Here is a 57,356-nt window from a genome sequence, read left to right as displayed (position 1 = left end):
CACCTCGGCCTGGCCCACCTCCAGGCGGAGCGCCCCGGCGAGGCGATCGTCCTGCTGGAACGCGCCGCCGAGATGTTCGAGCGGCTCAGGAACCCCTGGCAGGCGGCACGCTGCCACGGCGCGCTGGCCCGGGCGCTGATGCTGGAGGACCGGGACCGCCAGGCGGTCGCCCACGCCGAACGCGCGGTCGCGCTGAGCGACGAGTCCGGCCAGGAGCTCGAACGCGGACGCAGCCGCCGGCTCCTCGCCGACGTCCTGGACCGGATCGGCCAGACCGACCGGGCACTCGCCTGCCGCCAGGAGGCGCTGGAGGTGTTCGAGCGCATCGGCGCGCCGGAGGCGGCCCAGATCCGCGCCGCCCTCCGGTCCTGAGCCCCTCTGAGCTCTGCGAGAATGGCTGGCTATGCGACTGTTCGGGCGCAAGGACGACGAGGACCGGGAGCCGGCCCTGCCCGGTGACCGCATCGCGGATTTCTGGGTGTGGTGGGAGCAGAACCGCCCCCAGGTGGACGCCATGGTGGCCGCCGAGGAGGCGGAACGGCTGGCCGACACGCTGGCCTCGGCCGTGGCCGCGGTGGAGCCCGGGCTGGTCTACGAGATCGCGCCCGGCAGGAACGCCGCGCACGCGCTGGTGGTGACGGCGGCGGGGGATGCCGAGCTGCGCTCGCTGGCGCACCGGTGGGCCAAGGCGGCGCCGCCGTCCGACCTGCTGTGGGAGTTCCACCCGTCGCGGCAGGCCAACCCGCTGGCCCTGGAGCTGACGCTGGACGTCGGCGGCAAGGAGGTCGCGCTCGAGGAACTGGTCCTGGGGCTGCGGGTGCCGCGCGGGTCGTCCAGGATCGACGTGGCCGCCTTCCACCCGGTCTTCACCGACCTCGACGAGGAGACCCGGATGGAGGCCACGCTGCTCGCCCTGGACTGGCTGCTGGGCGAGGACGACGTGGCCCGCTGGGTCGGGGAGATCACGGCGGCCGACTTCCCGCCGATCGACGCCGTCGCCTCCGCTCACCTCCGGGCGGTCGTGGACGACGTCGCCTCCGGGTACGAGGACGAGCAGTGGGCGCTGCTCGAAGGCCAGACCGCGGGCGGGGCGCCGCTGGTGGCCACCACCCGCTATCCGCTGCGGCCGGTGGACTACCCGCTGTTCGACCAGCACATCCAGATCACGCTGCCCTACTCCCACCGCGACGAGAACGGCCTGCCGGTCGGCGACTCGCTCACCGCGCTGCGCGACTTCGAGGAACGGCTGGCCGCCCGGCTGACCAAGCTCCACGCCGACGCCGTCCTGGCCGCGCACCTGAGCGCCGAAGGCCATCGCGTCATCCACGTCTACGCCGACCCCACCGGCGAGGCGGCCATCCACGCCAGGGAGCTGATCGTCAGCTGGGAGGAAGGCGATCCCGTCGTGGACGTCGACTCCGATCCGGCGTGGGTGGCGGTGGCCCCGTTCCTGTCCTGAACGTCAGGGTGAACCTCGTCCCCTGACCCGGCGTGCTGGCGACCGCGACCGTGCCGCCGTGGGCGGCGGCGATGCTGCGCACGATGGCCAGCCCGAGACCGCTGCCGCCGCTGGTGCGGCTGCGCGAGCGGTCCGCGCGCCAGAACCGGTCGAAGACGTGCGGAAGGTCCTCGGGCGCGATCCCGATGCCGGTGTCGGCCACCTCGATCGTCACGTCCTGGAGAGTACGGCGGGCCGTCAGGGTGATCCGGCCGCCCGGCGGCGTGTGCCGGATGGCGTTGCCGACCAGGTTGCCGACGGCCTGCCGCAGCCTGACCGGATCGGCCTCCACGGTGAGATCCGGGGCGGACACGGTGACCACGAGGCCCGGCGCGGGATGGGCGGCGGCCACCTGGCCGAGGAGGTCGCGCAGGCCGAACGGTTCGGGGTGGAGGCGGAGCTTGCCTGCGTCGGCGACGGACAGATCCTGAAGGTCGTCGACGATGTGCTGCAGCAGCAGCGACTCCTTCAGCAGGCGGGCGGTGTCGACCGGGGCGATGCCGTCCTCGGCCGCCTCCAGCCAGCCGCGGATGTTGCTGAGCGGGGTGCGCAGTTCGTGGGCGACGTCGCTGACCAGGTCCTTGCGCAGGGCTTCGAGGCGCAGCCGGTGTTCGGCCATCTCGTTGAAGGCGGCGGCGAGGTCACCGATCTCGCCGCCTGACGACACCTCGACCTTGGCGGCGCCGTCCACGCGCATGCGGTGGGCGGCGGCGGTCAGGGCGCGCAGCGGGCGGACGACGCGGGTGGCCAGCAGGAAGCTGATCCCGGCGGTGAGCACGAGGATGGCGGCGGCCACGGCGGCGATGCGGGCGGTGTTGGCCGGGGAGAGGTTCAGGGCGGGCGCCGTGGCGGGCGATTCGATGAAGAGCCAGGCGGCGGGCGCCACGTGGGGGCGCAGCAGTTCGCGGCGGCTGGTGTCGATGCAGCCGTTGATGATCTGGGGGACGACGCTGGAGGCGACGGCGGGCCGGGTCCAGGCCCAGGTCAGGTCCAGCTTGAGCGTCACGGGTGCGAGCCGGTCGCGCTCCAGGCAGGCGTTGACCAGGGCACCGAGCCGGCGCAGGGCCCTGGTCTCCGTGCGGGTGGGGCGGTCCAGCGCTTTCTGGGCGCACACGTCCTCGACCGGCGCGGTGCCTTTCAGTTCGACGGCCGGGCGTCCGGACGGGCCGGTCACCGCCTTGGCGTCGAACCCGCCCTGCCGCAGGCAGGCCACGCGGCGCTGCGCGGACCCGCGCAGGGTGGCGAGTTCGGCCTTGGTCAGGGTGAACGGGCCAGTGGCGCGCGGGTCGATGCGGTCGGCGCCGACCGAGGGCAGCAGGGCCGTGTCCACGGCCAGCGGATCGACGACGGCGGAGGGCGTCGCGGGCGGGGTGCCGGGGGCCGAGGCGGCGATCGGGCGGCGGTCGTGGGTGGTCAGCGTGATCTTGCGGCCGGTCGTGACGGCGAGGTCGGCGACGATCTTGTCCACGCCCGTCCAGCCGCGGTTGCGGGCGGCGAAGGCCAGGAGCGTGTCGTAGACGCGGGTGTCCTCGGCCAGCGCCTGGCCGCGCTGCTGCTGGATGGCTCCGGAGGTCAGCGTGCTGACGACCCACGCGGTCGCGGCGACCGAGCAGACGGCCACGAGCACGGAGGCGGCCAGCAGCTTGACCCGCAGCCCGCTACGGCGCCGCATCGACGAGCTTGTAGCCGACGCCGTAGACGGTCAGCAGGGTGACGGGCTTGCGGGGGTCGGGCTCGAGCTTCTTGCGGAGGTTCATCACGTGCATGTCGACCGTGCGCTCGGTGATGTAGCGGTCGAAGCCGTGGATGTGCTCCAGGAGCTGGCGGCGGGTGAACACGCGTTCCGGCTCGGCGGCCATGGCGGCCAGGAGCTGGAACTCGCCCGGGGTGCACTCGACGGGCCGGCCGGCCTGCCGTACCTCGTGGCGGACGGGATCCACGCACAGGTCACCCACGGCGAGGATCGCGCTGGTGCGCACGCGGCGGCGCAGCAGGGCGCGGGCGCGGGCCATCAGCTCGCGCGGGCTGAACGGCTTGGTCATGTAGTCGTCGGCGCCCAGGTCGAGGCCGAGGAGCAGGTCGTCCTCGGTGGAGCGGGCGGTCAGCATGAGCAGCGGCACGTCGGACTCGGCGCGCAGCACGCGGCAGACGTCCAGGCCGTTCACGCGGGGCAGCATGAGGTCGAGGATGACCAGGTCGGGCCCGGCCGAGCGGGCCGCGTCGATGGCCGCGCGGCCGTCGTGCACGGCCGTGACCCGATGGCCCTCGTGCTCGAGGTAACGGCGGATCAGCTCGGCCTGGCCCTCGTCATCCTCGGCGATCAAGACATGTGCCCCCATGCGCTTCACGGTATGTGACCAGACAGGTTCCCCATGCCGTCCTGACAAGTCCCTTAAAAGCCGGCGGCAGGGTGAAGCGCATGAAGTTCACTCAGAAACTCGTCCTTGCCGGACTCGCGGCCTGCGCGCTGGGCGGCGGCACGGTCGCCGCCTATGCCTCCGCGTCCACGCCGGCCCCCGGCTCCGCCCCGGCGGCCTCCGCCACGCGGCCCGCTGCCACCTCCCCCGCGCAGAAGCCGGCGGAGAAGGGCGTCTGGCTGCCCATCGACTACACCTCCGAGCTGGTCGCCAAGCTCGGCCGGGACTACGACACGTGCCTCAAGGACCAGGGCGTGACGTTCGTGCCCGAGACCGGGCCAGCGGTGATGGCGGAGGACGGCACCACCCCGGGCGTCCCGGCCGCGGGCCAGGAGGACAAGCTGGCCCGCTGCGAGCACAAGAAGGTGCGGATGCCGAAGGAGATGGACCCGAGGTACAACCCCGGCTACGACCGGGACTTCCGCGAGTGGGTGCGCCTGCTCAACGAGAACGGCGTCCCGGTGAAGGCCGTGAAGGACGGCTGGAACTACACCGCGGCGCCGAAGATGAGCGAGAGCAAGCTCCACGAGATCGAGCGGCGCACCCGTATCCAGGCGTTCTCCTGACTAGCTCGCCCTGGCCAGCTCCCGCTCCTCACCCTGCGGCATCGACTCGGGGGCGAGGCCGCGCGGGCCGGGCAGGAACCGGGCTCCCAGCGCGATCAGCAGGCCGAGCACGACGGCCAGCCCCAGCGCGGTGCGCAGTGAGGACAGGTCGGACAGGAACCCGATGACCACGGGACCGAGCAGCAGTCCGGCGTAGCCCATCGCGGCCGCCTGGGCGATCGCGGGCCCGGGGGTGTCCGTGGCAGTCCCGGCCATGGACATCGTCACCGGTGCGATCGTGGCGACGCCGAGGCCGACGAAGAACATCGCGGCCAAGGCCATGATCGGCGTCGCCGCGGTCAGCACGATCGCGAAGAAGGCCGCCGTGGCCAGCCCGGAGGCGGTCATCAGGCCCTTCACCCCGAACCTGGCGCGCAGCCGGTCACCGGTGAGCCGGGCCAGCAGCATGCCGGCCTCGAAGATCGGGTACCCGAGCGCGGCCAGCGCCTCGGGGGCGCCCAGCGAGTCGCGCATGAACAGGCCGTTCCAGTCGGCGACCGTGCCCTCGACCATGAAGGCGAAGAACATGATGGCGCCGAACAGGTAGACGACCGGGGGCAGCCGCTTCGGGGGCCGTGCGGCGGAATCGTCCGCGGTGGCGGGGCTGTCGGGCAGGTAGGCGCGGCCGACGAAGAACATGACCGGCAGCGAGACGAGGGCGACGAGCACCAGGTTGGCGGTCATCGACAGCCCGACGGCGATCGACAGGGAGCCGAACACGCCCGCCGAGATGGCGCCGACGCACCAGCCCGCGTGCATGCCGTTCATGAGCGGCCGGCCGTATGCCTTCTCGACCGTGGCGCCCTGGGCGTTCATGGCCACGTCGACGATGCCGAACGCCATGCCGAACACCGCGGCGGCCGCGATCAGCAGCGGCAGGTTGGGGGCGAAGGCCAGACCGAACAGGGAGAGCGCGGTCATCGGACCGCCGACCCGCAGGACCGCCCTGCTGCCCGCGCGGTTCATGACGCCACGCATCGACTGCATGGTGACGAGCGCACCGAGGCCCCACGCGAGCAGCACGCCGCCGACCGCTCCCTCGGACAGGCCGAGTTTGTCGGTCAGCGCCGGGATGCGCACGGTCATGGTGCCCACCATCAAGCCGGCCAGGACAAAGGTGAGGATCGCCCCAAAACGGGCAGTCCTCAGGTCGCGGGTCATCACAGATTCCTTTCACACGCACGATTCACTCGAAAACAAAAAAAGGGGCACGGCCGCCCGGCCGTACCCCATGGGAAGGGTGTGCTCAGAGGAGCGAGAGCAGGCGCTCCTCGAGCGCGGCCAACTCGTCCTCGGAATGCAGGCTCGGGTCATGGCTGGCGACGTCCCACAGGCCCTCACAGGCCAGGCGGACGATCTGGGCGGCAACCGGGTCGGGCTCGTCCTTGACGCCCTCGGTGTGCCAGCGGGTCATGGCCTCACGCAGCGGCGTGAGCAGGAACATGTTCCCGGAGGCGCCGGTCACCACGGCCCATCGTCGGAGCCTGCCGGACCGGATCGCCGCCATCGTGGCGGCCAGGTAACGTTTGGTGTAGGTGTCGCCCGGCTGCGCCGCCATCAGCTCGTCGAAGTCGCCGATGAGGCGCTCGGCCATCGCTTTGATCAGAGCTTCCTTGGTGCTGAAGTGATAGAGCAGCCCGCCCTTGCTCACTCCCGCCCGATCGGCCACCGCGGCCAGCGTGAGCGCGTCAGAGCCCTGGTCACACAGCAGACCTTCCGCGGCGTCCAGCAGCTCATCCCTACGCATACCTGACACTATACCGTCCAGACGGTACAGTTGCAAACGAGATACCCTGGTCGGGTGACCAGACCGTCGGCCTACCTTGATCACGCGGCGACCACCCCGATGCTTCCCGAGGCGATCGAGGCCATGACGGAGCACCTCGGCCGCGTGGGCAACGCCTCCTCCCTCCACGCCGCCGGGCGCCAGACGCGCCGGATCGTCGAGGAGTCCCGCGAGTCCATCGCCGACGCCCTCGGCGCCCGCCCCAGCGAGGTCGTCTTCACCTCCGGCGGCACCGAGGCCGACAACCTGGCCGTCAAGGGCCTGTACTGGTCGCGCCGCCCCGCCGACCGCATCCTGATCAGCTCGGTCGAACACCACGCCGCCCTCGACCCCGCCCAGTGGCTCGAACGCAGCCAGGACGCCCGCGTCACCCTCCTGCCCGTGGACGCCGCCGGCCGCGTCCACCCATCGGTCCTGGCCGACGCCATCACCGCCGAGGACCCGTCGAGCGTGGCCATGGTCAGCGTCATGTGGGCCAACAACGAGGTCGGCACCATCCAGCCCGTGCGCGACCTGGCCGCCATCGCCCACCAGCACGGCATCCCCTTCCACACGGACGCCGTCCAGGCCGTCGGCCAGGTGCCCGTCTCCTTCGCCGACTCCGGCGCCGACGCCCTGACCCTGACCGGCCACAAGATCGGCGGCCCGATGGGCGTGGGCGTCCTGCTGCTGGCCCGCGGCCTGACCCCCGTCTCGGTCCTGCACGGCGGCGGCCAGGAACGCGACGTACGCTCCGGCACCCTGGACGCCCCCGCCATCGCCGGCCTCGCCGCCGCCGTCCGCGTCGCGGTCCGCGACCAGGCCGCCGAGCACGCCCGCCTGACCGCGCTCCGCGACACGCTGATCGCCAGGGTCCGCGCGATCGTCCCCGACGTCATCCTCAACGGCGACCCCGTGGACAGGCTGCCGGGCAACGCGCACTTCTCGTTCCCGGGCTGCGAGGGGGACGCGCTGCTGATGCTCCTGGACGCCAAGGGCGTGGAGTGCTCGACGGGCTCGGCGTGCTCGGCGGGGGTGGCCCAGCCGTCCCACGTCCTGCTGGCCATGGGCGCCGACACGGCCGCGGCCCGCGGCTCCCTGCGCTTCTCCCTGGGCCACACCTCAACCCTGGAGGACGTGGACCGCCTGACCGACGCCCTCCCCGCCGCCGTCACCCGCGCCCGGCGCGCGGGGCTCTCCTGACCGCTCCCCGCCGCCGTCACTCGCGCCCGGCGCGCGGGGCTCTCCTAACCGCTCCCCGCCGCCGTCACTCGCGCCCGGCGCGCGGGGCTCTCCTAACCGCTCCCCGCCGTCGTTTCCGGTGCCTTACGGCGAAGCCGCCCCCACCCCACCCGCCGACGCGGGCGGGCGCCGATCGTGGGGGTCGCTTCTCACGTCGGACACATGCCCCGCCGTCACGGCCCACGCTGCCCGGCCACCGCGGCCGGGAGGCGTGCCGGATTGGGTGGCCTTCCGGAATGCCGACGGCGCCGGGTCACAGGGGATCCGGCGCCGTCCGGGTGTCGTAGCCACGGAGGTTGGGCAACGCGGGCCGTTGCGGTGGGGACCACGTCCGACGTGAGAAGCGATCCCCCCGACCTGCGGCCACCCGCGACGGCGGGTGGCGCCTGCACGGCCTGCCGTAAAGGCTGCTCTTAATGGCTATCCAGCTGGCTACTTGCGGTTGGTGACTTCTTGGGTGAGTTGGGGGACCACCTGGTGGAGGTCGCCCACGATGCCGTAGTCGGCCAGTTCGAAGATCGGGGCCTCGGGGTCCTTGTTGATCGCGATGATGGTCTTCGCGGTCTGCATGCCCGCCCGGTGCTGGATGGCGCCCGAGATGCCCGCCGCGATGTACAGCTGCGGCGAGACCGTCTTGCCCGTCTGACCCACCTGGAACTGGTGCGGGTACCACCCGGCGTCCGTCGCGGCCCGGGAGGCGCCCACGGCGGCGCCGAGTGCGTCGGCCAGGTCCTCGATGACCGAGAAGTTCTCGGCCGAGCCCACGCCGCGCCCGCCGGAGACCACGACGGCGGCCTCGGTGAGTTCGGGGCGGGCGCCCTTCTCCTGCTTCACCCGGTCGACCACGCGGGCGGCCTTGGCGGCGTCGGAGACGGTCACCGCGACCTCCTCGACGGCGCCGGCGCCCGCGGCGGCCACGGGGGCCGTCGAGTTGGGGCGGACGGCGACGATCGGGGTGCCCTTGGCCACCTTCGACTTGACGTTGACGCCGCCGCCGAAGATGGACTGGTCGGCCACGAAGCCGTCGCTCAGGCCGACGGCGTCGGTGATGACGCCGGAGTCCGTCTTGACCGCGAGGCGGCCGGCGATCTCCTTGCCCTCGGCGGTGGCGGCCACGAGGACGCCGGCCGGGGACTTCTCCGACACGAGCTGGGCCAGCAGTTCGGCCTTGGGGGCTACGACGTAGTCGACGATCTCCTGGGAGGAGGCGTTGTAGACCTTGTCGGCGCCGTATTCGGCCAGCTTGGCCGTGGCCGCGTCGGTCAGGCCGGGGCCCGCCCAGACCGCGGAGGGCGCGCCGAGGGACTTGGCCAGGGTCAGCAGTTCGAGCGTGACCTTCTTGACCTCGCCGTCGACGTGCTCGACCAGAACGAGAATTTCCGACATATCAGCAAAACCCCCGTTCTCAGATGAACTTCTTGGACGCGAGGAAGTCGGCGGCCTTGGTGCCCCCGTCGCCCTCGTCCTTGACGATCGTGCCCGCGGCGCGCGGCGGCGCGGCGGCGAACTCCACGACCTCCGACCAGGCGGCGCCGAGGCCCACCTGCGCGGCGTCGGCGGAGATGTCGGCCACGCCGAGCGTCTCGACCGGCTTCTTCTTGGCCGCCATGATGCCCTTGAAGGACGGGTACCTCGGCTCGTTGATCTTCTCGACCACGGAGACGACGGCGGGCAGCGTGGCCTCGACCTTGTCGTAGCCGTAGTCGGTCAGGCGCTGGACGGTGATCGAGGAACCCTCGACGTCCACCTTGTTGGCCAGCGTGAGCTGTGGCGCCCCGAGGCGCTCGGCCAGCATCGCGGCCAGCACGCCGGTGCGCGCGTCGGTGGACTCGGAGCCGAGGATGACCAGGTCGAACCCGATCTTCTTCAGCGCCTGCGCCATCGCGTAGGAAGTCGACAGCGCGTCGGAGCCGTGCAACGCGTCGTCGGTCAAGTGGACCGCCTTGTCGGCGCCCATGGCCAGTGCCTTGCGAATGGTCTCGGTCGCCTTGCCCGGACCCATGGTGAGGACGGTGACCTCACCGCCATGGGCCTCCTTGAGCCTCAGCGCCTCCTCGACCGCATACTCGTCAAGCTCGTTCACCACGCCGTCGACGGCGTCACGGTCGAGCGTCTTGTCATCGGACCGCAGCTTGCGCTCGGTCGCCGTGTCGGGAACCTGCTTCACGCAGACGACGATGTTCATGGCCGGTGGCCGACCTCCCGTTTTCGCCGGATAGCTCGGTAAAAAGCTCGTGCGGTGTCCAGACTGCCAGGTGTCGGAGGTGGACCGTAGCGAGGGGTCACCCCTGACCTCTGGGTCGCTATGTTACCCGCGAGTAGGTTTAGGGCAAACTCGCAGGTGGCCCCAGCTTACCGAACTTTGTTCCGGAACCTGTCACACACCGGCCCGCCTTCAAACGTGATTAGGCCGACATCAGGACGACCACGCCGACCACCAGTGCGGTCACCGCGAACAACGTCAGGGTGAACGGGCTGAAGAACGTGCTCATCGCCCACCAGAGCGCCCCGGTCCCCGCGATGGCCGCCAGGTCGGCCACCATCCGCCGGTTCTTGAACGGGCTCCGGGAGAACAACGCCACCCCCGCGTCGGCCAGCGACCCCAGCGTGAAGGCCGACAGCAGGAACAGGGAGACCTGCGGCAAGCCGTCCTGGGCCGCCGCGGCCAGCAGCGAGATGAACAGCCCCGCCCCGATCAGCCACCTGCGCCGGACCTTCTCGCGGTGCCGGGCCCGCTCCACCTCGGGGGTCCGCCTGCCGCCGGGCTGCCACTCGCGGGTGGGCTCGGCGTGGGGATCGGCGCGGGTGACGGACTGAAGGTCGGCGTTCCGGCCGGGGACGAAGGCGGGCGGCTGGGCCGTACCCGAAAAGGCTGTCCGGGCAGAAGGAGCGTGCCGGGCCTGAGAGGAGGTCGTCGCGCCCAGTTCCTTGCAGAGGCGGGCCGCCGTCGGCCGGGCGGCCGGGTCCTGTGCCAGGCACTCGCGCAGCAACGGCGCCAGCCACTCCGGCACGCCGTCGAGGTCCGGCTCGTGATGCACCACCCGGTAGGCGACCGCGGAGGCCGGGCCCTTCCCGTACGGCTGGCGGCCGGTGGCGGCGTAGGCCAGCGTGGCGCCGAACGAGAAGACGTCCGCCTCCATCCCGGCATCCCGTCCCTCGAGCACCTCGGGCGCCAGGTAGCCCGGTGTCCCGATCACCGCGCCCGAGGCCGTCACGGAGAGGGAGTCCAGCGCGCACGCGATCCCGAAGTCGATCACGACGGGTTCGCCGTCGGCCATCATCACGTTGGCCGGTTTGAGATCGCGGTGGATCACCCCGGCCTCATGCATGGCCGACAGCGCCCCGGCCAGCCCCCGGGCCAGCAGCCGCAGGTCGGCCACCGGCACGGGGACCGCGGAGAGGGGCCGCCCCTGGACGTAGCGGGTCACGAGGTAGGGCCGTTCGACCTCTAAAGATGCGTCCAGCACCTCGGCCACGTGCGGCCCCCGCACCCGGCGCATGGTCTCGACCTCGCGCGCCAGCCTGGTGAGGGCGGCGCCGTCGGCGGCCACGTGCGGATGCAGGATCTTGACCGCGACCGTGCGGCCCTCCTGGTCGAGCGCGAGATGCACCTCTCCGAACCCGCCGCTCCCCAGGCGGGAGAGCAGGCGATACGGACCTAGCTGCTCGCTCATACCCTTCCTTCTCCCCCGGCCGAGGGACCGGGACACTCAGGACCAGGGTGACAGGAAGCCCAGCCCCGTCTTTTTGAGCAGATCGTCGGCCAAGCCGGACAGGAGGCTGAGGGCGCCGTCCTGGGCCTGGGCGGTGAGGCGGTCGATCACTTTGGAGGGCGCCTCCCAGGGGATCCAGATGGTCTTCTGGCTGAGGGCGAACATGACGGCGAACAAGGCCAGGGTACCCACCGTCACGGTGGCCACCAGGGCGGCGCCGGGCGTGCGCAGGACGCTGGTCAGGCTGCGGGTGACCGCCTTGCGGGGGGCGCCGCCGCCCGGCAGCACGAACAGGCCGAGCGTGAAGGCGCCGGCGGCGTAGGCGGCGGCCGCGTTGATGCCCATGCCGCCGCCCCAGCGCAGGACGCCCCAGACGATGGCGCCGAAGGCCAGCGCCAGCGGGACGTGGACCAGCGTGACCAGAGCCGCCTTCACCAGCGCCCACGGGGTGCCGACGATGGCCAGCAGCGGGTCGGCGGAACTGCCGCCGCCGCGCGTCCTGCGGCGGTTGACCATCTCGCCGAACAGGTACTCGCCCACCCGCAGCACCACCGCCAGCGCGATGGCCGTGGCGCCCACGGCCACCGGGACCATCACCGTCAGCGCCGTGAGAGCGACCAGCAGGAGGAGGCCGACGAACTGGCTGCCGACGACGAACCGCTTCCGCTCGCCCGGCCGCGTCTGGGGCGCCGGAGGCGGAGTGTAAGGCCGCACCTGGGGCGGGGTCGGGTACCCGGCGACCCGCTGGTCGGTGCGGGGCTGGGCGGCGACCGGCGCCGGAATGTAGGGAGGCGGCGGCTGCATGCGGGGCGCGGGCGGCGGCTTCTCCTTCCGCGCGGGCTTCTCCTTGCGCGCCGGCTGGGCGTAGTCCACCGGCGGCAGCAGGTCGGAGTAGGCGTCCCGGCCGGACAAGACCCGGGTGCCCGTCGGCTTCGGCTTCGGCTTGGGCGGCATGGTCGGGATCTCGTGGAAGGCCGTCTTGGTCGGGTCCAGGACCCGGGCCATGCGCAGCAGTTCCTGCGCGCTCGGCCGCGAGCGCGCGTCGACCTGCAGCGCCCGGCTCAGCCAGCCGCGCAGCCACAGCGGCGCCTTGTCGAGCTGGGCGCGGCCTTCCATGATGTTGAAGCAGACCGCCTCGAACGTGCCGGTGCCGAACGGCGGCACGCCGGTCGCGGCGAAGAAGACGGTGGAGGCCAGGGCGTGCACGTCGGCCGCCTGGGTGATCTCCGAGTCGCGGATGATCTCGGGCGCCAGGTAGCCCGGCGTGCCGACGAACATCCCGGTCTGAGTCAGCCGGGTGGCGTTGACCAGATGGGCGATGCCGAAGTCGATGACCAGCGGCTCCCCGTCCACCAGCATCACGTTCGACGGCTTGAAGTCACGGTGGATCACGTCGGCCGCGTGGATCGCCACCAGGGCCTGGCACAGACCGCGCGCCAGCCGTACCAGGTCGTAGTCGCGCAGCGCGCCGTCGGCCAGCACGGTGTCCTCCAGCGTGCGGCCGGGCGCGAACCTGGTCACGACGTACGGCTGGCCGCCCGCGAGCTCGGCGTCGAGCACCTCGGCCACGTGCGAACTGCGCACGCGGCGCATGGTCTCGACCTCGCGGGTGAGCCGGTCGCGCGCCTTGAGGTCGGCGGCGACGTGCGGGTGCAGCACCTTGACGGCCACCTGGCTGCCGTCGCCGTCCATGCCCAGGTGGACGACGCCCATGCCGCCCTCGCCGATCTTCCTGACCAGCCGGTACGGCCCGAGCCGTTCTGGAACCTGCGTGCTCATCGCCTGGCTCCCTGCATCATCCCCCCGGCTTCTTCAGTTCGTTGAGCTGTTGCCTCAGCGGTTGCACGTCCACTGGACTCCATACTGCGCGCAAAGTCGGCTTCGTGGTGAACGTGCCGACCGCGAGTACCAGTGAGAGCGCCGCCCCTGCCGCGAACACTCCGGCCATCACCATGGCCGCTGTTCTCGAGGGTACGAGGGAAGCGAGGGTCCTGCGCATCTGACGGCCAGGTCCCTCGACACCCGGGCCGGCGCAAATCGTCCATATGGCGACAGCGGCGCCCCAGGCCAGCGCGTTCTCCGGCGTGCTCTGCCCCAGCACCGTGAGCAGCAACGTCACCGGCAACCCGAGGATCGCCGCGTAGAGGACCAGGGCCAGCGTGATCCCGGCCGACTTGACCAGCGCCTTCGGATGGGCGAACACCCGCAGCACGTCCAGCGCGGCGGCACCGGTGGAGCGGCGCGAGACCAGCTCCGACTGGGCCAGGTCGGCGGCGCGCAGCAGCAGCGCCACCGGGATCGCCACGACCGCCACCAGCACCGGGGCCAGCGCGGCCAGCACGATCATGATGACGAGCAGCATCGCCCCGGCCACGCCGTACGCCTTGGAACGCTGCAGCATCTGCCCCGGCCGCGCGCCCGGAATGTACGGCTCGCGCCGGGTCACCGGGTCCTGCGCGTACTGCTGGGGCTGCGGCGGCGCCTGCACCGGCACGTACGGCGGCGGCGCCTCCGGCCGCACGCGCTTGGTGGGCACGTCACCCTCGCGGGGGGCTGGGGCGTAGCCGTGGCTGTTGTTCCACCCCTGCTGTCCCTGCCCCTGGCCCGGCCAGGGGACGCTGGGCCCCTCCTGCATCTGGCGCAGTTCCTCCGAGGTGACCCGGCGCGTGGGCCACGGGTCCCCCTGAGACGGCGCCTGATACCCCTGATCGGGGCCGCGCTGGTAGGAACCCGGGGCATGCGGGCCGGATCCCTGGCCGGGCGCCGGGTTCTGGGATTGGCCCGGCTGGGTGCCGTGCCGGCCTGCGGCGGGCGGGGCGCCCTGGGGCCCGGAGGCGGGCTGGCCCGTGGCGGGCTGCGTGCCCTGCTGCCCTGGAACGGGCTGTCCCGGAGACGATGGGCCGCCCTGCTGCCCGGGACCGGGCTGGGTGCCCTGCTGCCCGGGACCCGGCGGGGTGCCCTGCTGGGCCGGACCGGGCTGGGTGCCCTGCTGGCCGGGGGTGGGCTGGGGGAACGGCGGGGCCGTGCCCTGGGCCGGCGGGGCCGGGTTCTGGAACGGCGGCGCCGTACCCTGCCCGCCCGGCCGGAGCGGCCCGCTCCCGTCCGGCAGCAGCGAGACGTACTGCTGGGCGGGCGGATGCTGATGGATGGGCGTGGGGATGTCCCCCGTGCCGGACTGGTCCGTGCGCGGCACGGTGGAGATCTCGTCCGGGATCATCCGCGTCGACTTGGGCATCAGCCGGGCGGTCTGCTCGGCCAGTTCGGCCGCCTTGGGGCGCTTGGCCGGGTTCCGCTGGAAGGCCGCCTTCAGCAGCGGCTGCAGCACCGGCGGCGCCGCGCTCACGTCGGCCTTGCCCGCGGTGATGTTGTAGAAGATCATCTCCAGCGTGCCCTTGCCGAAGGGCGGCTGACCGGTGCCCGCGTAAAGGATCGTGCCCGCCCACGCGTGCACGTCGACCTCGGGCCCGGCCTCCGAGCCCTCGATGATCTCGGGGGCGAGGTAGCCGGGGGTGCCGATGAACATGCCGGTCTGGGTCAGCCGGGTGGCGTCGACGGCCTGGGCGATGCCGAAGTCGATGAGCACCGGCTGGCCGTCGAGGATGAGCACGTTGCCCGGTTTGAGGTCGCGGTGGATCACGCCCACGGAGTGGACGGCGGCCAGGGCCGAGGCCACGCCGTGCGCGACCGTGAGCAGGGCGGGCAGCTCCAGCGGCCCGTCGTCCTTGACGATCTCGTCCAGCGCGCGGCCGGCGACGTAACGGGTGACGATGTAGGGCCGATGACCCGTGACATCGGCGTCGAGCACCTCGGCGATGTACTTGCTGCGCACGCGCCGCATGGTCTCGACCTCGCGCGAGAGCCGCCGCCTGGCGACCTCGTCGCCGGCGACCTCGGAACGCAGGACCTTGACCGCCACCTGCCGACCATGCTGATCGACAGCCAGGTGGACAACGCCCATTCCGCCTTCACCGAGCCGCCTGAGCAGCCGGTAAGGGCCAAGTCGGTCATCGTTCATGGCATGAAGCACCATACCGGCTTAATCCCCGCTCACGAGATGAACCATGGGGCCACATTCCCACTCGTACAACGTCTGGATCCGCCCCATCGGTTTCCCATTCCACGGTCTCGAATACGTCTCAGTGTTTGATGGTCGCGTCCGCTCTGACCTCCGTTGGCATTGGTGCCCTCGCTCTCTCCGGTCAGAGCTCCTACGCTCCGGTAGCCAGGTCGAGCACCTCAGCGCCCTTCAGCCCAGCCAGGAAGGCCCCGGAGACGGCGAGTTTGGACCTGCGTACGCCGCTGCCGATGACGACCCTGTTATGCGATGCCACGTTCGAATCCACCAGGATAGGCCAGTCCGCCGGCAGGCCGAGCGGGGTGATGCCGCCGTACTCCATGCCGGTCAGCTCGACCGCCTCGGCCATCGGCGCGAAGCTCGACTTGCGGACGTCGAGGTGCTTGCGGACGACGCCGTTGACGTCCACCCGCATGGTCGCCAGCACCATGCACGCCGCGTATCGCACCTCACCGCCTCTCTTGCCCGCGACGATCACGCAGTTGGCCGACTCGTCGAGGCGCACGCCGTACTTCTCGCAGAACGCGGCCGTGTCGGCCAGGTCCGGGTCGATCGCGGCGACCCGGACGTCGTCGCCGAGCTCCCGCAGCGCCGTCGCCACCGGTTCGGCCAGCAGCTCGCGGTGCGTGTTCGCGGGCTGCCAGAGCAGTGTCTCTTCCATCCTCAGGACCCTACGCCCCCGTCACTACGGTGACTGCAGCACTCGTTGATGCAGCTGTGTGACGGCATTCCGCGCGGACTCCATGGCCCCCGCCTGCCAGGCGATCAAGTACGTGAGCCAGTCACCCGCGAAGTAAACCCTTCCGCTGGGGCGTTGCAGAAGAGTGAAGGACGAATCAAAGGCGGGCCAGCGCGCCCAGCCGCCCCGGATGTGCGGGCGGCGTTCCCAGGCGATGGAGACGCTGCTCAGGAGTTCGCTTCGGTACTTCTCGCCGTGGATCTTCTTGCCCTGGGTCAGGGCACGGCGCAGCCGGTCCTCGGGGGACAGCGCGCCGTACAGCTCGGCCTGCTCCTCGCTGGCGTAGTAGCCGACGATCAGGCCGCGGGGCGCGTGGTAGTCGTGGGACGGGTACCAGATGTGGGTGATGTCGAGGTCGGTCTCGGTGATGCCGCCGTAGATCCGGTCGTCGATCTCCCACCAGCGCCTGCCGTACTCCAGACCGATCTTGCCGGCGGCGACCGGGACGGGGGTCTTGAGGGCGGTCTGTACGGCGGCGCCCAGGTTGTGCGGGACGGTGGCGAGGATGTGCGGCGGGAGGGTGGCCACGCAGTAGTCGGCGGTGAGCGTGCCGCCGTTCCAGGTGACCTCGACGTCGTTCTCGCGGGTGGTGATGCCGGTGACCTGGACGCCGGTCCTGATGCGGCCGGGGCCGACGGCGGCGGTGAGGGCGCGCACGATGGCGTCCATGCCGCCGACCGGCTGGAACATGGGGGTGGCCTGGTCGTAGCCGAAGTCGTTGGTGATGGCGCGGCCGGTGGCGGCGGCGAGGATCTGGTGGAGGGTGCCGGGCGGGTCGAGGGGGAGGCCGCGGGTCACCGCCGGATATTTCACGAAACCGCGGCGGCTGGAGCCGTCGTACTCGTAGGCGGGTCCCAGATCCCCGAAGCGGCGCAGGAACTCCAGCAGCCGCTCCTTGTCGTCCTTGGTGAGCGTCCGGTTAAGCGCCCCGACATTCGTCGCTTTAGCCAGGAGTTCCGCGATATATCCGTACATGTCGGCACGTGCGGCCCTCGCCCGGACCGTCCGCCCCTTCGTATGCACATAGGCATGGGCGTTGTTGTTGACGAACGTCTCGATCGGGATGCCCAGCTCGCGGCAGTAGTCCATGGTCAGCATCCACGGCGCGATCCGCCCGGGCCCGGCGTTGAAGTACACGCCCTCCCCGAACCTCACCTCCTGCGCGGGCCCCGACGTCTCGCTCACCCGATCGCCCCCGCGCAACGTCAGGTTCCGCCCGCCCGCACGCTCCCCGGCCTCCAGCAGCGTGCAGTCGTAGCCCGCCTTCCCCAGCTCATAGGCCGCGGTGAGCCCGGCGACCCCGGCCCCGACGATCACGACCCTGGCCGAGCCCTTCCCCCTCAGCGCGAAGTCGCCCGGCGCCGGCGGCGTGAACGCCCTGCTCTGCTCGGCCGGCGCCAGCCCCAGCGCCCCCATGGCCGCGTACATCGCCCCGGCGCCCCCGGCCGCGCCGATCCCGACCAGGAGCCCGCGCCGGGTGAGCGCGTTCATCCGTAAGGACCGCTACCGCACGCGACCTGCCCGCCGATGGTGGCGAACAGCCCGAACAACGCCATGATCTGCGTGAAGTCGTCGGTGGTGAACTCGGTGTGCCGCGTCCCCGCCGTCTTCACCCCCGGGATCAGCGCCACGGCCGCCGCGATGGCCGTGGAGTTCCACTCCACCCCCAGCGTGTACGGCGGCGCCACCACGTAGGGCGAGAAGTCCGGCAACCGGGTCAGCGCCCGCCGGGCCGCCTCCCGGATCCGCTCCTGAGCCACGACCGGCGGCAGCAGCTCGGCCGAGAACTTGTCGATGCCCTTCTTGACCGCCACGGTCTCGACGTCGCCGAGCAGCTCCCGCGCCTCCTCCCCCACGGCCTCGTCGCCCGCGACGAGCACGACCGGCACCCCGTGGAACCCGGCGCAGGCGGCCACGATCCGCGTCTCCCCGCACACCTCGCCGTTGAGGTAGACGTTCTGGATCTCCTTGCCCATCCAGGTGTGGTTGAGCACCCCGTGCGGCACCCCGGCCCGCGCGTGATAGCCGACGAAACAGGCGGCCGAGAAGGAGCCGTCGAGCCCTTGGGCCATCCGCTGCGACTTCCCCGGCCCCCTGATCAGGGTGGCCCGCGGGTCGAGCAGATCGATCCGCAGGTTCTTCGTCGAGCCGTGCGCGTCGTTGACCAGCACGGAACCCGCCCCCGCCGTGAACGCCCCCTCGATCGCCGCGTTCGCGTCGGCGGTCATGAGCTCACACCCGCGCTCGTACCCACGCTTGCCCGCGTGCATCTCCTCCGGGTCGGTCAGCCCGGTCACGCCCTCCATGTCGACCGACAGGTAGACCTTCACGATCCCCATTCCTCCACGCGCCGCGCCTGCGCCGGGGTCATCAGCCCCGTGTTGTCCGCCATGAACGCACTCACCGGCTCCCGCCACGGCTCGGGAATCTCCGCCAGCGCCGGTGGGTAACAGTGCTCCAGCCAGCCGGTGGACGCCTCGGTGGCGGCGAAGTGGTCCAGCGCTCCGGCCAGCACCGACTCTTCCACACCGGGGATGCGGGCCAGGCCGTACTCGATCATCTCCATGCCGCCGTAAGGCGGCCTGCGCAGCCACTTGCGCACCACGGCGCGGTCGGCCGTGAGCGGCGTGTCGAGCGGGCGCCGCTCCACGGCGGCCTGGATGATCTCCTTGTAGAGGCATTTCCCGCAGGTACGGCAGGGCCCGTCGGTGCCCTGGAGGCACCACCTGACCTGGTCCCTCAGCTCGGAGCCGAGCGCCAGCCGCATCGTGACGGCCTCGCTCACGCCGCCCACCGGCAACACGATCGGGACCCCCGCCGCCGCGAACAGCCGCCCCCACTGCCCGTGCGGCGCCCACATGGGGTTGTCCGGCGTGAACCGCAGCAGGTACCGGTCCCCGCCCAGCCAGCGCGAGCCCAGCTCGTACCCGAACGCCAGCCCGCCGAGATCCATCCGATCGGCCAGCAGCAGCGCTCCCGCGGCGACCGCGTGGTGCTCCGGGTAGCCGGGGCGCGGCTCGGCCAGCGTGAACTCCAGGTCGGAGGTGACGGTCGTGAGCTCCCTGCCCGTCTTCTTGGCGAGCTCGGCCACCACGTCGGCGCGATAGTGCGTCCACCTGTTCGGCACTCTCGGGTGCGGCGCCCGCCTGAAGTGCACGAACGGCGCCTCGGGAAAGATCGCCGCCGCGGCCACCGAGTCGGCTCCGCCGCTGTAGGAGATCGCCAGGACGCGCCCCTGCCGGCGGGGTTCGGCCCGGACCGGCTCCGCCTCGACGCCCCACCCGTCGTGCAGCGCCTCGGCCACCCGTTCTGAGACGGCCCGATCGAAGGTGATCCGCTTCCTGGTCCAGGGCGCCACCACCGTCCAGGCGGCCACCGCGAACAGGTCAGGATGCGCGTCGTCCGGCACCCCTCCGATCGCGCACTCGGCGATGCGCAGCTTGACCGGGTGCGCGTCGGCCGCCCGCCCGGTGATCTCGTCCTCCGGGTCGAGCCGGAACGCTAATCGAGCCCCATCCCAGGACACCCTCACGACCGCTCCTTGAGCCCGTCGATCGCCTGCCAGACCAGGACCTCGTTCTGCAGGACGTGGTCCATGGCGTCGGCCGTCTCCCTGGACAGCCGGTGCGCGTCGCCCGCCTGGGTCGTGAGCCGCCTGACCTCCTCCTGGAGGGTGACGACCTCGCGGCGCAGGGTCTGCACCTCCCAGAGGGCGTCCTTGATGTCCTGGCGATGGTCGGCGACCGAGATGTAGCGGGAATCAAACCAGCCTCGCACGGCCCTACGCAGCCGGACAGGAACCAGGACGCGCATCATGAACCGTCACCATACCGGCATCGAGGGCGCTTTCGGCTTCTCCCAGAAGATCGAATATCGGCGCAGAAGATGGCGGCGATACCGCATGCCGGGCAGGAGCCGGCGCGCCGCCGCACGCACCTCCGCGTACCCCATGTCCGCCGGCCTACCCGGCATCCCTTCCGGCGCCTTCGCCCGCCGTACCTTCTTGATGATCCATACGGCGGGCAGCCCCGGAATCCTGATCAGCCAGTCGGCCGGGGTGACGTCCCGCGCCAGGCCGACGACCACCAGCCGGCCGCCGGGCCGCAGCAGGTCGCGCATCCGGGTCAGGGCCGCCTCGAAGTCCATGTGATGGATGGTGGTGACGGAGCAGACGAAGTCGTATCCCTCGGAGGGGAGGTCCTCGGTGAGGAAGTCGCCCTCGATGAGGGTGATGTCCGTCCGGTCGCCGACGAGGGCACGCGCCCGGCCGATCATCTCGGCGGAGAGGTCGATGCCCGTGACCCGCCGCGATCGCCCGGCCAGTTTCCCCGCCAGCAGGCCGTCCCCGCAGCCGACGTCCAGCGCCTGACCGCAACCGTCGGGGACGAAGCGCAGGATGCCGGGATGCCTGGCGACGTTGGTGTTCCAGTAGGCGGTCACCGGCGGAGCGCCGCGCCGAGGCGCCGGATGATCTCGGCTTCGCCGGGATGGTCGCCGGCCGGGGCGTGTTCGGTGATGGCGGCGCCGACGACGTCGTCCAGCCGGGAGATCAGGTCGATCAGCAGGGACGGGCGGACGCCGTCCGGCTCGGGGTAGCAGACCGAGCCGAACTCGGCGGGTTCGAGGACGTCCAGGTCGACATGGACGTACACCGGCCCGGAGAGGCCGTCGAACGCCCTCTCCAGGTGGTCGGGGCCGTGCACCCGCAGGCCGGTCTTGCGGAGGTAGTCGCGTTCGCCGGCGCCGCCCGCCCTGACTCCGGCGAGGACGACCTGCTCCGGCGTCAGGGTCGGTGCGGGGGTGAGCAGGGCGGGGCCGTCGCCGAGCAGCGTGCGCACGACCATGCCGTGGAAGGCGCCCGACGTCAGCTCGCCGGGGCCGTACACGTCTGGATGCGCGTCGATCCACAGCACCGTGAGCCGGTCGCCGTAGCGCCGGCGGGCCGCGGCGATCGGCGCGATGTCCACCCCGCAGTCGCCGCCCACGGTGATCACGAAATCGTCGATCTCCGCCAGCGCTTCGCCGGTCAGCTTCAGGTTCGCGGCCAGCGCGTCACGCGCGCGGACGCCGTCCACGATGCCGGTGCCCCCGTCTGCGACCGGCACCGTCACCACGGTGCCCGCTCGCACGAGCTCCGCGGTCCGGTGTGCTCCCGGGGCCAGGAGGGCGGCCTTGCCGGAAGCCGATCCCTGCCATTGGGGCACGCACAGCACTGTCGTCATGATGTCTCCGAGTTCCCTGGACCTGCGTGATGAACGCCGCCCCGCTCAGGGCGACCTGGTCGGTCAACGCACCGACAGGTCAGTCCAGCCCGCTCGGTTCTGCCGCAGCATGCGGCGCATTTCCCAGGTGTGCAGGGGCACCTCCACCAGATGGCCGAGGGCGACGACACTCAGCCGGCTAAGGGTGCGCACAGTGGGCACGCTACTCGATCCCGGTCGCGATCGTCCACGATGGAGTTCTGCGAATGCGGAACGAACCTTTCCGCATTCGGGTCTACCGTGGGACACATGATCAAGCCCTTCACCATTGACGTCCCGCAGGCCGACCTCGACGACCTCCGCGACCGCCTGGCTCGCACCCGCTGGCCCGTCCGGCTCCCCGGCGCCGAGTGGAGCCGCGGTGTGCCGGTCGCATACCTGCGCGAGCTGGCCGCCCACTGGGTCGACGGCTACGACTGGCGGGCCTGGGAGGCGAAGATCAACACCTTCCCGCAGTTCACCACCGAGATCGACGGCCAGCTCCTGCACTTCTTCCACGTGCGCTCCGCCAACCCGGACGCGCAGCCGTTGATCATCACCCACAGCTGGCCCAACTCGATCGCCGAGTTCACCGACCTGCTCGGCCCGCTGTCGGAGGACTTCCACGTGGTAGCGCCGTCGCTGCCCGGCTTCGGCTTCTCGCCCATCGATCCGGCGGACGAGCGGCCGTGGGGTCTCGAGCGGGTCGCGCGCACCTGGGACGAGCTGATGAACCGCCTCGGCTACGAGCGGTACGGCGCACACGGCAACGACGCGGGAGCGCTGGTCTCCGCGCAGCTCGGCGCCCTGTTCCCCGAGCACGTGACCGGCGTGCACCTCACCGGCGGCCTCGGCGTGCCCACCGGCCCCGAGGACATGGAAGGGCTGTCGGAGGAGGAGCGGGCGAGCCTGTCCTGGGTCACCGAGATGCTCAGCGGCGCCGGCGGCAGCTCGTACGCCCCCTACCTGACCGCGCGGCCCCAGACGCTCGGTTACGGCTGGGCGGACTCACCGGTGGCGCAGCTGGCGTACCTGGTCGAGCGCTTCAAGGAGTTCGACGGCTGGGGCTCGGAGGACGAGCCGATCGCCCGCGACCTGATCCTGACCAACGCCAGCATCTACTGGCTGACCGGCACCGGCGCCTCCTCCTCGTGGACCTACTACGAAGGCGCCGCCGGCCTGCCCGTCGACCAGGACCGCGTCCCCACCGGCGTCTCCCATGGCGGCTCCGCCGCCTTCCGGCGCATCGCCGAGCGCAAGAACCGCATCGTCCACTGGAACGACCTCGAGCACCCCAGCCACATGCTGGCCATGGCCGCGCCCGGCCCGCTGGCGGCCGACATCCGCCACTTCTTCAGGAACGTTGTCCCCACGGGGTGACCACGGCCACCTGCGGGAACAGCGTGTCCACCGCCCCGAGCAGGATGAGGATGCCCGCAATCCAGATCATCCAGCTCAGTGCCGTACGGGAGCCGGAGGCGAGCTTCTCCTGCCAGCGCTCGAACCGGGCGCGCATCCGTTCGCCCAGCGCCAGCCAGGCGAGATAGAGCAGGACGCCGGGGAGCACCATGATGGCCACGTACACGCCGAGGAGCGGCGCCCATTGGGCGAGCGCCAGGCCGGCCGAGGTCATGATGGCGATCGCCCCGAAGTACGGCACGGCGGTGGCGAACTCGAACAGCCAGGTCCCCAGCCCGAGCAGCAGCATCGCGCGCATGGTGAAGGACTGGGGCCGGCTGGAGGCACGTTCCGGGTTCTTGGCGGGGATGTAGTAGCTCCCCACGATGAGCCCGATGCCGAGGGCGCCCTGCCCCCAGGCCCACACGATCTGGTCGACGGCGGGCACGAGCGCGCCCAGGCCGAACATGAGCAGGACGCCTAAGCCGAAGTACGCGATCGCCACCGACCCCAGGTAGGCGGCCAGCAGCGCGCCCGCCCGCTGCGGCCTGGCCAGCAGCAGGAACAGCGTCACTCCGATCACGGTGGGACTCAGCGTGTCGAGCAGGGCCAGTCCGAGCACCGCGCCAATCGTCTCGATCGACAAATCCGTCTCCCCCTGGAAGCCGACAAGTCGTAATAACACACCCGTGCCAATTAAAGTAACACGCCCGTGCTAACATGTGGAGGTGCCTCGACTCGTTGATCATGACCAGCGGCGGGCGGAGATCGGCGAGGCCGCGATCCAGGTGATCCTGCGGGAAGGGCTGAGCGGCGTGACCGTGCGCGGAGTCGCCGCCGAAGCGGGCTGGTCCACCGGGTCCCTGCGGCATTACTTCGGCAATCAGCATGAGCTGCAGGCGTATGTCGTGCAGGCCACCAACGACACCCTCCGCCGGCGGGTCATGGCCCGCCTGGAGCGGCCCCGGAACCAGGGGTCGATGATCGAGCAGATCGCCGGCATCGTGGAGGAGATGCTGCCGCTGGACGCGGAGCGGCGCGAGGAGTACGCGCTCTGGTCGGCGATCGTGGAATGGGAGCGTCAGCACCCGCCGGAAGGCGGCTCCGCGACGTGGAACGACCAGCGGGCGCTGTATCGCCAGGTCATCGCCGTCATCCGCGGAGACGAGCCGGTCCGCGAACCGGGTGCGGCCGCGCTGCCGCACCCCGATCCCCATGTCGAGCTCTGGGCGGCGATCCTGCACACGTTCGTGGACGGGCTCGCCGCCCAGATCGTGAACACCCCCGGCGAGGTGTCCGCGGAAACCGCGGGGCTCCTGCTGCGGTCGCTGCTGGAGGTCGTGCCGCGCCGGTTCAGCGGCCGGTGAACTTGGGCTTGGCCTTCTCGGCGAAGGCGCGCATCCCGGTCTTGGCGTCCTCCGTGGCGAACAGGCCGGAGAACTGCAGGCGCTCGATCTCCAGACCGGTGTCCAGGTCCACCTCCAGGCCCTGGTCCACGGCCTGCTTGGCGGCGCGCAGCGCCACGGACGGGCCGCCGGCGAAGGTCGCGGCCCACTCCAGGGCGGCGGTGTAGACCTGGTCGTCGGCCACCACCTTGTCCACCAGGCCGAGCGACAGGGCCTCCGCGGCGCTCACGTGCCGGCCGCTGAAGATCAGGTCCTTGGCCTTCGACGGGCCGATCAGCCTGGGCAGCCGCTGAGTGCCTCCGGCGCCGGGGATGATCCCCAGCAGGATCTCCGGCTGGCCCAGCTTCGCGCTCTCCCCGGCCACCCGGAAGTCGGCGCACAGGGCCAGCTCGCAGCCACCGCCCAGCGCGTAACCGGTGATCGCCGCGATCACCGGCTTGCCGATCCGCGCCACCGCGGTAAAGCAATCCTGCAATGTCCGCGAATGGGCCGACATATCGGCATAAGACATGTCGGCCATCTCTTTGATGTCGGCCCCGGCGGCGAACACGCGCTCCCCGCCGTAGACGATCACGGCCTGCACCGCGGGGTCGGCGTCGACCAGGCGCGCCGCCTCCCCGATCTCCTGCTGGACCTGCCCGTTGAGGGCGTTCATCTTGGGACGATCGAGCCTGATCGTCGCGATCTGGTCGGCCACCTCGACACGCACGAACTCACCCATGGCACGCACGCTACCGGACTCATTCGGCGAAGAAGAGAACAGGTCCCTCCACCCGTACCTCGACCCGATCCCCCGGCCGGTGGCCGACGCCGCGGGTCCTGGCCCGCACCGAACCCCCGTCCGGCAGCAGCACCGTGATCGCGGCGTCGTGGCCGAAGAACTCCACCCGCTCCACCACCCCGGAGCCACCGGGAGACAGCACCAGTTGCTCCGGCCGCACCGCCACGTGCCCCACGCCGGACGCGCCGGAGTCCGGCAGGGAGCCGAGGGCGCACACCACCACGCCGTCCGCGGCCGAGGCCGCCAGCACCACCGCCTCGCCCACGAACGTCGCCACCCCCAGGTCGGCCGGCCGGGCGTACAGCTCCTCCGGCGTACCCTGCTGCACGATCACGCCGTCGCGCATGACCGCCACCGTGTCGGCCATCGACAGCGCCTCCTCCTGGTCGTGGGTGACCAGGACGGCGGTGGCGCCCGCCTTCTTCAGCGCGGCGCGCACGTCGTCGCGGACGGTCCCGCGCAGCGACCGGTCCAGCGCGTTGAACGGCTCGTCGAGCAGGACCACGCCGGGCCGCGGGGCGAGCGCGCGGGCCAGCGCGACCCGCTGCTGCTGCCCCCCGCTCAGCTGGTACGGCATGCGCGTGCCGTACCCGCCGAGCCCGACCAGCTCCAGGCACTCCTCCACCCGAGCCGCCACCTCGGCCGAGCGTGCGCGGCGCCCGAGCCCGAAGCCCACGTTCCCGGCCACCGACAGGTGCGGGAACAACGCCGCCTCCTGCGGCACGATGCCCACCCGGCGCTTCTCCGGGGCGAGCCCGCCGACCTCCCTCCCGGCGATCCGCACCGATCCGGCGTCCGCGCGCTCGAACCCGGCCACGACCCGCAGCAAGGTCGTCTTGCCGCACCCCGAGGGCCCCAGGACCGCGGCCAGCGCCCCGTCGGCGACCTCGAGCGCCGCGCCGCGCAGCACCGGTGTCGCGCCGAACGCCTTGCGCACCCCGCGCACGCGCAGCCCACTCATGTCGCTCACCTCCCCGCTCACCCCGCTCATGTCGCTCGCCTCCCCGCTCACCCCGCTCATGTCGCTCGCCTCCCCGCTCACCCCGCTCATGTCGCTCGCCTCCCCGCTCACCCCGCTCATGTCGCTCACCTCCCCGCTCACCCCGCTCATGTCGCTCACCTCCCCGCTCACCCCGCTCATGTCGCTCACCTCCCCGCTCACCCCGCTCATGTCGCTCGCCTCCCCGCTCACCCCGCTCATGTCGCTCGCCTCCCCAGCAGGAATCCGGGCACCGCCGCCAGCAGCATGAGCAGCGCGGCGTACGGCGCGGCCGCCGCGTAGGACCCGGACCCGGTCTCCGTCCACAGCCGGGTCGCCAGCGTCTCCATCCCGGTCGGGCGCAGGAGCAGCGTGGCGGGCAGTTCCTTCATCGCGGTCAGGAACACCAGCGCGGTCCCGGCCAGCACGCCGGGCAGCGCGAGCGGCAGCGTGACCTGGCGCACCGCGCCGAGCGGGCCGCGCCCGAGCGAGCGGGCCACCTCTTCGAGCACCGGCGGCGACTGCAGGACGGAGGCGCGCACCGCCCCCACCGCCGCGGGCAGGAACAACACCGCGTAGGCCAGGACGAGCAGCGGCCACCGCTGGTACAGCGGGTAGGCGTAGCGGACGGCGAAGAAGACCAGCGACAACGCGATCACGATGCCCGGCAGCGCGTGCCCGACATAGGCCGCCTGCTCCGTGAACCGGGACAGCCGCCCGGCGTACCGGGCCGCGATGATCCCCACGGGTACGGCCAGCGCCACCGTCATCAGGGCGCCGGCGGCCGAGACGCCCAGCGTGGACAGGGTGGCCGAGACCAGGGTGGCGGCGTCCAGGCCGCGCGAGGAGCCGGCGGCCAGCCAGTACCCGATGCCCGCCAGGGGGAAGCCGACGGCCAGCGCGGCGACCAGCCCGGTCCAGGCCAGCGCGGGCGCCTTCCAGGCGCGGACCGTGACCCGGCGCCGGGCGGGGGCGCCGCGCAGCGCGTAGGCGGCGCGGCCCCGCGAGCGGCCCTCGGCCAGGACGATCACCAGGGTGATCAGGACCAGCACGAGCCCGAGGACGGCGGCCGGGGTGCGGTTGAAGCTGGCCCGGTAGGCGGTGTAGATCTGCGTGGTGAAGACGTCGAAGCGCATGATCGAGACGGCGCCGAACTCGGCCAGCACGTACATGGCGACCAGCAGCCCGCCGGCCGCCGCCGACGGCCGGAGCTGGCGCAGCACGACGGCCAGGCGCCCCCGGCCGAGCGAGAGGGCGACCTCTTCGAGCGCCGGGTCCATGCGGCTGAGTGCGGCGGCGACCGGCAGGTAGACGTAGGGGTAGACGCACAGGGTGAGCACCAGCGCGGATCCCCAGAAGCCGGAGATGCCGGGAAAGGCGGCTACCCAGGTGTAGGCGGCCACATAGGACGGCACGGCCAGCGGCAGCGCGGCCAGCGCCCCCCACGCCTTCCTGCCGGGCAGGTCGGTCCTGACCACGAGCCAGGCCAGCGAGATCCCGACCGCGAGGCAGGCGAGGGTGACCACCGCGGCCAGGCCGAGGCTGCGCAGGGCCAGCTCCGCCGTACGCGGGCGCAGGAGAACGGCGGCGACGGCGGGCAGGCCCCCTTCCGCGGCCCGCACGAGCAGGTAGGCGATCGGCGCCAGCGAGAGCGCCGCCGTCAGGAGGGCGGGCACGAGCAGCGCCGCCGGGATGCGCCCGCGGGACATCAGTCCACGACGCCCGTGTCCCGGAGCAGATTCAGCGTCTGCTCCAGCGACTCGAGCTTGCCGAGGTCGATGGCGGGGCCCTTGAGCACGTCCAGCTTGGGCAGCCCGGGGTCGGGCGCGACGCCGGCGACCAGCGGGTACTCCTTGGTCGTCTGCGCGAAGTACTTCTGGGCGTCGGGGCCGAGCAGGTAGTCCACGGCCCTGCGCGCGGCCTCGGCGTGCCGGGTGTTCCTGAGCGTGCCGACGCCCGCCACGTTGATCAGCGCGCCGGGGTCGCCGTTGGGCAGGTAGGCCAGCTTGGAGGGGATGGAGCCCTGCTCGGCGACCTTCTCGTACCAGTAGTAGTGGTTGATCAGGCCGAGCTTGAGCTGCCCGGAGTCGACGGCGTTGAGGATGTCCACGTTGTTGGCGAACTTCTGGGTGTCGTTGGCCTTCATGTCCGTCAGCCACTTCCTGGCCGCGTCCTCACCCTTGAGCACCCGCAGCGCGGTCACGAACGCCTGGAAGGAGGCGTTCGTGGGCGCCCAGCCGACCTTTCCCCTCCATGGGGGGCCGGTCAGCTCGAAGACGCTCTTGGGCGGCGCGGGAACGGTGCGCGGGTCGTAGACGATCACCCGGGAGCGGCCGGAGACGCCGACCCAGTCGGCGCCGCGGTACTGCTGCGGCACCTTGGCCGCCGCCTCCTGCGGCACCGGCGCGAGCACGCCCTGCTTGGCCAGCGCGCCGAGGGCCCCGGCGTCCTGGGAGAAGAAGACGTCGGCGCGCGTGCGCTCGCCCTCTTCGAGGATCTGGGCGGCCAGCTCGGCGCTGTCGCCGTATCTGACCTGGACGTCCAGGCCGGTGGCGGACTTCAGCCGGGCGAGCAGCGGCCCGACGAGCTTCTCGTTGCGGCCGGAGTAGATCACCAGCGAGCCGTCGTCGAAGCCTCCGGCCCCTCCGGAGCCGCACGCGGTCGCGGCCAGCAGAACCAGCGCCGCAGCGATCAGCCTACGCATGTGACTTCCTCAGATTGAGCAGGAACAACAGGACGAAGACCGCCAGCCACGCCACGTGCAGCGGCCAGAAGCCGGGCCGGCGGTAGTCGGGGAGGACGCCCTTGACCGCCTGGTAGACGGGCGAGGCGACCTCCTGGAAGCGCGCGACCCAGGTGATCCGCCCGGCCAGGCCGTCGGCGGCCAGCCAGGCGTAGGTCACCACGCCGGCCAGGCCGAGCGCGCCGGCGGCGGCCTGTTTCCAGGCGCGGTCCAGCCGGCACAGGATCAGGATGAGCGCGAGCGGCAGCACCACGACGAGCTGGCGGCCTGGCCACCAGAAGCCGTGCATGGTCACGGCGGCGAAGGTGGCCGTCAGCCAGCCGGCCGCCACCGGCACCAGCAGCTCCGGCCGCCGGTCGCGCAGGGCCAGGGCGGCGGCCGGGACGAGCAGGAGCCACGCCGGTTGCCAGGCGGCCAGGCCGTACCCCTGGTCGACCATCAGCCCGGCCAGGCGCAGCGCGCGGCCGGCGTAGTCGGGGGCGAAGCCCATCACGCCCCACTCGCCGGAGCGCTGGAAGTGGTCGCCGGTGGCGTACACCGTCCAGCCGCCCCAGATCCAGCGGTGCGCGGCGAGATACACCACACCCATCGCGGCGAAGAACACCGGCAGCGTCTTGGACCGCGTCCGCCACAGGCCCACGGCGGCCAGCGCGGCGGCCACCGGCACGTACTTGACCGACAGCCACGGCAGCGCGATGACCGCCCACGCGAACCACCAGGGCCGCCTGTCCAGGAACGCGACCGCGGCGACCGTGGCCAGGGCGGCCGGGAGCTCGGGGTAGATCTGCTGGCCGTACACGGCGAGAGGCGCACTGGCCGCCGCGACCGCCACCCCCGCCGTGGCGATCTTCGGTGGTACGGCGAAGCGGCGCACGGCCGTCCACAGGGTGAGGGCGGCCAGTGCCCCGGCCAGCAACGCCATCGTGGCCTTGGCCGCCACCCAGCCGCCCAGGCGCATCGGCAGCGCCAGGATGACCGGCAGCAGGGGGTCGTGCGGGCTGATCTGGGAGCCGTCGGCGAGGATCTCGGTCTGCACCGGCAGCTCCTCACCGCCCCACGGCACGTAGCGGCGTTCGGCGAGTTCGTCGGAGATGTCCAGCGACAGGTCCTCGGCCAGGGACAGGGCGGTGAGCAGGTACTGCGGCTCGTCCACGGCCACGTGGGCGCCGAACGTCGAGCGCACCCCGATTCCCGAGGCGGCGGCGGCGATCGCCACGAGCGCCACCACCGCCGTGGCCGAGCGCAGGCCCGCGGCGGCAGGCGCCTTCACCGTGGTCATGGCGCGGCCACCAGCGCCCGTCCGGTCATGGCGGCGTGCTGGCGGCGGACCACGTCGAGCAGGTCGGTCTCCGGCGTCCAGCCGAGCAGGGCGCGCAGGCGGCGGGTGTCGGCCAGCGAGTCGCCCGGCTCGACCGGCGGCGCGGGCTCCAGCGCGTGGCGGATCTCCCTGCCGGTCGCCTCGGCCACGGCCGCGGTCATCGCGCGCAGGCTCTGGCCGCGGCCGGTGCCGAGGTTGACCACGCCGGGCACGCCGGTCAGCGCGATCATGGCGGCGGCCGCCTGGCGGACGTCGGTGACGTCGCGGGTGCGGTCCAGGGAGCCCAGGATGCGCAGGGGATGCCCGCGCAGGGCGGCGTCCAGCCAGACCGCCAGGGCCATGTCCGGCCGCTGCCCCTCGCCGGCCACGGTGAAGGGGCGCACCACGGTGACCGGGCGGCTCCGGCACAGGCGTTCCAGGGCGAGCTTGCTGCGGGCGTAGCCGCCCGCCGGGCGCGGGGTGTCGTCCTCGTGGCTGGGGCGGCCGTGGCGGGCGCCGCCGTACACGGAGCTGGAGGAGGTGACGACGAGGGGCACGTTCGCGGGGACCTCGGCCAGGATCCGCGCGCCCGCGAGCACGTTGTCGCGGTGCCGCAGACGGGCCACGCCGGGGCCCGTCTCGCGCACGCCGGGCCGCCCGGCCAGGTGGTAGACGGCATCCGCCCGGGCCAGGGCGGCCCGCACGAGGCCGTCGTCGTCGAGGAGGTCGGCCGTGAGCACGGTCAGGCCGGGGCGCGCCGGCTGCGTCCGCCGGTCGACGCCGATCACCTGATGGCCCGCGGCGAGCAGTGCTCGGGTCAGCGCCCGGCCGATGAAGCCCGCGGACCCGGTCACGACAACCGTCACGCGTGTCCCTTTCCCTGGCCCCTGCCCGAACTGCTGGGTAAAGGTAGCCTAACCTCACTTCTTTCCGTCATAAAGGTGCCCTATGACGAACCTCGCCAAGCGGGTCCGGCGGCTAGCCGGTGTCGTGGTGCTGGTCATCGCGTGCTGGTACCTCACCCGGGTCGTCTCGTGGGCCGACCTCGCCGCCGCCGGGCGCGCGCTGCTGTCCGACCCGGCCGGGCTCGCGCTCGCCCTGCTGCTGTACGGCGGAGCGTTCGCGCTGCGCGCGTGGTCCTGGACCCGGGTGCTGCCCGGGTTGCCCGGCGGGCAGGCGTGGGCGGCGATCCATGTGGCGTTGCTGGGCAACCATGTGCTGCCGTTCCGGCTTGGGGAGGCGCTCCGGGTGACCTCGGTGCTCCGCCGCACCAGGCCGCCCGCGGGCGGGGCAGTGCCTACCGCGGGCCGGGCAGTGCCTACCGCGGGCCGGGCAGTGCCTACCGCGGGCGGGCCGGCGCCGCTCGCGGCCGGGTCGGTGGTGGCCTCGGTGGTGGCCTCGGTGGTGGCCTCGGTGGTGGCCTCGGTGGTGGCCTCGGTGGTGGCCTCGGTGGTGGCGGTGCGGTCGGCGGATCTGCTGGCGGTGCTGGTGCTGGCCCTGGTCGCGGCGCCGGCGCTGGTGACCGGGCTGGCCGGGTGGTGGTTGTGGCCGGTGGCGGGGGTGCTGGCCGTGCTGATGGGCGCCGCGTTCCTCTGGAGAGGGCGGCTGCCGCGCCCGCGGATCGGGCTGGTGGCCGGGTGCGCGCTGGTGGCCTGGGTGCTGGAGGCGGCCGTGGTGTTCGAGGTGGCCAGGCTGGGCGGGGTGGCGTTGTCGCCGGCCGAGGCGGTGGCGGTGACGGCGGTGACGATCGCGGCCCAGACGGTGGCGGTGACGCCGGGCGGCATCGGGTCGTACGAGGCGGCGGCCACGGCGGCGCTGGTGGCCCTGGGCGCGCCGGCGGGGCAGGCGTTCGCGGTCGCCCTGCTCACGCACGCGGTGAAGACGGCCTACGCGCTGGGGGTGGGGGTTCCCTCGCTTTTCACCCCATCGCCCGGATATTTCGGGAGATTCCGCCTGCCGCGCCGCCTGCCACCTCGACCGTCAAGTCCGGAAATTTCGGCGGATGACCCCATTGTCGTCTTCATCCCGGCCTACAACGAGGAGACCACCATCGGCGAGGTCGTCACCCGCATCCCCGCCCGCGTCGCCGGCCACGACGTCATCACCCTGGTCATCGACGACGGCTCCACGGACGCCTCCGCCCGGCGCGCGGCGGAGGCGGGCGCCGCCGTCCTCCCCCAGCCGGAGAACCTCGGCCTGGGCGCCGCCGTACGACGGGGCCTGAAGGAGGCCGCCGCCAGGAACCCGGCGGCCGCCGTCTACCTGGACGCCGACCTGGAGTACTTCCCCGAGGACCTGGAAACCGTGGCCGCCCCGATCCTGCGGGGGGCGGCCGACTATGTCGTGGGCTCCCGCTTCACCGGGACGATCGAGCGCATGCTCCCCCACCGCCGCTTCGGCAACCGGGTGCTGACGGCGTGGGTGCGCTGGCTGACCCGCCGCCGCGACCTCACCGACGGCCAGAGCGGCTACCGCGCCTTCTCCCCCGCCGCCGTCCGGGCCGCCGAGGTCATCCACGACTACAACTACGCCCAGGTCCTGACCCTCGACCTGCTCGCCAAGGGCTTCGTCTACCAGGAGGTCCCCATCCGGTACTCCTTCCGGCGCAGCGGCGAGTCGTTCGTCAAGCTCGGCCGCTACCTGCGCAAGGTGATCCCCGCGGTGCACCGCGAACTCAACACCTGACGCCGCGGAGGCCAAGGTCAGTCCTCGACCACGTGCCGGGCGAAGCGGGCGCGGGCCGCCGACCACGCGGCCGCGTCCCAGCCCCGGCCGGTCAGCGCGGCGACCGCGTCGTAGGCCATGGCCATGGCGTGATGGGTGTTGTCGTGGGCGAACAACCCCAACCGGCCGAACGTGGTCACGCCCTCCACCCCGCCGGCCCAGGCGTCCAGCCCGGCCAGGTGCGCGGCGTAGCCGGTGCGGTAGACCGGGTAGACGTGCGGCAGCCGCCGTACCTCGATCCCGGCGAGATTGACCCGCGGCAACCCCGCGCACTCCAGACACTCCCGGATAAGTCCGGAAAAATCGTCGCATGTCCAGATCGCGTCCCCCACCTGGCAGGGGATCTCGAAGCACAGCACGCTCCGGTCCACCGGATCGGCGGCGCTGACCCGGTAGTTGGCCGGCTCGGAGACGCGGGTGACCGGGGTATTCGGGTCGGGCAGGTAGTGGGCGTCGTACGGACTCCACCTGCCGCCCTCGTGCACCGCGTACACCAGCACCATCGCGCGGAACTCCAGCCGACCGGCCGACTCCAGGACGCCGGGAGGAGGCCCGGGTTCGACCAGCCCGGCCAGCGCCGGCATCGGGATCGTGGAGAACACGTGCCCGGCCCGGATCTCCTCCCCGGCGTGCACGACACCGCCCGCCACGCGGGTACAGGCGACCCCGAGCCGGATCTCGGCGCCCGCCTCGGCCGCGGCGTCGGCCAGCGCCTCGGCGATCTGGCCGAACCCGCGCCTGGGGTAGTGGAAGACGCGGCCCTGGCCGTTGCCCGGGCCGCCGAGCACCCGGCGCGCGATCTTCCACGGGCTGTCGGCGGTGACCCGCCTGCGCGCCTGGTCGCCGTCGATCTCCTCGCCGGGCAGCCCCCAGAGCTTGACGGCATAGGGCTCGTACAGGGCGCCGTAGAGCGCCGGTCCGAGGCTCGCGCGCAAGACGTCGGCATAGGTGTCGGCCACGGCCCGCCGTGTGGTCAGGGCGTCGCGCGCCACCCCCGCGAGCAGCCGGTACGGCAGGCGCCGCGCCAGTTCCCCCGCCCGGAGCGGGAAGCCGACGAAGCGCCCGGCCACCCGCAGCCGCCCGTTGCGCGGCCGGAGCTGCAGGTCGGCGCCGAGCAGCCTGCGCAGGGCGGCCAGCAGGTGGGGCGGGGTGGCCGGGTGGAGGCGGTGGCTGCCGTGGTCCACGCGTACCCCGGCGACCTCGAATCCGGCCGAGAGCCCGCCCACGTGCCCGGCGCGCTCGAGGACGACGACCGACAGGCCGCGCTCGGCGGCCCACCAGGCGGCGGCCAGCCCGGCGGGGCCCGCGCCCAGGATCACCAGATCCGCCTCGTTCACAGCCGATCAGCCTACGAGACGTTAAGGAGTGAAAAATTCCTTCGCAAAACTCTCGCTAGAGAAGGAAAATGTTGAGACGCTGACTGCACCTGTGACCCCCCAGTCCTGAGGAGCAGTGAATGCGCAGAGTCTTGGCCATCGTCGCCTTGCTCCCTTTACTCAACGTTTCCCCCGCTCATGCCGATGAACCCGCCGACCGGCAGCAGGCGTTCGCCGCGGCGGCCCAGGAGTTCGAGGTTCCCGAGAGCGTCCTGCTCGGCGTGTCCTACCTGGAATCCCGCTGGGACGCCAACGGCGGACGGCCCAGCAGCGACGCCGGCTTCGGCCCCATGCACCTGACCGATGCCGCCGCCTACTCCACCTCGAACCACCACGAAGAGGGTGAAGAGGACCCGCGTGGTGACGACAGCAGGCCACTCGGCCCGCGCGAGGAGGCGGCACCACCCGCCCCGTCCGAGATCCCCGCCTCGTTGCGGACCATGGAGAAGGCCGCCGAGCTGACCGGCGAGAGCCACGAGAAACTCCGCACCGACCCGGCCGCCAACATCCGCGGCGGCGCCGCGCTGCTGGCCGCCTACCAGAAGTCCCTCGGCGCGCCGCTCAGCGACGACCCCGCCCAGTGGTACGGCGCGGTCGCCCAGTACTCCGGCGCGACCGAGCGCGAAGCCGCCCAGTTCTTCGCCGACGAGGTCTTCGCCACGATCAAGCAGGGCGCCGAGCGCACCACCGACGACGGCCAGCAGGTCAGGCTGCCCGCGCTGCCCGACCTCGAGGCGATCAAGGCGTGGCTCGACAAGCTCGGGCTCAAACTGCCCAGCCGCGACGGCGTCGAGTGCCCGCCCACGATCTCCTGCGAGTGGATCCCGGCCAAGCAGGCCGAACTGCCCGGCGGCAAGTACGGCAACTTCGACACCTCGAACCGGCCGTTCAACCAGAAGGTCGACTACATCATCATCCACGACATGGAGGGATACTGGCGGCCCTCCATCGACCTGCTGCTCAACCCCGCCCGCGCGGCCAGCTGGCACTACTCGCTGCGCTCCAACGACGGCCACATCGCCCAGCACATCAAGACCAAGGACGTCGGCTGGCAGGCCGGCAACTGGTACGTCAACGCCAAGTCCATCGGCCTCGAGCACGAGGGCTTCCTCGCCGAAGGCGCCGCCTGGTACACCGAGGCGATGTACCGCACCTCCGCCAAACTGGTGAGGTACCTCGCGCTCAAGCACGGCGTCCCGCTCGACCGCGCGCACATCCTCGGCCACGACAACGTGCCCGGCACCCTGCCCACGACCGTGCGCGGCATGCACGAGGACCCCGGGCCCTTCTGGGACTGGGACCGCTACTTCAAGCTCCTCGGCGCCCCGTTCCACCCCTTCGGCGGCCCGAAGGCCGGCACCGTCATGATCAAGCCGGACTTCGCGACCAACAAGCCGTACTTCTACGGCTGCGACCGCAAGAACCCCGAGGCCGCCTGCCCGCCCACCAGCGCCGCCACCGTCTGGCTGCGCAAGGAGCCCCGCCCCGACGGCCCGCTCGTGGACGACATCGGCAAGCGCGGCGCCGGCCGCTCCCTCTACAGCGTCTACGACCACAGCGCCCGCGCCGTCACCGGCCAGCGCTACGTCGTCGCCGACCGGCAGGGCGACTGGACGGCCATCTGGTACCTCGGCCAGAAGGCGTGGTTCCACAACCCCGCCGCCGCCCCGACCGCCATCCCCTCGATGGGCCTGGCCGTCACCCCCAAGCCCGGCCTGGCCACCATCCCGGTGTACGGCAGGGCCTACCCGGAGAAGGAGGCATACCCGGCCGACATCCCCTACCAGGAGATCACGCCGCTGCAGTACACCTTCTCCGCCGGTGAGAAGTACACGATGGGCGGCGTGCAGTTCGGCGAGTACTACCGGGCCGTCACCATCGACCCGGCCACCCACAAGGTGGTGCGCGGGAAGACCCTGTACTACCAGATCCAGTTCGGCCACCGGGTGATGTTCGTCAAGGCTGCCGACGTCAACCTGACCTGGGCCTGACCGCCCTAGGCGACCATCGCGGGGTAGTCCGTGTACCCGCGGTGGTCGCCGCCGTAGAACGTCGCGGGGTCGGGCAGGTTGTACGGCCCGCCCGCCTTGATCCGCTCCGGCAGGTCGGGGTTGGCCAGCCAGTACGACCCCAGGGTGACGGCGTCGGCCAGCCCCTCGCGCAGGACTGCGGCGCCCTGCTCCGGCGTGGAGCTCGGGGTGCCGGGCTCCGCCTTCGGGTTGAGGACCAGGACGCCCGGCCACTCCGCCCTGACGACCTTGGTCAGCTCCCGGTCCCACTCCATGATGTGCAGGTAGGCCAGGCCGTACTCGGAAAGGGCGCGCACGAGCGCCGGGTAGAGCTCGGCGGAGTCCTGCTCGCGGATGCCGTTGTTGGGGTTGCGCGGGGAGATGCGGAAGCCGACGCGCTCGGGGCCGATGGCCTCGCCGACCGCCCTGGCGACCTCGACGCCGAACCGGATCCGGTTGCCGACGCCGCCGCCGTAGGCGTCGGTGCGGGTGTTGGCGCTGCCGCACAGGAACTGGTGGATCAGGTAGCCGTTCGCGCCGTGCACCTCCACGCCGTCGAAGCCCGCGGCGATCGCGTTCTCCGCCGCCCGGGCGAAGTCGGCGACGGTGGCGGCGATCTCGGCCGAGGTCATCTCCTTGGGCGCCGGGTGCTCCAGGATGCCCTCGGGGGTGTACAGGGTCTCGCCCGAGGCGATGGGCGACGGGCCGAGCGGCAGGGAACCGCCGGGGTAGAGCCACGGGTGGCCGATCCGGCCGGTGTGCATGAGCTGGGCGAAGATGCGCCCGCCCTGGGCGTGGACGGCGTCGGTCACCTTCCGCCAGCCCTCGACCTGCGCCGCGGAGTGCAGGCCGGGGGTGTCGATGTAGCCCTGGCCGAGCACCGACGGCTGGGTGCCCTCCGTGACGATCAGCCCGGCGGCGGCACGCTGGGCGTAGTACTCGGCGGCCAGCTCCGAGGGCACGGCCCCGCTCCCCGCCCGGCTGCGGGTCATGGGCGACATGAACAGCCGGTTGGGCAGGTCCAGTTTGCCTATGGTCACGGGTTCGAACAGCTCGTTCATCACGCATCTCCTGTCGTCGGGACGGCACGAACGTACGAGCGCAGGAATGACCGCCGAATCAGTACGGTTTACCGGTCTGTGTACGGAGGAGGGCCGGTGCTCTACGGCAGGTCTACCGAGCAGGCGCGGCTCGCCGAGCTGATCGCCGGGGCGCGCGAGGGACGCAGCGGCGCCCTCGTGCTGCGCGGCGAGCCCGGCATCGGCAAGACCGCGCTGATGGACTGGGCGGCCGGCGAGGCGGGCGCGGCCGGGCTGCGGGTGCTGCGGCTGACCGGCATCGAGCAGGAGACCGACCTGGCGCTGGCCGGGCTGGCCCAGCTGTTGTGGCCGGTCCAGGAGCACATCGGCGCGCTGACGCCGCCGCAGGCCGAGGCGCTGCGGGCCGTACTGAGCAGCGCGCCGGGCGGCGCCGCCCCCGACCGCTTCCTGACCGGGCTGGCCACGCTCAGCCTCCTCGCCGACCTGGCCGAGGAGCAGCCGGTGCTGTGCCTGGTCGACGACGCCCACTGGCTGGACCAGGCCAGCGCGGAAGCGCTGCTGTTCGCGGCCAGGAGGCTGGCCGCCGAGGGCGTGGCCGTGGTCTTCGCCACGCGCGAGGACGGCTTCGCCGCCGCGGGACTGGCCGAGGTGCGCCCGTCCCGGCTGGACGCCACCGGGGCCGCGGACCTGCTGACCGTGCACGGCCTGGCCCCGGCGCTGCGCGAGCAGGTCATCGCCGTGTCAGAGGGCAACCCGCTGGCGCTGATCGAGTTCGCCGCCGCTCAGCGGGGCAGCTCGACCGGGCCGGTCCACCTGGCCGTGGCCGAGCGGGTGCTCGGCTCCTTCCGCGCCCAGATCGTGAACCTGCCCGAGCGCACCCGGCTCGTCCTGCTCATCGCCGCCGCCGAAGGCCGGGGCAACCTCCCGATGCTGGTGAAGGCCGGGCAGATCATGGACGTCGGCCTCGACGACCTCGAAGCGGCCGAGCGGACCGGCCTGGTCCAGGTCATCGACGACCGGCTGAGCTTCCGGCACCCGCTGATCGCCACCGCCGCCTACCAAGGGGCGCCGATGGCCCGCCGGATCGCCGCGCACCGAGCGCTGGCCGAGGTCAGCCCCTCGGCGGACTGCCGGGTCCACCACCTGTCGGCCGCCACGACCGCACCCGACGAGAACGTCGCCGCCGAGCTGACCGCCGCCGCGGAACGCGCCCGGGTCCGCGGTGCGTACGGCGCCGCCGCCCGCCTCTACCGGCGGGCCGCCCACCTCTCCCCCGACGAGGGCGACCGGATCGCCAACCTCGACCACGCCGCCAGCGCCTCCCTGACCGCCGGGCACCCCGCCCTCGCCGCCGAGCTGACCGAACACGCCCAAGGGCTGGCCGCGGACGGCGACCCCAGGCTCGCCGGGCTGGCCCAGGTGCGTGCCGCCGCGCTGTTCGAGCTGGGCGAGCGGACGCGGGCCGTACGCCTGCTGATGGAGCAGGCCGGGCGAGCCGACGCCGACCGCGCGGCCGAGATGCTGCGCACCGGCGCGACCTACGCCTGGTTCTCCTGCGAACCCGAACCCGTGCGGGCCGCCGCCAGGAGCCTCACCGACATGGGCCGGCCCGATCCGATGGTCTCCGGCCTGGCCCACCTGATGGACGAGGACTACGCGGGGGCCCTGCCGCACCTCACCCGCTTCCTCACCGAGGCGTCCGTGGACCGGGGCGCCGAGGCCATGTACTCCAGCATGGTCGTCGCCGACGACGCCACCACGCTGGAGCTGGCCGCCGCCGAGGTGGCCCGCTGCCGCGCCCATGGGCTGATCGGCGCCCTGCCCGAAGCGCTGCGCGTGCTGGCCGAGACCCAGGTGCGGGCCGGGCTGCACCGCGAGGCCGAGATGGCCGTGGCCGAGGCGACCGAGATCGTCCGGGTCACCGGGCTGCCGCAGGACCTCACCTGGCTGACGGTCGTCCCCGCGAAGATCGCCGCCATCGAAGGCGACGCCGGCCGCAGCCGCGCCCTGGCCGCCCGCCTGCCCGAGTCGGACACCGCCCACGCCGCCGTCACCCTGAGCCTGCTCGACCTGGGGCTGGGCGACTACGAGGCGGCGTTGTCCCGCCTGGAGACGAGCTGGCGCGGCCCGGGCGCCCACGGCATCGACCTGATCGCCGCCGCCGCCGACCAGGTCGAAGCAGCGGTACGGCTGGGCCGCCCCGATCGCGCGGTACAGCCGCTACGCCGCTTCACCGCCTGGGCCGAGGCCACCGGCCAGCCCTGGGCCCTGGCCGTCGCCGCCCGCAGCCAAGCCCTTCTCACCGACACCCACCAGCCCTCCTCCGAAGCTGCCCCCGCACAGGCGACTCCCCACCCCGAAGGCACCCCCACCCCCGGCCAGACCACTCCCCCCTCCCTCCCCTCCGGGCAGACCACTTCCCCCTCCCTCCCTGCGGGTGCCCCCGCCTCCGGGCAGCCGACTCGGACCGAGGAGCTGTTCGCGCAAGCCGTACACCTGCACCAACAGGGCGGCCGGCCGTTCGAGCGGGCGCGGACCGAGCTGCTCTACGGCGAGTGGCTGCGGCGGGCCAGGCGGCGCAGCGACGCGCGGACGCCGCTGCGGTCCGCGCTGGAGATCTTCGAGCGCCTCCGGGCCACCCCGTGGGCCGAGCGGGCGCGGGCCGAGCTGCGGGCGACCGGCGAGAGCGTGGTGGCGGCCGAGGCGACCGCGGCCCACCCGCGTGACCGCCTCACCGCGCAGGAGCTCCAGGTGGTACGGCTGGCCGCCGAGGGCCACAGCAGCAAGGAGATCGCCGCCCAGCTATTCCTGAGCAAGCGCACGGTGGAACACCACCTGTACAAGGCCTACCCGAAGCTGGGCGTCGGCTCCCGCCGCGAACTGGCCCGCCTGGACCTGGCCGGCGCCGGCTAGGCCGAGGAACGATCAGCGCTTCTTGACGAAGGCGGCGACCGCCTGCCGGGTGGACTGCAGCGCCTCCTGCGAGGAGTCGAAGGTGCGCTGGGCCACGCCCACGAACACGCAGTCCACCACGACGAGCTGGCTGATGCGGCTGGCCATGGCGGCCGGGCGGAACTCGGTCTCGCGCCCGGCGGAGATGAGCACGTGCTCGGCCAGGTCGGCGATGGACGAGCGGGGGTTGTTGGTGATCGCGACGGTGGTGGCGCCGGCCTCGCCGGCCCGCCCCAGGGGCTCCAGCACGTCGGGCGTCTCCCCCGAGGTGCTGATGCCGATCGCCACGTCACCGGGCTTGAGCAGGACGGCGCTGGTCAGCGCGAGGTGGGCGTCCTGGAAGGCGTGGCTGGACATGCCGATGCGCAGCAGCTTCTGCGCCACGTCCTCGGCCACCAGGCCGGAGGCGCCGACCCCGTAGGCGTCGACCCTGCGCGCGCCGACGATCGCGTCGACGACCACGCCCAGCCGCTCTGAGGTCAGCTGGGCGACGGTGTCGTTGATCGCCTCGGACTCGGCCCTGGCGACCTTGTGGATGACCTCCGACAGCGGGTCGTCGGGGGCCAGGTCGCCGGGGACCAGCCGGTCGGGCTGCGCCGCGGCGGCGGCCAGCGCCAGGCGCAGCTGCGGGTACCCGGCGAAGCCGAGCAGCCGCGCGGTGCGCACGATCGTGGCCTCGCTGGTGCCGGAGGCCGCCGACAACTCGGTGATCGTGCTGCGTGCCACGGTCGCCGGGTCCTCCAGGATCAGCCGGGCCACGGTCTGCGCGGCGGGCGTCAGGGACGGCAGCACACCGCGGACCGTGGCCACCAGGGTGTCGGCCCGCAGGCCATCGCGACTGTCCTCCACACAGACGATTATGGGGCCATTGTCAGCGGAGTGTGCCGTTCGTCATACCAGCGGGTTCCTCGGGCACCGCGATCAGCCCGAGTTCGGCCTTCGAGCAGGCCATCGGATGCGACGGAAGCACGCGGACCGTGTAGCCGAAGGCGCCGGTGCGATCGAGCGGGATCGTCCCTGTGTAATGGGCGCGGCCGTCGTCGCCGCCCGGGCCGTCGGGCGCGAGCTCGAGGTGGCGGGGGCTGATCAGCTCGTCGTGCGGGCCGACCCGGCCGTAGGCGGCCTCCACCACGACGTCGGCGGGGTCGAGGTCGCCCAGCGCGATCGTGGCGCGCAGGTCCAGGGAGGCCCCGACCTCGGGGGTGTCGCCGACGCCCGACGCCTCCACATGCTCCACGCGTACGGCGGGCCATGCCTGGTTCACCCGCAGCCGCCAGGCGGCGAACGACTTGGCCGGGCCGTACCCGTCGGCGGACAGGGCGCGGGCGGAGGCGGCGGCGGGGGCGTAGAGGCCGACCACGTAGTCGCGCAGCATGCGGCCGGCCAGCACCTTCGGGCCCAGGGTGGCGAGCGTGTGCTTGACCATCTCCAGCCAGCGCCTGGGCAGGCCCTCGCCGGAGCGGTCGTAGAAGCGGTCGGCCACCTCGTGCTCGATCAGGTCGTAGAGGCCCGCGGCCTCCAGTTCGTCGCGGCGGTCGGGGTCGGTGACGCCGTCGGCGGTGGGGATGGCCCAGCCGTTGGTGCCGTCGTACCACTCGTCCCACCAGCCGTCGCGGATCGACAGGTTGAGCCCGCCGTTGAGCGCGGACTTCATGCCGGAGGTGCCGCTGGCCTCCAGCGGGCGCAGGGGGTTGTTCAGCCAGACGTCGCAGCCCTGCACGAGTTCCTGGCCGAGGGCCATGTCGTAGTCGGGCAGGAAGACGATGCGGTGGCGCACGTCCTCCTGGTCGGCGAAGGTGACGATCTGCTGGATGAGCTTCTTGCCCCCCTCGTCGGCCGGGTGCGCCTTGCCGGCGATGATGATCTGGATGGGTTTGACCGGGTCGAGGAGCAGCGACCTGAGGCGGTCCGGGTCGGAGAGCATGAGCGTGAGCCGCTTGTAGGACGGCACGCGGCGGGCGAACCCGATCGTCAGCACGTCGGGGTCGAGCGCCTCGTCGATCCAGCCGAGCTCGGCGTCGGAGCTGCCGCGCGCCCGCCAGGAGGTGCGCATCCGGGCGCGGGCCGACTCCACCAGCCGGCGGCGCAGGATCCCGCGGATCTCCCAGATGTCGGCGTCGGAGATCTTCTGCACGCCTTCCCAGCCCTGGGCCCGCTCGATGAGCGTCGGCAGTTCGCGGCCGGCCAGCTCCATGAGCTCGCGGCCGACCCAGGTGGGCGCGTGCACGCCGTTGGTGATCGAGCCGATCGGGACCTCGTCGAGGTCGAAGCCCGGCCACAGGGTCTGGAACATCCCCCGGCTGACCTCGCCGTGCAGCTCGGAGACGCCGTTGACCCGCTGGGCCAGCCGCATGCCCATGATCGCCATGTTGAACACGCCGGGCTCGGCCTCGGCGCCGAGCGCGAGGATGCGCTCCACCGGGACGGTCGGCCAGGCGGTGTCGCCGCCGAACTGGCGCTCGATCATCTCGGCGGGGAAGCGGTCGATGCCGGCGGGGACCGGGGTGTGGGTGGTGAAGACCGTGCCGGCGCGCACCGCCTCCAGGGCCTCGTCGAAGCTGAGCCTGGCCTCGGTGAGCTCGCGGATGCGTTCGAGGCCGAGGAACCCGGCGTGGCCTTCGTTGGTGTGGAAGACCTCGGGCTCGGGGTGGCCGGTGCTCTCGCAGTAGGCGCGGATGGCGCGCACGCCGCCGATGCCGAGCAGGAGCTCCTGCATGAGGCGGTGGTCGGTGCCGCCGCCGTAGAGGCGGTCGGTGACGTCGCGGGCGGCGGCGTCGTTCTCGGCCACGTCGGAGTCGAGCAGCAGCAGCGGCACCCGGCCTGCCTGCGCGGCCCAGACCTGGGCGTGCAGGGTCCGCTGGCCGGGCAGGCCGACGCGCACCCGGACGTCCTTGAGCAGGGTCAGCGGCAGGCCGCCCGGGTCGAGCGAGGGGTAGTGCTCGAGCTGCCAGCCTTCTGGCGAGAGGGACTGGGTGAAGTAGCCGTGGCGGTAGAGCAGGCCGACGGCCAGGATCGGCACGCCCAGGTCGCTGGCGGCCTTCAGGTGGTCGCCGGCCAGGATGCCGAGGCCGCCGGAGTACTGGGGCAGGGCGGCGGCCAGGCCGTACTCGGGGGAGAAATAGGCGATCGCCCGCGGCGCGTCGGAGAGCGTTTGGTACCACCGGGGCGCTGTCATGTATTCGCGGAGGTCGTCGGCGGCGTCGGCGAGGCGGCGCAGAAAGCGGCGGTCGGCGGCCAGCTCGCGCAGCCTGGCGGGATCGACGGCACCGAGCAGCGCTACGGGGTCGTGCCCGACCTGACGCCACAGGGCGGGGTCGACCTCGGCGAACAGGTCCGTGGTCTCCGGGTGCCACGACCAGCGGAGATTGTGGACGAGCTCGCCGAGTGCGGCCAGCTCCGCGGGGAGGACGGTGCGGACGGTGAACCTGCGGATAGCTCTCACGTTGGGAACCCTAGAGCGTTGAAGGGACGGGCACGAGCTGATCTGGACGAGTGGGTCCCTCACCATGCGCAAAGCCCTTCAAACCCTCTTCCGGGGAAAGGCATGAAGGGGGACTATTGGGGCAACCCCCTCATATGGCTGTCCTGGGGAACACTTCGGATGGCTGTCCGCCGCTGCCCACGACGAGATGCAAGGATCGATCCTGCCCTCTGCGGACCTTGAGCCATGAGAATGGAAACGATGATCGGACGTATTCCTATCACGGACATCCAGCCTGTCGTCGATTGCGGGCAGTGGCCCGCGAAGTCGGTGGCCGGCGAGACCTTCGACATAGCCGCCACGGTGTTCCGCGAGGGACACGACGCGGTGGCCGCTGGAATCGTGCTCACCTCCCCCGACGGACAGCGGGGGCGGCTGAAACCCATGCGCGAGCAGGGCCAGGGGACCGACCGCTGGGCCGTGCCGGTGACGCTCGCGGCCGAGGGCGACTGGCAGTTCCGGGTGGAGGCGTGGAGCGACCCCATCGCCACCTGGCTGCACGACGCCGGGATCAAGATCCCGCGCGGGATGGACACCGACCTCATGTGCGAGGAGGGCGCGCGTCTGTTCGAGCGCGCCGCCAAGGGTGTACGGCCGGCCGACTGCCCCGGCCCCCAGAACGGCGACGACGCCTGCGGGCACCGGGCGGCGCTGCTGTCGGTGGCGGCCACGCTGCGCGAGGACGAGCTCGATCCCCGGGCGCGGCTGTCGATCGCGCAACTGCCGGATACCGCGGCGCTGCTGGAGGCCCATCCGCTGCGGGACATGGTGACCCGCTCCAGGCAGCTGCGGATCCGGGTGGACCGGCGCCGGGCGCTGTACGGGTCGTGGTATGAGTTCTTCCCCCGGTCGGAGGGGGCGGTCGTGGACGCCGCCGGCATCAGCAAGTCCGGAAATTTCCAGACTGCGGCCAAGCGGCTGCCCGCCATCGCCCGCATGGGCTTCGACGTCGTCTACCTCCCCCCGATCCACCCGATCGGCCACACCTTCCGCAAGGGCCGCAACAACACGCTCACCCCGGAACCCGACGACCCGGGCTCCCCGTGGGCCATCGGCTCGGAGGACGGCGGCCACGACGCCATCCACCCCGACCTCGGCACCATCGACGACTTCGACGAGTTCGTCGGCCGCGCCCGCGAGCTGGGCATGGAGGTCGCCCTCGACTTCGCGCTGCAGTGCTCCCCCGACCACCCCTGGGTCAAGGAGCACCCGGAGTGGTTCACGATCCGGGCCGACGGCTCGATCGCCTACGCCGAGAACCCGCCCAAGAAGTACCAGGACATCTACCCGCTCAACTTCGACAAGGACCCGGAGGGCGTCTACACCGAGGTCAAGCGGGTGCTGAGGCACTGGATGGACCACGGGGTGCGGATCTTCCGGGTGGACAACCCGCACACCAAGCCGGTGGCGTTCTGGGAGCGCCTGCTGGCCGACGTCCGGCAGACGGACCCCGACGTGATCTTCCTGGCCGAGGCGTTCACCCGGCCGCCCATGCTGCAGACGCTGGCCAAGATCGGCTATCACCAGTCCTACACGTACTACACGTGGAAGAACTCCAAGCACGACGTCGAGACGTACCTGGCGGAGCTGGCCAGGCAGACCTCGTACTTCCTGCGGCCGAACCTGTTCGTGAACACGCCGGACATCCTGCACGAGTACCTGCAGCACGGCGGCATCCCGGCCTTCAAGATCCGGGCCGTCCTCGCCGCGCTGGTCTCGCCGACGTGGGGGGTGTACTCGGGGTACGAACTGGGGGAGAACATCGCGGTACGGCCCGGCAGTGAGGAATACCTCGATAGCGAGAAATATCAGTACAGACCACGCGATTGGGTAGCAGCAGAGCGAGAAGGGCGCAGTCTGGCCCCCTTCATCACGCATCTCAATTTGTTCAGAAGAGCGCACCCTGCCCTTCAGGAATTGCGTAATCTACACTTCCACAGGGTTGACCACCCGGACATGGTCTGCTTTTCCAAGCGGCTTTCCGGCGCCTATGACACGGCCACACGACGGCACGGGCTCGGCGACGTCGTCCTGGCGGTCATCAACCTCGACCCGCACAACACCCATGAGGCCACGGTCGATCTCGACCTGCCCGCCCTCGGACTCGACTGGAACGCCGAGTTCGTCGTCGACGACGAACTCACGGGGGAGTCGTACCGGTGGCATCAGCAGAACTACGTGCGCCTCGACCCCCACATCCACCCGGCGCACATCCTCACCGTGCGAGCGGCTCATAGGTAAACGAAGCCATTCGGGGAGTCCAACTTGTCAGACATCGTTCACTCCGCCGCCATCCCCAACACCTTCGACGAAGAGAAGCCACGCGACCCCTACTGGTACAAGCGCGCGGTCTTCTACGAGGTGCTCATCCGGGGCTTCGCCGACTCCAACGGCGACGGCACCGGCGACATCAAGGGCCTCATCCAGCGCCTGGACTACCTCCAGTGGCTGGGAGTCGACTGCCTGTGGCTGTTGCCCTTGTTCGAGTCGCCGTTGCGTGACGGCGGCTACGACATCGCCGACTACATGAAGATCCTCCCGGAGTTCGGGGACCTCGGGGACTTCGTGAAACTGGTCGACGAGGCACACAAGCGCGGCATGCGGGTGATCGCGGACCTGGTGATGAACCACACCAGCGACGCGCATCCCTGGTTCCAGGCCTCCCGGCACGACCCCGAGGGGCCCTTCGGCGACTTCTACGTCTGGAGCGACACCGACGAGAAGTACCAGGACGCCCGGATCATCTTCATCGACACCGAGACCTCCAACTGGACCTACGACCCGGTGCGCGGCCAGTACTACTGGCACCGCTTCTTCCACCACCAGCCGGACCTCAACTACGAGAACCCGGCGGTGCAGGCGGCGATGCTGGAGGTGCTGCGCTTCTGGCTGGACCTCGGCATCGACGGTTTCCGCATGGACGCCATCCCCTACCTGTTCGAGGAGGACGGCACCAACTGCGAGAACCTGCCCAGGACCCACGCCTACCTCAAGCGGGTGCGGGCCGAGGTGGACCGCCTCTACCCCGACCGGGTGCTGCTGGCCGAGGCCAACCAGTGGCCGACGGACGTGGTCGAGTACTTCGGCGAGACCGTGGGCGGCGGCGACGAGTGCCACATGGCCTTCCACTTCCCGCTCATGCCGCGCATCTTCATGGCGGTACGACGGGAGTCGCGTTACCCCATCTCCGAGATCCTGGCCCAGACGCCGAAGATCCCGGAGAACTGCCAGTGGGGCATCTTCCTGCGCAACCACGACGAGCTGACGCTCGAGATGGTGACGGACGAGGAGCGCGACTACATGTACTCCGAGTACGCCAAGGACCCGCGCATGCGGGCCAACGTCGGCATCCGGCGGCGGCTTGCGCCGCTGCTGGAGAACGATCGCAACCAGATCGAGCTGTTCACCGCGCTGCTGCTGTCGCTACCCGGCTCTCCCGTGCTCTACTACGGCGATGAGATCGGCATGGGGGACAACATCTGGCTCGGGGACCGCGACGGCGTGCGCACCCCGATGCAGTGGGACCCCGACCGCAACGCCGGTTTCTCCGACTGCGACCCCGGCCGGCTCTATCTGCCGGTCATCATGGACCCGATCTACGGCTACCAGGCGATCAACGTCGAGGCGCAGCAGAAGAACGGCGGCTCGCTGCTCCACTGGACCAAGCGCATGATCGAGATCCGCAAGCGTCACCCCGTGTTCGGGCTGGGCGAGTTCACGGAGCTGAACTCCTCCAACCCGAGCGTCCTGGCCTTCGTCCGCGAACTGGGCGACGACCGCATGCTCTGCGTCAACAACCTGTCGCGCTTCCCTCAGCCGGTCGAGCTGGACCTGAGGAGATTCACCGGAGTCTCCCCGGTCGAGACCATGGGCGGAGTACCTTTCCCCCCGATTGGCGAACTTCCGTATCTTTTGACGCTTCCTGGGCATGGTTTCTACTGGTTCACTCTCCCACCGGCCCAAGCCCAGGAGGAGTAAGACGTGCTCGAGCAGCTCCTTGCCGCATGGCTCCCGCAGCAACGCTGGTTCGGCGGCAAGGGGCGGCCGATCGACTCGGTGTCCGTCGACTCGGACATCGAGCTCGGCCCCGGCCTCCGTCACCTGATCGTCGCGGTCTGGCAGGACGGCTCCCGCGACCGCTACCAGCTGCTCCTGGGCGTCCGCGACGAGCTCCCCGACAGGCTGTCACATGCCCTAATTGGGATTTATCACGATAAATATCACTATGACGCGGCGCATGACGCCGACCGCACCTCCTGGCTCCTGACCGGCATGGCCCACGACACCACCACCGAGGGCCTGCGCCTGCGCCACACCCCCGGCGCCGCCATCGACACCTCCGCCCGCAGCCTCGTGCTCGGCGCCGAACAGTCCAACACCTCCCTGGTGTACGGCGACGCCTACATCTGCAAGCTCTTCCGGCGCCTCATCCCCGGGGTGAACCCCGAGCTGGAGATCGTCAACGCCCTGGCCGCGAGGAACGCGCCCCACATCGCCCAGCCGTACGGATGGATCGAAACCGACCTCGACGGCACGCCGACCACGCTCGCGATCATGCAGGAGTTCCTGTCCACCGCCAACGACGGCTGGGCCCTGGCGCTGGCCAGCGTCCGCGACTACTACGCGATCCCCGACCCCGCCCCGGCCCCCTGGGAGACCGCCCCGGCCGACCCGGACCCGGTGACCGCGGCGAACGCCGGCGGAGACTTCTCGGCCGAAGCCCACCGCCTGGGGGCGGCCACGGCCCGCATCCACGCCGAACTGGCCAGGGCCTTCCCCACGGCCACCGTGGAGCCGCCCGAGATCAAGCGCATGGCCGAGGAGTTCCGGCGGCGCCTCGGCCGGGCCATGGCCGAAGCGCCCCAGCTGCGCGAGCACGCCGAGGAGATCGAGACGGCCTTCCAGCGCCTGGACGAGGTGTCGGCCGACGTGCCCATCCAGCGCGTGCACGGCGACTACCACCTGGGCCAGGTCATGCGCACCACCACCGAGTGGATCATCCTGGACTTCGAGGGCGAGCCCGGCCAGCCGCTGGGCGAGCGGAAGGCCCTGTCCTCCCCGCTGCGGGACGTGGCCGGGATGCTGCGCTCGTTCGACTACGCCGCCCGCCACCTGCTGGCCGGCCACCCGGAGGCCGACCGCCTGGAGCCGCGGGCCGCCGACTGGTCCTCCCGCAACCGGGCCGCGTTCCTGGACGGGTACGTCGAGGGCGGCGGCCAGATCGGCGCCACCCAGGAGCCGCTGCTGCGCGCCTTCGAACTGGGCAAGGCCGTGTACGAGGTCGTCTACGAGGCCCGCAACCGCCCCGCCTGGATCTCCATCCCCCTGGCCGCCTTCGGAACCCGCCAGGAATGACGCCCAAGGTGAAGGCACCCGGTTCAGGGACCCACCTGCGACGGGGACGCCCGGTTCAGGCTGCCCGCGACCGCCATCTGCGCAGCCACCCGCCGGCCAACCCACCCCCTGACCGCTCCCCCACCACCGCCGCCGCTCCACCCGGTCAACCTTCCCCCCGGCCGCCCACCTAGCCGGGCAACCCCCAGCCCAGGCGCCCCTCCCTCCGGCCGACCACTTAGCCGGGTGATCCGCCTACAGCGTGTGGTGGTGGGCGTAGGCGGCTGCCTGGGTGCGGTTGCGGACGCCGATCTTGGCGAAGGCGTTGTTGATGTGCGTCTTGACCGTGGTCTCCGCCACCACCAGCGCCTCGGCGATCTCGGCGTTGCTCAGCCCCCGGGAGATCAGTCGCAGCACCTCCGCCTCCCGTGCGGTCAGCCCGTCGGGCAGGGTGTCCGGGCGGACGGGGACGTGCCGGGTCAGTGCCTCCACCAGGCGCCGGGAGACCGGGGCGGCGAAGGTGGACTGGCCGGCGGCGGCCGAGCGCAGGGCGGCGGCGATCTCCGCGCGGCCGGCGTCCTTGGTCAGGTAGCCGCGGGCGCCGGCCAGCAGCGCCGAGGAGACGGACTCGTCGTCGTCATAGGTGGTCAGCACCAGCACGGCCACTCCGGGGTGGGCGCGGGTGATCCGGCGGGTGGCCTCGACGCCGTCCAGGACGGGCATGCGCAGGTCCATGAGGACGACGTCGGGCGCCAGAGCGGCCACCAGGCGCAGGGCCTCCTCGCCGTTCCCCGCGGAGCCGACCACGTCTATCCCGTCCACCAGGTCCAGCAGCGCCACCAGTCCCTCGCGCATGACCTGCTGGTCGTCGACCACGAGCACCCTCACGCCCGCACCTCCACGGTCACCCTCCACGTCCCTTCGCGCCGCCCGGCGTCGAGGGTGCCGCCGATCAGGGCCAGCCGTTCGCGCATGCCGACGAGGCCGAATCCGGCCGGCCGCGGCGGGGCCGTACCGGAGGAGGGGTTGTCGACGGTCAGGAGCACGGAGCCGGCCGCGTAGGTGAGGTCGATGTCCACGCGGGCGCCGGGGGCGTGTTTGGCGGCGTTGGTGAGGGCTTCGCGGGCCGTACGCAGGACGCCCACTTCTACGGCGGGGGCCAGCGGGCGGGCCGGGCCGTGGGTGCGGATTTCGACGGCGGCGGCGTGGTCGTGGCGGTGCTGGGCGGCGAGCGCGGCCAGGGCGTCGGGCAGCGGCGGGACGTCCTCCCGCAGGGCGGCCACGGCGGAGCGGGCCTCGATGAGGCCGTCGGTGGCCAGCCGCAGCGAGCGGCGTACGCGTTCGGCGGCGGCGGCCACGTCGCGTTTCTCCGTGAGGAGGGCGTCGGCCACTTCGAGCTGGACGCGCAGGGCGCCGAGGGAGTGGGCGAGCACGTCGTGGAGTTCGCGGGCGATGCGGGCGCGTTCGTCGAGGGCGGCGGCGCGGGCGCGGTCGGCCAGGCCCAGGCGGTATTGGCGGCGGTGGAGCGCGACGACGAGCATGCTGCCCAGCACGCTGGCGTACACGGCCACGCTGCCCCCGGCCGCGCCGGCGCGGAGCATGCCGCCGACCATCAGCACCAGGTCGGCGGCGGCCACGGCGAGGATCCAGGGCACCGGCGTGCGCGCGTTCGCGCCGAACAGCATGAGCTGGGTGAGAAGGAAGATGAGCCCGTCACTGCCGCCGTGCCCGATCGCGAGGGCGGCGGTGGCCGAGCCGAGGGCGAGGGCGGCCAGCGCGGGCCGCGGCGCTCGCGGGTCCAGCGCGACGAACAGCAGCCAGCAGGCCATGCTGACGCTCAGCAGCGCCCACACCAGGGGCTCGGCCGGACCGGCGGTGGCCAGCGTCCAGCCCAGCAGCGCCGTGACGACGTATCTGACCAGCCTGCCGGTCTCCGGATCGTCGACGGACAGCAGTCGCGTGATCCGCCCCCACACCTTTAGCCCCTCAAGTTGAGAATCATCTCCACCATAAGCAGGCGAAAGGCGATGAAGCCAACCACCACGAGGCCGGCGACCACCACGATGGCCAGGAAGAACTTGCCGTTCATCTTTCCCCCGTTCGCGTCCAGGAGCTTCTGGAGCACGTAGAGCACTTTGTCCATGTCCCGGACGCTACGGAGGGGCCTGGGTGGAGGTGGACCTACGAACGGTGGAGATCCGGGTGGACTTCCTCGATGAGGCTCTGCAGCCCGTGGCCGGGGTGCCCGTCCGCGACCCGCTTGGCGACGATCTGCTGGAGCGGGGTGAGGAGGTTGGTCTCGACACCCTGTTCGCGCATGGCGACCGCGATGCCATCCAGGACGGCGTTGTTCACCCCGAGGTTGGACATGTCGGTCACCCAGTGCCGGTCGTCGATCTCCGCCGCCCAGCCGGGCAGCAGGTCGCCCATCGCGCGCAGCCACGGCAGCAGCAGCGTCGTGGTGAAGTCGGACACCGGCAGCCCGGCCGAGCGCACGAGCGCCATCGCCTGGGTGGCTCCGGCGATCTGGCCGTACATCCCGGTCAGCATGGCCATGTCGAGCAGCGGCGCCAGCCCCGCGTCGGCGCCGACGTACCTGGCCTCGGCCAGCGCGCCGAGCTCCGCCCGGTGCCGGTCGAACACCTCCTGGGAGCCGCTGTAGAGGATCAGCGCCCCGGGCCCGCCGATCATCTGCGGCACCGCCATCACACCGCCGTCGAGATACTCGCCGCCGCGCTCACGCACCCACTCGGCGGTACGGCGGGCCTCCGCGGGCCGCCCGCTGGTCAGGTTGACCACTGTCGTACCCTCGAGCGAAGCTTGCCGGAGAAGATCGTGCACGGTGGCGTAATCCAGCACGCAGACGATCACCAGCGACCCGGGCCGCACCGCCTCCGCAACGTCTGCCGCCCTGGTCGCACCCAGCGCGACCAGGGGTTCCGCTTTACTGTCGGTGCGATTCCATACGGTTACCTCATGCCCGGCCTTGATAAGGGTCTCGGCCAGCGCGGTGCCCATGAGGCCCAGGCCGACGATCGAAATCTTGGTCATGGCCCCAGCGTGCTGGTGGGGGGTTATGGTCGGCTTCCGAGAGAGTTATGGGGGGATTATGCGGTTCGGCGTGCTGGGGCCGCTCGCGGTGTGGACGGCCTCGGGGGAGCCGGTCACGGTGCGCGAGGCGAAGGTCCGGCTGCTGCTGGCCGGGCTGCTGGTGCACCGGGGGCGGCCGGTCTCGGCCGACCGGCTGGTGGAGGAGTTGTGGGGCGGCGCTCCCCCGCGTGACGCCCTGGCGGCGCTGCGGGTGAAGGTGTCCCAGCTGCGCGGCGCGCTGGCCGATCGGGACGCGGTCCGGTTCCGCGCCGCCGGATACGTGCTCGACGTGCCCGCCGACGCGCTCGACGCCGAGCGTTTCCAGGCGCTCCTGGCCACGCCCGCCGCCGACCCGCGCGCCCGCGCCGCCGCGCTGACCGAGGCGCTCGACCTCTGGCGCGGCCCCGCCTACGCCGGCCTGTCGGACGTCGATCTGGTCCGCCCGGCGGCGGCCAAACTGGAGGAGCAGCGCCTGGCCGCGCTGGAGGAGCTCGGCGAGGCACGGCTGGCGCTGGGCGAGCCCGTCGAGGTCGGTGACCTGGTGGCCGAGCACCCCTTGCGCGAGCGCCTGCGCGCCGTCCACATGCGCGCCCTCTACCGCGCCGGGCGCCAGAGCGACGCCCTGGCCGCCTACGCCGACCTGCGCGAGCGCCTGGCCGGCGAACTCGGCCTCAACCCCTCCCCCGAGCTGGCCGACCTCCACGCCCGCATCCTGCGCCAGGACCCGGCCCTGCAGGCGCCCGCCCGCGTCCAGACCAACCTGCCCGCGCCGGTGACCGCCCTGATCGGCCGCGAGAGCGCCCTGAGCGAGGTCCGCGCGCTCCTGGCCGACAACCGCCTGGTCACCCTGACCGGGCCGGGCGGCGTCGGCAAGACCCGGCTGGCCCTGGCCGCCGCGTCGGCGTCGGCCGCCGCCTTCCCCGACGGCACCTGGCTCGCCGAACTGGCCACCATCCCGGCCGCCGCCCGCGCAGGCGACGCAGTCCAGCTCGCCGGCACCCCCGCCGCCTCCCGCGCAGGCGACGCGACCCCCTTCGCCGGCACCTGGGCCACGCCCTGTGCCGACGGTGTGGCGCAGCTTCTCGGGGAGGTGCTCGGGCTGCCCGATCACGGCCCGGACGCCATGGCGGATCGTGTGGCCGCCGCGCTGGCCGGTCGGCGTGCCCTGCTCGTGCTGGACAACTGCGAGCACGTCGTCGAGCAGGTCGCCCCGCTCGTGCGCAAGCTCCTGCAGAGCGCTCCCGAGCTGCGGGTGCTGGCCACCAGCCAGGAGACGCTCCGGGTCACCGGCGAGACCGCGTGGAGCGTGCCGCCGCTGGGCAGGGAGGCCGCGATCGAGCTGTTCAGCGTCCGCGCCGGGGGCGGGCTGGCCGGTGACGAGGCGGTGGCCGAGATCTGCGCCCGCCTCGACGGCATCCCGCTGGCCGTCGAGCTCGCCGCCGCCCGGGCCCGCGCGCTCACCCCGCGCCAGCTGGCCGACCGGCTGGACGACCGGTTCCGGCTGCTCAGCTCCGGGATGCGCGATGCTCCCGCCCGGCAGCGGACCCTCCGGGCGATGATCGACTGGAGCTGGGAGCTGCTCACCGAGCCGGAGCGCCTCGTCCTCAGGCGGCTGGCCGTACACGCCGACGGGTGCACGCTGGAGGCGGCCGAGCAGATGTGCGCCGAGCCCGGCCACGACGTGCTCGACCTGCTCGCCCGGCTCGTGGACCGCTCGCTCGTGGTCGGCGGCGCCCGCTTCCGCCTGCTGGAGTCGGTGGCCGCCTACGCCGCCGAGCGGCTGGAGGAGGCCGGGGAGACCGCGCTCGTGCGCCGCCGCCATCTCGACCACCACGTGGCGCTGGCCGAGCGGGCCGAGCCGTACCTGCGGGGGCGCGAGCAGCAACGGTGGCTCGAGATCCTGGACGCCGAGTCGGGCAATCTGCGCGCCGCGCTCGACACCGCCGCCGCGCACGGGCCGGCCGCGCAGGCGCACCGGCTGGTGCGGGCGCTGACGTGGTACTGGGTGCTGCGCGGGCGGCTCGGCGAGGCGCGCCGGTCACTGGAGATCGCGCTGGCGCTGGGCGAGGATCCGGAGACCCGGATGTGGTGGGCCGGCGTGACCATGCTCTCCGGCGAGCTCGCCCCGCTCGACCCGGCCATGCTGGACAAGATCGACGACCCGGCGCGGCGGGCCAGGCTCGGGTGGTTCCTCGGGATGGCGTTGTTCGGCTTCGAGGAGCCCACGTGCAGCGACTCGTTGCTCGCTCCCGCGCTGCGCGCCTTCGAGGAGCTCGGCGACACCTGGGGCGTGGCCGCCGTGCTCAGCATCCGCGGCAAGAGCGCGCTGCTGCGGGGCGACCTGGGCGAGCTGCGGGCCAACGGCGAGCGGAGCCTGGAGTTGTTCCAGCGGGTCGGCGACCGCTGGGGGCAGAACCGCGCCGCCGAGAACCTCAGCACGCTCGCCGAGATCAGCGGCGACTACCCCAAGGCCGCCGAGCTTCGCCGTGCGAGCCTGCGTGTGGCCGAGGAGCTCGGCCTGTGGGCCAGCGTCACCGACAGCCTGTCCAAGCTCGGCCGCATCGCCCTGCTGGAAGGCGACTTCGCGCGGGCCGACGACTACCACGAGCGCGCCCGCCGGTCCGCGGTCGAGCAGGCCAACCGGCCCGCCGAGGAGGACGCCGAGCTCGGCCTGGCGTTGTCCGCCCGCCGCCAGGGCCGCCTGGACGACGCCGAACGCCTCCTGCTGCGCTGGCTGACCTGGGTACGCGAGATGGCCGGTGAGCCCGGGGCCGCGCTGATGCTGGCCGAGCTGGGGTTCATCGCCGAGCTCCGCGGGCACGCCGACCCCGCCAACGCCTCCTCCTACGCGGCCGCGGCCCTGACCTCGCATCTGGACGGCCTGGCCGCCGCCCGTGCCGTCGGCGACCCGCGGGCCACCGCGCTGGCGCTGGAAGGGGTGGCCGGCGTCCGCGCACTCCAGGGCCGTCACGAGGAGGCCGCGTCCCTCCTGGGCCAGGCCACCGCGCTGCGTGAGGGCTCCGGCGCCCCGCTGCCGCCCGGTGAGCGCGGCGACGTGGACCGCATCGCCGCCTGCGTCCTGGCGGGGCTGGGCGAGCAGCCCTACATGTCCGCCCGCGCCCGCGGCGCGGCCCTCTCCCTCCCGGCCGCGCTCGACCTGGCCCGCTCGCCGTAACCGCCCGCCGGGAACCGCCCCTCAAGGACCGCACTCCGGGGGCAGCGGAAGCGACCGGGCCGTCAGGGGCGGAGCTGGAGGTCGCCCGCGTTTTCCTGAGGGGGCGTGTCCTCTTCCGGCCGGTCCGGGTCCGAAGCCGTGGGCAGGAACAGGACGGCCAGGACGGCGGTGACCACGAGGATGGCCGCGCCGATCGCGCCCGTGACGTTGATGCTGGTGGTGAAGGCTTCGCGGGCCGTCAGGGACAGCGCGTCGGCGGTGGCCTGAGGCAGGTCGCGCGCGGCGGCCAGGGCTCCGCCCAGCGTGTCGCGGGCGGCCTCACCCACGGCTGCCGGGGCGCCCGCGGGCACCTCCAGGGTGGCGCGGTAGACCGCGGCCGCGACGCTGCCGAAGACGGCCAGCCCCAGGGCGCCGCCGAATTCCTGGCCGGTCTCCGACAGGGCGGCGGCCGAGCCGGAGCGTTCTGGCGGGGCGGCGCCGACCACCAGGTCGGTGCCCAGGACGAAGATGGGCGAGGCGCCCAGGAAGAACAGCACCTGGCTGGCCACCAGCAGCGCGGGGTGGCTGTCCGTGGTGACCTGCGTGAGCAGGAGGAAGCCCGCCGCGCCGACGGCCAGCCCGGCCCCGGCCAGGTAGCCGGGGCGGATCCGCCGGGCCAGCGCCGGGGAGACCAGGAAGCCTGCGATGACGGCGAGGCTCGCGGGCAGCATCAGCAGGCCGGCCGTCAGGGGTGACAGCCCGTTGACGAGCTGGAGGTGCTGGCCGATGAGCAGGCTGAAGGGCGGGTCGATGAGGATGGTCAGCATGAGGATGCCGAGGGCGGCGGTGAAGCGGCGTTCGGCGAACAGCCTCATGTCGAGCAGCGGGTCGTCCAGCCGGTGCTGCCTGCGGACGAAGACGACGGCCAGGGCGATGCCCGCCAGGAGGGCGGCCGCGGCCGGCCAGGCGAAGCCGTACGAGGCGATCTCCTTCACCCCGTAGATGGCCAGCAGGGCGGCGGCGACGGACAGGAGCACGCTGAGCGGGTCGATCCGGCCGATCGCCGGGGCGCGGTACTCAGGCAGGAGCAGGGGTCCGGCCACCAGCAGGATCGCCATGACGGGGACGTTGAGCAGGAAGACCGAGCCCCACCAGAAGTTCTCCAGGAGCGCTCCGCCGACGAGCGGCCCGACGACCATGCCGCCGGTGAAGCCGGTCATCCACAGGCTGATGGCGGTGGTGCGCTGGGCGGAGTCCCGGAACATATTCCGGATCAGCGACAGCGTGGACGGCATCAGGGTGGCGCCGGCGACGCCGAGCAGGGCCCGGGCGGCGATGAGGAGTTCGGCGCTGGGCGCGTAGGCGGCCAGGACGGAGGCTCCGGCGAAGGCGGCGCCGCCGATGAGCAGGAGTTTGCGCCGTCCGACGCGGTCGCCGACGTTGCCCATGGTGATGAGGAAGCCGGCGATCAGGAAGCCGTAGATGTCGTTGATCCACAGCAGTTGGGCAGAGGTCGGCCGGAGGTCCTCCGTCAGCGCGGGTACGGCGAGGTGCAGAACGGAGACATCAATCGAGATCAGCAAGGTCGGCAGGATGAGGGCGGCCAGCCCTGTCCATTCCCGGCGACCGGCACGATTCATGTTCATGCATGGAACCGTAGAAGCTCAAGCATGCTTGAAGTCAACCTTCCGGAATCGGCGGTTCCGCGGACTCCACACCCCCACAACCACTACTCTTCGTAGGCATTCTTTAACGAAGAGTAAAGGAGGCGGCATGCGGCGCGTGGTTGTGCTCGCGGTCGCGGTCACCGGAGTCTCTCTGGCCGCAGGCGCGGCCGTGCTGCTGACCGGCGAAGACGCTCCTCAGGCGGCGCAGGCCGTCCAGGCCGAGCCCGCGCCCGGCGATCCGCTGACGGCCGACGAGATCAAGCGGGCCGGCGACGTCGCGACGGCGCCCTCCCAGGAGCACATGAAGGTCGGCCGGGTCGAGCTGCTCTACGTCGAGCGCGACGACGACAAGGACGCGCGGGCGCGGCAGGCGGAGGTCTATCTCTACGACTACGCCGAGGACGCGCTCATCGTGCGGACGGTCGACCTCGAGGGCAACAAGATCACCGCGGAGTCCAAGGGCAAGGGCGTGCAACCGCCGCCCTCGCGCCGCGAGGAGACGCGCGCCGGCGAGTTGCTGCTGGCCCATCCGAAGCTGGGCGAGGGCGTGCGGCGCGCGTACGCCAAGGCCGCGGGGCGTGAGCTGCGCTCCGTCGCCGACCTGGGGCTGCGCGGGCTGATCTACTCCCAG

At 72.2% G+C, this 57,356-nt stretch carries 47 protein-coding genes (2 of these 47 only partly in view); 14 read left to right on the top strand and 33 right to left on the bottom strand.

Annotated elements, in window-relative coordinates; genetic code table 11:
- Positions 1-372, top strand: the 3' end of a protein-coding gene (locus tag FVE25_RS31850) for an AfsR/SARP family transcriptional regulator (protein WP_157250815.1). It extends 2,433 nt beyond the left edge of the window; the window shows 372 of its 2,805 coding nt (coding positions 2,434-2,805); its start codon lies off the left edge, out of view; it ends in the stop codon at positions 370-372.
- 31 nt (positions 373-403) lie between these two features.
- Positions 404-1,459 (top strand): DUF695 domain-containing protein, encoded by a 1,056-nt coding sequence (locus FVE25_RS31845; RefSeq protein ID WP_157250814.1) that lies wholly within the window; start codon positions 404-406, stop codon positions 1,457-1,459.
- Here FVE25_RS31845 and FVE25_RS31840 read toward each other — a convergent pair.
- Positions 1,380-3,170: a sensor histidine kinase gene (locus tag FVE25_RS31840; RefSeq protein WP_157250813.1), complete on the bottom strand. Its 1,791-nt coding sequence runs from the start codon at positions 3,168-3,170 to the stop codon at positions 1,380-1,382. The two genes, FVE25_RS31845 and FVE25_RS31840, sit on opposite strands and share 80 nt — an antisense overlap.
- A complete protein-coding gene (locus FVE25_RS31835; RefSeq protein ID WP_157250812.1) occupies positions 3,157-3,837 on the bottom strand; it encodes a response regulator transcription factor in 681 nt (226 codons plus the stop codon). Before FVE25_RS31835 ends, FVE25_RS31840 begins: the two co-directional genes overlap by 14 nt.
- Before the next feature lie 80 nt (positions 3,838-3,917).
- On the opposite strand from FVE25_RS31835, the gene FVE25_RS31830 reads away from it, so the two are divergent.
- Entirely contained in the window at positions 3,918-4,481 is a 564-nt protein-coding gene (locus tag FVE25_RS31830; RefSeq protein ID WP_157250811.1) for a hypothetical protein, read from the top strand.
- Here FVE25_RS31830 and FVE25_RS31825 read toward each other — a convergent pair whose 3' ends face one another.
- Both FVE25_RS31825 and FVE25_RS31820 read right to left on the bottom strand, forming a co-directional pair.
- Complete coding sequence (locus FVE25_RS31825) at positions 4,482-5,681, bottom strand: MFS transporter (RefSeq protein ID WP_157250810.1); 1,200 nt, start codon at positions 5,679-5,681, stop codon at positions 4,482-4,484.
- An 85-nt stretch (positions 5,682-5,766) separates the two neighbouring features.
- Positions 5,767-6,267, bottom strand: a complete 501-nt coding sequence (locus FVE25_RS31820) for a TetR/AcrR family transcriptional regulator (protein WP_281367932.1) — start codon at positions 6,265-6,267, stop codon at positions 5,767-5,769.
- A 54-nt stretch (positions 6,268-6,321) separates the two neighbouring features.
- Between FVE25_RS31820 and FVE25_RS31815 the strand changes: the two genes are divergently transcribed.
- The gene (locus FVE25_RS31815) at positions 6,322-7,488 is read left to right on the top strand and encodes a cysteine desulfurase family protein (RefSeq protein ID WP_281367931.1); all 1,167 of its coding nucleotides are present in this window, start codon (positions 6,322-6,324) and stop codon (positions 7,486-7,488) included.
- Positions 7,489-7,959: 471 nt separating this feature from the next.
- Here the strand turns inward: FVE25_RS31815 and FVE25_RS31810 are convergent, their stop codons facing one another.
- From FVE25_RS31810 to FVE25_RS56485, 13 genes are all read right to left on the bottom strand, one after another.
- Entirely contained in the window at positions 7,960-8,913 is a 954-nt protein-coding gene (locus FVE25_RS31810) for an electron transfer flavoprotein subunit alpha/FixB family protein (protein WP_157250807.1), read from the bottom strand.
- A 19-nt stretch (positions 8,914-8,932) separates the two neighbouring features.
- Positions 8,933-9,712, bottom strand: coding sequence for an electron transfer flavoprotein subunit beta/FixA family protein (locus FVE25_RS31805; RefSeq protein ID WP_157250806.1), 780 nt, complete (start codon positions 9,710-9,712; stop codon positions 8,933-8,935).
- Between the two features lie 220 nt (positions 9,713-9,932).
- Positions 9,933-11,201 carry a serine/threonine-protein kinase gene (locus FVE25_RS31800; RefSeq protein ID WP_157250805.1) on the bottom strand — a complete coding sequence of 423 codons (1,269 nt, stop codon included), beginning with the start codon at positions 11,199-11,201 and terminating at the stop codon, positions 9,933-9,935.
- A 36-nt stretch (positions 11,202-11,237) separates the two neighbouring features.
- Entirely contained in the window at positions 11,238-13,019 is a 1,782-nt protein-coding gene (locus tag FVE25_RS31795) for a serine/threonine-protein kinase (protein ID WP_157250804.1), read from the bottom strand.
- A 16-nt stretch (positions 13,020-13,035) separates the two neighbouring features.
- On the bottom strand, positions 13,036-15,255 hold the full coding sequence (locus FVE25_RS31790; RefSeq protein WP_181019772.1) for a serine/threonine-protein kinase: 2,220 nt from the start codon (positions 15,253-15,255) through the stop codon (positions 13,036-13,038).
- A 193-nt stretch (positions 15,256-15,448) separates the two neighbouring features.
- Positions 15,449-15,976 (bottom strand): YbaK/EbsC family protein, encoded by a 528-nt coding sequence (locus FVE25_RS31785; protein WP_157250802.1) that lies wholly within the window; start codon positions 15,974-15,976, stop codon positions 15,449-15,451.
- 24 nt (positions 15,977-16,000) lie between these two features.
- Entirely contained in the window at positions 16,001-17,545 is a 1,545-nt protein-coding gene (locus FVE25_RS31780) for a flavin monoamine oxidase family protein (RefSeq protein ID WP_157250801.1), read from the bottom strand.
- A complete protein-coding gene (locus FVE25_RS31775) occupies positions 17,542-18,393 on the bottom strand; it encodes a M55 family metallopeptidase (protein ID WP_246267723.1) in 852 nt (283 codons plus the stop codon). Before FVE25_RS31775 ends, FVE25_RS31780 begins: the two co-directional genes overlap by 4 nt.
- Positions 18,381-19,586, bottom strand: a complete 1,206-nt coding sequence (locus tag FVE25_RS31770) for a DUF6395 domain-containing protein (RefSeq protein ID WP_157250800.1) — start codon at positions 19,584-19,586, stop codon at positions 18,381-18,383. The genes FVE25_RS31775 and FVE25_RS31770 overlap by 13 nt, the downstream gene beginning before the upstream one ends.
- Entirely contained in the window at positions 19,583-19,870 is a 288-nt protein-coding gene (locus FVE25_RS31765) for a hypothetical protein (RefSeq protein ID WP_157250799.1), read from the bottom strand. Before FVE25_RS31765 ends, FVE25_RS31770 begins: the two co-directional genes overlap by 4 nt.
- A gap of 6 nt (positions 19,871-19,876) precedes the next feature.
- A complete protein-coding gene (locus FVE25_RS31760) occupies positions 19,877-20,494 on the bottom strand; it encodes a class I SAM-dependent methyltransferase (RefSeq protein ID WP_157250798.1) in 618 nt (205 codons plus the stop codon).
- Positions 20,491-21,276: an arginase family protein gene (locus FVE25_RS31755; RefSeq protein WP_157250797.1), complete on the bottom strand. Its 786-nt coding sequence runs from the start codon at positions 21,274-21,276 to the stop codon at positions 20,491-20,493. The genes FVE25_RS31760 and FVE25_RS31755 overlap by 4 nt, the downstream gene beginning before the upstream one ends.
- A 63-nt stretch (positions 21,277-21,339) precedes the next feature.
- Positions 21,340-21,468 carry a hypothetical protein gene (locus FVE25_RS56485; protein WP_281367930.1) on the bottom strand — a complete coding sequence of 43 codons (129 nt, stop codon included), beginning with the start codon at positions 21,466-21,468 and terminating at the stop codon, positions 21,340-21,342.
- 96 nt (positions 21,469-21,564) lie between these two features.
- Between FVE25_RS56485 and FVE25_RS31750 the strand changes: the two genes are divergently transcribed.
- Positions 21,565-22,674, top strand: a complete 1,110-nt coding sequence (locus FVE25_RS31750; protein WP_157250796.1) for an alpha/beta fold hydrolase — start codon at positions 21,565-21,567, stop codon at positions 22,672-22,674.
- Here FVE25_RS31750 and FVE25_RS31745 read toward each other — a convergent pair.
- The gene (locus FVE25_RS31745; RefSeq protein ID WP_246267720.1) at positions 22,649-23,377 is read right to left on the bottom strand and encodes a GAP family protein; all 729 of its coding nucleotides are present in this window, start codon (positions 23,375-23,377) and stop codon (positions 22,649-22,651) included. The two genes, FVE25_RS31750 and FVE25_RS31745, sit on opposite strands and share 26 nt — an antisense overlap.
- 43 nt (positions 23,378-23,420) lie before the next feature.
- Between FVE25_RS31745 and FVE25_RS31740 the strand changes: the two genes are divergently transcribed.
- Positions 23,421-24,059 (top strand): TetR/AcrR family transcriptional regulator, encoded by a 639-nt coding sequence (locus tag FVE25_RS31740; RefSeq protein ID WP_181019771.1) that lies wholly within the window; start codon positions 23,421-23,423, stop codon positions 24,057-24,059.
- Here FVE25_RS31740 and FVE25_RS31735 read toward each other — a convergent pair.
- The 6 genes from FVE25_RS31735 to FVE25_RS31710 are packed head-to-tail and all read right to left on the bottom strand — an operon-like array spanning position 24,046 to position 30,764.
- A complete protein-coding gene (locus FVE25_RS31735) occupies positions 24,046-24,819 on the bottom strand; it encodes an enoyl-CoA hydratase/isomerase family protein (RefSeq protein ID WP_157250794.1) in 774 nt (257 codons plus the stop codon). The two genes, FVE25_RS31740 and FVE25_RS31735, sit on opposite strands and share 14 nt — an antisense overlap.
- A gap of 19 nt (positions 24,820-24,838) precedes the next feature.
- The gene (locus FVE25_RS31730; RefSeq protein ID WP_246267718.1) at positions 24,839-26,080 is read right to left on the bottom strand and encodes an ABC transporter ATP-binding protein; all 1,242 of its coding nucleotides are present in this window, start codon (positions 26,078-26,080) and stop codon (positions 24,839-24,841) included.
- Positions 26,077-27,567 (bottom strand): ABC transporter permease, encoded by a 1,491-nt coding sequence (locus tag FVE25_RS31725; protein ID WP_157250793.1) that lies wholly within the window; start codon positions 27,565-27,567, stop codon positions 26,077-26,079. Before FVE25_RS31725 ends, FVE25_RS31730 begins: the two co-directional genes overlap by 4 nt.
- Positions 27,567-28,562, bottom strand: coding sequence for an iron ABC transporter substrate-binding protein (locus FVE25_RS31720; protein ID WP_157250792.1), 996 nt, complete (start codon positions 28,560-28,562; stop codon positions 27,567-27,569). Before FVE25_RS31720 ends, FVE25_RS31725 begins: the two co-directional genes overlap by 1 nt.
- A complete protein-coding gene (locus FVE25_RS31715) occupies positions 28,555-29,880 on the bottom strand; it encodes a hypothetical protein (protein ID WP_157250791.1) in 1,326 nt (441 codons plus the stop codon). Before FVE25_RS31715 ends, FVE25_RS31720 begins: the two co-directional genes overlap by 8 nt.
- The gene (locus FVE25_RS31710) at positions 29,877-30,764 is read right to left on the bottom strand and encodes an NAD-dependent epimerase/dehydratase family protein (protein WP_157250790.1); all 888 of its coding nucleotides are present in this window, start codon (positions 30,762-30,764) and stop codon (positions 29,877-29,879) included. Before FVE25_RS31710 ends, FVE25_RS31715 begins: the two co-directional genes overlap by 4 nt.
- 82 nt (positions 30,765-30,846) lie before the next feature.
- Here FVE25_RS31710 and FVE25_RS31705 point away from each other — a divergent pair, with 82 nt between their 5' ends.
- Positions 30,847-32,583: a glycosyltransferase gene (locus tag FVE25_RS31705; RefSeq protein WP_157250789.1), complete on the top strand. Its 1,737-nt coding sequence runs from the start codon at positions 30,847-30,849 to the stop codon at positions 32,581-32,583.
- A 17-nt stretch (positions 32,584-32,600) separates the two neighbouring features.
- On the opposite strand, the gene FVE25_RS31700 is transcribed toward FVE25_RS31705, so the two are convergent.
- Positions 32,601-33,959 (bottom strand): FAD-dependent oxidoreductase, encoded by a 1,359-nt coding sequence (locus FVE25_RS31700; protein ID WP_219825724.1) that lies wholly within the window; start codon positions 33,957-33,959, stop codon positions 32,601-32,603.
- 119 nt (positions 33,960-34,078) lie between these two features.
- Here FVE25_RS31700 and FVE25_RS31695 point away from each other — a divergent pair, with 119 nt between their 5' ends.
- Entirely contained in the window at positions 34,079-35,989 is a 1,911-nt protein-coding gene (locus FVE25_RS31695) for an N-acetylmuramoyl-L-alanine amidase (RefSeq protein ID WP_157250788.1), read from the top strand.
- A gap of 5 nt (positions 35,990-35,994) precedes the next feature.
- On the opposite strand, the gene FVE25_RS31690 is transcribed toward FVE25_RS31695, so the two are convergent.
- Positions 35,995-37,068, bottom strand: coding sequence for an alkene reductase (locus FVE25_RS31690; RefSeq protein WP_181019770.1), 1,074 nt, complete (start codon positions 37,066-37,068; stop codon positions 35,995-35,997).
- Positions 37,069-37,164: 96 nt separating this feature from the next.
- Here FVE25_RS31690 and FVE25_RS56480 point away from each other — a divergent pair, with 96 nt between their 5' ends.
- Complete coding sequence (locus tag FVE25_RS56480; RefSeq protein WP_157250786.1) at positions 37,165-39,960, top strand: helix-turn-helix transcriptional regulator; 2,796 nt, start codon at positions 37,165-37,167, stop codon at positions 39,958-39,960.
- Between the two features lie 12 nt (positions 39,961-39,972).
- Here the strand turns inward: FVE25_RS56480 and FVE25_RS31680 are convergent, their stop codons facing one another.
- Positions 39,973-40,848 (bottom strand): MurR/RpiR family transcriptional regulator, encoded by an 876-nt coding sequence (locus FVE25_RS31680; protein ID WP_157250785.1) that lies wholly within the window; start codon positions 40,846-40,848, stop codon positions 39,973-39,975.
- A gap of 22 nt (positions 40,849-40,870) precedes the next feature.
- Entirely contained in the window at positions 40,871-43,441 is a 2,571-nt protein-coding gene (glgP, locus tag FVE25_RS31675) for an alpha-glucan family phosphorylase (RefSeq protein WP_157250784.1), read from the bottom strand.
- 240 nt (positions 43,442-43,681) lie between these two features.
- On the opposite strand from glgP, the gene FVE25_RS31670 reads away from it, so the two are divergent.
- The 3 genes from FVE25_RS31670 to FVE25_RS31660 are packed head-to-tail and all read left to right on the top strand — an operon-like array spanning position 43,682 to position 48,835.
- Positions 43,682-45,721 (top strand): alpha-1,4-glucan--maltose-1-phosphate maltosyltransferase, encoded by a 2,040-nt coding sequence (locus tag FVE25_RS31670; RefSeq protein WP_181019769.1) that lies wholly within the window; start codon positions 43,682-43,684, stop codon positions 45,719-45,721.
- Positions 45,722-45,745: 24 nt separating this feature from the next.
- Complete coding sequence (gene treS, locus FVE25_RS31665; protein ID WP_157250782.1) at positions 45,746-47,458, top strand: maltose alpha-D-glucosyltransferase; 1,713 nt, start codon at positions 45,746-45,748, stop codon at positions 47,456-47,458.
- Between the two features lie 3 nt (positions 47,459-47,461).
- The gene (locus FVE25_RS31660) at positions 47,462-48,835 is read left to right on the top strand and encodes a maltokinase N-terminal cap-like domain-containing protein (protein WP_157250781.1); all 1,374 of its coding nucleotides are present in this window, start codon (positions 47,462-47,464) and stop codon (positions 48,833-48,835) included.
- Positions 48,836-49,069: 234 nt separating this feature from the next.
- On the opposite strand, the gene FVE25_RS31655 is transcribed toward FVE25_RS31660, so the two are convergent.
- The 4 genes from FVE25_RS31655 to FVE25_RS31640 are packed head-to-tail and all read right to left on the bottom strand — an operon-like array spanning position 49,070 to position 51,865.
- Positions 49,070-49,702: a response regulator transcription factor gene (locus tag FVE25_RS31655; protein ID WP_281367929.1), complete on the bottom strand. Its 633-nt coding sequence runs from the start codon at positions 49,700-49,702 to the stop codon at positions 49,070-49,072.
- Positions 49,699-50,790, bottom strand: coding sequence for a sensor histidine kinase (locus FVE25_RS31650; protein WP_219825723.1), 1,092 nt, complete (start codon positions 50,788-50,790; stop codon positions 49,699-49,701). Before FVE25_RS31650 ends, FVE25_RS31655 begins: the two co-directional genes overlap by 4 nt.
- 2 nt (positions 50,791-50,792) lie before the next feature.
- Positions 50,793-50,957 (bottom strand): hypothetical protein, encoded by a 165-nt coding sequence (locus FVE25_RS31645; RefSeq protein ID WP_157250780.1) that lies wholly within the window; start codon positions 50,955-50,957, stop codon positions 50,793-50,795.
- A gap of 38 nt (positions 50,958-50,995) precedes the next feature.
- Complete coding sequence (locus FVE25_RS31640; protein WP_157250779.1) at positions 50,996-51,865, bottom strand: NAD(P)-dependent oxidoreductase; 870 nt, start codon at positions 51,863-51,865, stop codon at positions 50,996-50,998.
- A 58-nt stretch (positions 51,866-51,923) separates the two neighbouring features.
- Here FVE25_RS31640 and FVE25_RS31635 point away from each other — a divergent pair, with 58 nt between their 5' ends.
- Entirely contained in the window at positions 51,924-55,079 is a 3,156-nt protein-coding gene (locus tag FVE25_RS31635) for an AfsR/SARP family transcriptional regulator (protein ID WP_157250778.1), read from the top strand.
- 62 nt (positions 55,080-55,141) lie between these two features.
- Here FVE25_RS31635 and FVE25_RS31630 read toward each other — a convergent pair whose 3' ends face one another.
- A complete protein-coding gene (locus FVE25_RS31630) occupies positions 55,142-56,704 on the bottom strand; it encodes an MFS transporter (protein ID WP_157250777.1) in 1,563 nt (520 codons plus the stop codon).
- Between the two features lie 127 nt (positions 56,705-56,831).
- On the opposite strand from FVE25_RS31630, the gene FVE25_RS31625 reads away from it, so the two are divergent.
- Positions 56,832-57,356: the 5' portion of a hypothetical protein gene (locus FVE25_RS31625; RefSeq protein ID WP_157250776.1), read on the top strand. 129 nt of this gene lie beyond the right edge of the window; the window shows 525 of its 654 coding nt (coding positions 1-525); the start codon lies at positions 56,832-56,834; the stop codon falls past the right edge of the window.

Source organism: Nonomuraea typhae, from assembly GCF_009760925.1.
GTDB lineage: Bacteria > Actinomycetota > Actinomycetes > Streptosporangiales > Streptosporangiaceae > Nonomuraea > Nonomuraea typhae.
This window is presented reverse-complemented; position numbering and strand designations above follow the sequence as displayed.

What these genes read in the sequence shown, in the direction of transcription:
- FVE25_RS31830 (WP_157250811.1), top strand. Translation starts at nt 3,918, where the DNA reads ATGAAGTTCACTCAGAAACTCGTCCTTGCCGGACTCGCGGCCTGCGCG.
- FVE25_RS31795 (WP_157250804.1), bottom strand. Translation starts at nt 13,019, where the DNA reads ATGAGCACGCAGGTTCCAGAACGGCTCGGGCCGTACCGGCTGGTCAGG.
- FVE25_RS31630 (WP_157250777.1), bottom strand. Translation starts at nt 56,704, where the DNA reads ATGAACATGAATCGTGCCGGTCGCCGGGAATGGACAGGGCTGGCCGCC.
- FVE25_RS31640 (WP_157250779.1), bottom strand. Translation starts at nt 51,865, where the DNA reads ATGACCAAGATTTCGATCGTCGGCCTGGGCCTCATGGGCACCGCGCTG.
- FVE25_RS31805 (WP_157250806.1), bottom strand. Translation starts at nt 9,712, where the DNA reads ATGAACATCGTCGTCTGCGTGAAGCAGGTTCCCGACACGGCGACCGAG.
- FVE25_RS31705 (WP_157250789.1), top strand. Translation starts at nt 30,847, where the DNA reads ATGACGAACCTCGCCAAGCGGGTCCGGCGGCTAGCCGGTGTCGTGGTG.
- FVE25_RS31835 (WP_157250812.1), bottom strand. Translation starts at nt 3,837, where the DNA reads ATGGGGGCACATGTCTTGATCGCCGAGGATGACGAGGGCCAGGCCGAG.
- FVE25_RS31800 (WP_157250805.1), bottom strand. Translation starts at nt 11,201, where the DNA reads ATGAGCGAGCAGCTAGGTCCGTATCGCCTGCTCTCCCGCCTGGGGAGC.
- FVE25_RS31755 (WP_157250797.1), bottom strand. Translation starts at nt 21,276, where the DNA reads ATGACGACAGTGCTGTGCGTGCCCCAATGGCAGGGATCGGCTTCCGGC.
- FVE25_RS31765 (WP_157250799.1), bottom strand. Translation starts at nt 19,870, where the DNA reads ATGATGCGCGTCCTGGTTCCTGTCCGGCTGCGTAGGGCCGTGCGAGGC.
- FVE25_RS31840 (WP_157250813.1), bottom strand. Translation starts at nt 3,170, where the DNA reads ATGCGGCGCCGTAGCGGGCTGCGGGTCAAGCTGCTGGCCGCCTCCGTG.
- FVE25_RS31790 (WP_181019772.1), bottom strand. Translation starts at nt 15,255, where the DNA reads ATGAACGATGACCGACTTGGCCCTTACCGGCTGCTCAGGCGGCTCGGT.
- FVE25_RS31645 (WP_157250780.1), bottom strand. Translation starts at nt 50,957, where the DNA reads ATGGACAAAGTGCTCTACGTGCTCCAGAAGCTCCTGGACGCGAACGGG.
- FVE25_RS31715 (WP_157250791.1), bottom strand. Translation starts at nt 29,880, where the DNA reads ATGACCACGGTGAAGGCGCCTGCCGCCGCGGGCCTGCGCTCGGCCACG.
- FVE25_RS31785 (WP_157250802.1), bottom strand. Translation starts at nt 15,976, where the DNA reads ATGGAAGAGACACTGCTCTGGCAGCCCGCGAACACGCACCGCGAGCTG.
- FVE25_RS31845 (WP_157250814.1), top strand. Translation starts at nt 404, where the DNA reads ATGCGACTGTTCGGGCGCAAGGACGACGAGGACCGGGAGCCGGCCCTG.
- FVE25_RS31670 (WP_181019769.1), top strand. Translation starts at nt 43,682, where the DNA reads ATGATCGGACGTATTCCTATCACGGACATCCAGCCTGTCGTCGATTGC.
- FVE25_RS31720 (WP_157250792.1), bottom strand. Translation starts at nt 28,562, where the DNA reads ATGCGTAGGCTGATCGCTGCGGCGCTGGTTCTGCTGGCCGCGACCGCG.
- FVE25_RS31695 (WP_157250788.1), top strand. Translation starts at nt 34,079, where the DNA reads ATGCGCAGAGTCTTGGCCATCGTCGCCTTGCTCCCTTTACTCAACGTT.
- FVE25_RS31775 (WP_246267723.1), bottom strand. Translation starts at nt 18,393, where the DNA reads ATGGGGATCGTGAAGGTCTACCTGTCGGTCGACATGGAGGGCGTGACC.
- FVE25_RS31635 (WP_157250778.1), top strand. Translation starts at nt 51,924, where the DNA reads ATGCGGTTCGGCGTGCTGGGGCCGCTCGCGGTGTGGACGGCCTCGGGG.
- FVE25_RS31780 (WP_157250801.1), bottom strand. Translation starts at nt 17,545, where the DNA reads ATGAACGCGCTCACCCGGCGCGGGCTCCTGGTCGGGATCGGCGCGGCC.
- FVE25_RS31825 (WP_157250810.1), bottom strand. Translation starts at nt 5,681, where the DNA reads ATGACCCGCGACCTGAGGACTGCCCGTTTTGGGGCGATCCTCACCTTT.
- FVE25_RS31750 (WP_157250796.1), top strand. Translation starts at nt 21,565, where the DNA reads ATGATCAAGCCCTTCACCATTGACGTCCCGCAGGCCGACCTCGACGAC.
- FVE25_RS31725 (WP_157250793.1), bottom strand. Translation starts at nt 27,567, where the DNA reads ATGTCCCGCGGGCGCATCCCGGCGGCGCTGCTCGTGCCCGCCCTCCTG.
- FVE25_RS31820 (WP_281367932.1), bottom strand. Translation starts at nt 6,267, where the DNA reads ATGCGTAGGGATGAGCTGCTGGACGCCGCGGAAGGTCTGCTGTGTGAC.
- FVE25_RS31735 (WP_157250794.1), bottom strand. Translation starts at nt 24,819, where the DNA reads ATGGGTGAGTTCGTGCGTGTCGAGGTGGCCGACCAGATCGCGACGATC.
- FVE25_RS31810 (WP_157250807.1), bottom strand. Translation starts at nt 8,913, where the DNA reads ATGTCGGAAATTCTCGTTCTGGTCGAGCACGTCGACGGCGAGGTCAAG.
- FVE25_RS31690 (WP_181019770.1), bottom strand. Translation starts at nt 37,068, where the DNA reads ATGAACGAGCTGTTCGAACCCGTGACCATAGGCAAACTGGACCTGCCC.
- FVE25_RS31730 (WP_246267718.1), bottom strand. Translation starts at nt 26,080, where the DNA reads ATGAGCGGGGTGAGCGGGGAGGCGAGCGACATGAGCGGGGTGAGCGGG.